This window comes from Candidatus Wallbacteria bacterium (genome assembly GCA_028687545.1).
Lineage (GTDB): Bacteria > Muiribacteriota > JAQTZZ01 > JAQTZZ01 > JAQTZZ01 > JAQTZZ01.
In genome coordinates, this window is the sequence record JAQTZZ010000009.1 from 1 (window position 1) to 57671 (window position 57671).

General features: G+C 46.6%; 42 protein-coding genes and 1 tRNA gene (1 of these 43 running past the window's edge). 21 read left to right on the top strand and 22 right to left on the bottom strand.

The genetic code is table 11. The features are described from left to right. Window positions 1-203: 203 nt before the first annotated feature. Entirely contained in the window at window positions 204-1499 is a 1296-nt protein-coding gene (gene asnS / locus PHW04_06090; GenBank protein ID MDD2715448.1) for an asparagine--tRNA ligase, read from the bottom strand. A gap of 180 nt (window positions 1500-1679) precedes the next feature. Here asnS and glmM point away from each other — a divergent pair, with 180 nt between their 5' ends. Genes glmM through PHW04_06110 form a run of 4 tightly spaced genes read left to right on the top strand, consistent with a single transcriptional unit; the run spans window position 1680 to window position 6837 of the window. Beyond that, the gene (gene glmM, locus PHW04_06095) at window positions 1680-3035 is read left to right on the top strand and encodes a phosphoglucosamine mutase (protein ID MDD2715449.1); all 1356 of its coding nucleotides are present in this window, start codon (window positions 1680-1682) and stop codon (window positions 3033-3035) included. A 10-nt stretch (window positions 3036-3045) separates the two neighbouring features. Then, the gene (locus PHW04_06100; protein MDD2715450.1) at window positions 3046-3528 is read left to right on the top strand and encodes a cyclic nucleotide-binding domain-containing protein; all 483 of its coding nucleotides are present in this window, start codon (window positions 3046-3048) and stop codon (window positions 3526-3528) included. A gap of 16 nt (window positions 3529-3544) precedes the next feature. Then, on the top strand, window positions 3545-3988 hold the full coding sequence (locus tag PHW04_06105; GenBank protein ID MDD2715451.1) for a cyclic nucleotide-binding domain-containing protein: 444 nt from the start codon (window positions 3545-3547) through the stop codon (window positions 3986-3988). Between the two features lie 5 nt (window positions 3989-3993). Next, window positions 3994-6837 carry a hypothetical protein gene (locus PHW04_06110; GenBank protein MDD2715452.1) on the top strand — a complete coding sequence of 948 codons (2844 nt, stop codon included), beginning with the start codon at window positions 3994-3996 and terminating at the stop codon, window positions 6835-6837. Here the strand turns inward: PHW04_06110 and PHW04_06115 are convergent. The 5 genes from PHW04_06115 to lpxI are packed head-to-tail and all read right to left on the bottom strand — an operon-like array spanning window position 6834 to window position 12721. Then, window positions 6834-7946: a M20/M25/M40 family metallo-hydrolase gene (locus PHW04_06115; GenBank protein MDD2715453.1), complete on the bottom strand. Its 1113-nt coding sequence runs from the start codon at window positions 7944-7946 to the stop codon at window positions 6834-6836. The two genes, PHW04_06110 and PHW04_06115, sit on opposite strands and share 4 nt — an antisense overlap. Beyond that, a complete protein-coding gene (gene lpxB / locus PHW04_06120; GenBank protein MDD2715454.1) occupies window positions 7933-9117 on the bottom strand; it encodes a lipid-A-disaccharide synthase in 1185 nt (394 codons plus the stop codon). The genes PHW04_06115 and lpxB overlap by 14 nt, the downstream gene beginning before the upstream one ends. Continuing rightward, window positions 9110-10861 (bottom strand): ABC transporter ATP-binding protein, encoded by a 1752-nt coding sequence (locus PHW04_06125; GenBank protein MDD2715455.1) that lies wholly within the window; start codon window positions 10859-10861, stop codon window positions 9110-9112. The genes lpxB and PHW04_06125 overlap by 8 nt, the downstream gene beginning before the upstream one ends. After that, window positions 10858-11925 carry a hypothetical protein gene (locus PHW04_06130; GenBank protein MDD2715456.1) on the bottom strand — a complete coding sequence of 356 codons (1068 nt, stop codon included), beginning with the start codon at window positions 11923-11925 and terminating at the stop codon, window positions 10858-10860. Before PHW04_06130 ends, PHW04_06125 begins: the two co-directional genes overlap by 4 nt. Next, window positions 11906-12721: a UDP-2,3-diacylglucosamine diphosphatase LpxI gene (gene lpxI / locus PHW04_06135; GenBank protein MDD2715457.1), complete on the bottom strand. Its 816-nt coding sequence runs from the start codon at window positions 12719-12721 to the stop codon at window positions 11906-11908. The genes PHW04_06130 and lpxI overlap by 20 nt, the downstream gene beginning before the upstream one ends. A gap of 200 nt (window positions 12722-12921) precedes the next feature. Between lpxI and PHW04_06140 the strand changes: the two genes are divergently transcribed. Genes PHW04_06140 through PHW04_06170 form a run of 7 tightly spaced genes read left to right on the top strand, consistent with a single transcriptional unit; the run spans window position 12922 to window position 24520 of the window. Beyond that, on the top strand, window positions 12922-14748 hold the full coding sequence (locus tag PHW04_06140; protein ID MDD2715458.1) for an SH3 domain-containing protein: 1827 nt from the start codon (window positions 12922-12924) through the stop codon (window positions 14746-14748). Window positions 14749-14778: 30 nt separating this feature from the next. Further along, a complete protein-coding gene (locus tag PHW04_06145) occupies window positions 14779-15237 on the top strand; it encodes a 23S rRNA (pseudouridine(1915)-N(3))-methyltransferase RlmH (protein ID MDD2715459.1) in 459 nt (152 codons plus the stop codon). 43 nt (window positions 15238-15280) lie between these two features. Beyond that, window positions 15281-16006, top strand: coding sequence for a hypothetical protein (locus PHW04_06150; GenBank protein MDD2715460.1), 726 nt, complete (start codon window positions 15281-15283; stop codon window positions 16004-16006). Further along, window positions 15990-20714: a CDC27 family protein gene (locus PHW04_06155; GenBank protein ID MDD2715461.1), complete on the top strand. Its 4725-nt coding sequence runs from the start codon at window positions 15990-15992 to the stop codon at window positions 20712-20714. The genes PHW04_06150 and PHW04_06155 overlap by 17 nt, the downstream gene beginning before the upstream one ends. Beyond that, the gene (locus tag PHW04_06160) at window positions 20711-21886 is read left to right on the top strand and encodes a hypothetical protein (protein MDD2715462.1); all 1176 of its coding nucleotides are present in this window, start codon (window positions 20711-20713) and stop codon (window positions 21884-21886) included. Before PHW04_06155 ends, PHW04_06160 begins: the two co-directional genes overlap by 4 nt. A gap of 19 nt (window positions 21887-21905) precedes the next feature. Next, complete coding sequence (locus PHW04_06165) at window positions 21906-22736, top strand: formylglycine-generating enzyme family protein (protein MDD2715463.1); 831 nt, start codon at window positions 21906-21908, stop codon at window positions 22734-22736. A gap of 35 nt (window positions 22737-22771) precedes the next feature. Beyond that, window positions 22772-24520, top strand: a complete 1749-nt coding sequence (locus PHW04_06170; protein ID MDD2715464.1) for a tetratricopeptide repeat protein — start codon at window positions 22772-22774, stop codon at window positions 24518-24520. 66 nt (window positions 24521-24586) lie between these two features. Here PHW04_06170 and PHW04_06175 read toward each other — a convergent pair. From PHW04_06175 to PHW04_06210, 8 genes are all read right to left on the bottom strand, one after another. Next, window positions 24587-24662, bottom strand: a tRNA-Gly gene (locus PHW04_06175). A 309-nt stretch (window positions 24663-24971) separates the two neighbouring features. Beyond that, window positions 24972-25325 carry a hypothetical protein gene (locus PHW04_06180; protein ID MDD2715465.1) on the bottom strand — a complete coding sequence of 118 codons (354 nt, stop codon included), beginning with the start codon at window positions 25323-25325 and terminating at the stop codon, window positions 24972-24974. Next, window positions 25300-27585: an Ig-like domain-containing protein gene (locus PHW04_06185; GenBank protein MDD2715466.1), complete on the bottom strand. Its 2286-nt coding sequence runs from the start codon at window positions 27583-27585 to the stop codon at window positions 25300-25302. Before PHW04_06185 ends, PHW04_06180 begins: the two co-directional genes overlap by 26 nt. Next, window positions 27575-30103, bottom strand: a complete 2529-nt coding sequence (locus PHW04_06190) for an Ig-like domain-containing protein (GenBank protein MDD2715467.1) — start codon at window positions 30101-30103, stop codon at window positions 27575-27577. The genes PHW04_06185 and PHW04_06190 overlap by 11 nt, the downstream gene beginning before the upstream one ends. Before the next feature lie 10 nt (window positions 30104-30113). Next, complete coding sequence (locus tag PHW04_06195; protein MDD2715468.1) at window positions 30114-34448, bottom strand: Ig-like domain-containing protein; 4335 nt, start codon at window positions 34446-34448, stop codon at window positions 30114-30116. A 91-nt stretch (window positions 34449-34539) separates the two neighbouring features. After that, complete coding sequence (locus tag PHW04_06200) at window positions 34540-35490, bottom strand: D-glycerate dehydrogenase (protein MDD2715469.1); 951 nt, start codon at window positions 35488-35490, stop codon at window positions 34540-34542. Between the two features lie 37 nt (window positions 35491-35527). Continuing rightward, window positions 35528-36364 (bottom strand): 50S ribosomal protein L11 methyltransferase, encoded by an 837-nt coding sequence (locus tag PHW04_06205; protein MDD2715470.1) that lies wholly within the window; start codon window positions 36362-36364, stop codon window positions 35528-35530. A 21-nt stretch (window positions 36365-36385) separates the two neighbouring features. Then, window positions 36386-37015, bottom strand: a complete 630-nt coding sequence (locus PHW04_06210; protein ID MDD2715471.1) for a hypothetical protein — start codon at window positions 37013-37015, stop codon at window positions 36386-36388. 99 nt (window positions 37016-37114) lie between these two features. Here PHW04_06210 and rlmN point away from each other — a divergent pair, with 99 nt between their 5' ends. Continuing rightward, complete coding sequence (rlmN, locus tag PHW04_06215) at window positions 37115-38155, top strand: 23S rRNA (adenine(2503)-C(2))-methyltransferase RlmN (protein ID MDD2715472.1); 1041 nt, start codon at window positions 37115-37117, stop codon at window positions 38153-38155. Beyond that, window positions 38139-39386 carry an ATP-binding protein gene (locus PHW04_06220; GenBank protein MDD2715473.1) on the top strand — a complete coding sequence of 416 codons (1248 nt, stop codon included), beginning with the start codon at window positions 38139-38141 and terminating at the stop codon, window positions 39384-39386. The genes rlmN and PHW04_06220 overlap by 17 nt, the downstream gene beginning before the upstream one ends. Window positions 39387-39395: 9 nt before the next feature. Here PHW04_06220 and PHW04_06225 read toward each other — a convergent pair whose 3' ends face one another. Next, a complete protein-coding gene (locus PHW04_06225; protein ID MDD2715474.1) occupies window positions 39396-40052 on the bottom strand; it encodes a hypothetical protein in 657 nt (218 codons plus the stop codon). 112 nt (window positions 40053-40164) lie between these two features. Between PHW04_06225 and PHW04_06230 the strand changes: the two genes are divergently transcribed. From PHW04_06230 to PHW04_06255, 6 genes are all read left to right on the top strand, one after another. Further along, window positions 40165-41505, top strand: coding sequence for a sigma-54 dependent transcriptional regulator (locus tag PHW04_06230; protein ID MDD2715475.1), 1341 nt, complete (start codon window positions 40165-40167; stop codon window positions 41503-41505). A gap of 20 nt (window positions 41506-41525) precedes the next feature. After that, the gene (locus PHW04_06235; protein ID MDD2715476.1) at window positions 41526-42485 is read left to right on the top strand and encodes an extracellular solute-binding protein; all 960 of its coding nucleotides are present in this window, start codon (window positions 41526-41528) and stop codon (window positions 42483-42485) included. 111 nt (window positions 42486-42596) lie between these two features. Then, window positions 42597-43265: a 50S ribosomal protein L25 gene (locus PHW04_06240; GenBank protein ID MDD2715477.1), complete on the top strand. Its 669-nt coding sequence runs from the start codon at window positions 42597-42599 to the stop codon at window positions 43263-43265. 116 nt (window positions 43266-43381) lie between these two features. Continuing rightward, window positions 43382-44377, top strand: coding sequence for a regulatory iron-sulfur-containing complex subunit RicT (gene ricT / locus PHW04_06245; GenBank protein MDD2715478.1), 996 nt, complete (start codon window positions 43382-43384; stop codon window positions 44375-44377). Further along, window positions 44352-44897, top strand: coding sequence for an ECF transporter S component (locus tag PHW04_06250; protein ID MDD2715479.1), 546 nt, complete (start codon window positions 44352-44354; stop codon window positions 44895-44897). The genes ricT and PHW04_06250 overlap by 26 nt, the downstream gene beginning before the upstream one ends. Beyond that, window positions 44894-46285 (top strand): bifunctional folylpolyglutamate synthase/dihydrofolate synthase, encoded by a 1392-nt coding sequence (locus PHW04_06255; protein ID MDD2715480.1) that lies wholly within the window; start codon window positions 44894-44896, stop codon window positions 46283-46285. The genes PHW04_06250 and PHW04_06255 overlap by 4 nt, the downstream gene beginning before the upstream one ends. Here PHW04_06255 and PHW04_06260 read toward each other — a convergent pair. The 4 genes from PHW04_06260 to PHW04_06275 are packed head-to-tail and all read right to left on the bottom strand — an operon-like array spanning window position 46282 to window position 52758. Continuing rightward, window positions 46282-46749 (bottom strand): STAS domain-containing protein, encoded by a 468-nt coding sequence (locus PHW04_06260; protein ID MDD2715481.1) that lies wholly within the window; start codon window positions 46747-46749, stop codon window positions 46282-46284. The genes PHW04_06255 and PHW04_06260 overlap by 4 nt on opposite strands. Continuing rightward, window positions 46749-48779: a SpoIIE family protein phosphatase gene (locus tag PHW04_06265; GenBank protein MDD2715482.1), complete on the bottom strand. Its 2031-nt coding sequence runs from the start codon at window positions 48777-48779 to the stop codon at window positions 46749-46751. The genes PHW04_06260 and PHW04_06265 overlap by 1 nt, the downstream gene beginning before the upstream one ends. Next, window positions 48779-50977 (bottom strand): tetratricopeptide repeat protein, encoded by a 2199-nt coding sequence (locus PHW04_06270; GenBank protein ID MDD2715483.1) that lies wholly within the window; start codon window positions 50975-50977, stop codon window positions 48779-48781. Before PHW04_06270 ends, PHW04_06265 begins: the two co-directional genes overlap by 1 nt. Before the next feature lie 2 nt (window positions 50978-50979). Then, on the bottom strand, window positions 50980-52758 hold the full coding sequence (locus tag PHW04_06275; GenBank protein MDD2715484.1) for a transglutaminase-like domain-containing protein: 1779 nt from the start codon (window positions 52756-52758) through the stop codon (window positions 50980-50982). A gap of 82 nt (window positions 52759-52840) precedes the next feature. Here PHW04_06275 and PHW04_06280 point away from each other — a divergent pair, with 82 nt between their 5' ends. Beyond that, complete coding sequence (locus PHW04_06280) at window positions 52841-53320, top strand: NUDIX hydrolase (GenBank protein ID MDD2715485.1); 480 nt, start codon at window positions 52841-52843, stop codon at window positions 53318-53320. Here the strand turns inward: PHW04_06280 and PHW04_06285 are convergent. Further along, window positions 53223-54059: an FAD binding domain-containing protein gene (locus tag PHW04_06285; protein MDD2715486.1), complete on the bottom strand. Its 837-nt coding sequence runs from the start codon at window positions 54057-54059 to the stop codon at window positions 53223-53225. The genes PHW04_06280 and PHW04_06285 overlap by 98 nt on opposite strands. Continuing rightward, a complete protein-coding gene (locus tag PHW04_06290; protein ID MDD2715487.1) occupies window positions 54056-54526 on the bottom strand; it encodes a (2Fe-2S)-binding protein in 471 nt (156 codons plus the stop codon). Before PHW04_06290 ends, PHW04_06285 begins: the two co-directional genes overlap by 4 nt. A 95-nt stretch (window positions 54527-54621) precedes the next feature. Between PHW04_06290 and PHW04_06295 the strand changes: the two genes are divergently transcribed. Then, the gene (locus tag PHW04_06295) at window positions 54622-57363 is read left to right on the top strand and encodes a BamA/TamA family outer membrane protein (GenBank protein MDD2715488.1); all 2742 of its coding nucleotides are present in this window, start codon (window positions 54622-54624) and stop codon (window positions 57361-57363) included. 157 nt (window positions 57364-57520) lie between these two features. Here PHW04_06295 and PHW04_06300 read toward each other — a convergent pair whose 3' ends face one another. After that, window positions 57521-57671, bottom strand: partial view of a Bax inhibitor-1/YccA family protein gene (locus tag PHW04_06300; GenBank protein MDD2715489.1) — the end only. Its footprint extends 479 nt past the window's final position; the window shows 151 of its 630 coding nt (coding positions 480-630); the start codon falls outside the window, past its right edge; it ends in the stop codon at window positions 57521-57523.

The window sequence follows — 57671 nt, forward strand, 5'->3', positions numbered from 1 at the left end:
TCACATTCGGACTGAGCTTACTGCGTTAACCAGCACGCGAATATGAGGTTGAAAGTTCACGGAACTCATAAACAGGTTTTGAAAGTTGTTTCCTCTTGACAGGCAGGTCATCCATATGAGGGAGGATAACGTCCTCCCTTGGCCTATCTCTTAATAATTCAAATCATGGATTCCAGCTTCCGCTGGAATGACGGTAAAAAGGATTATGGCGTCAGGCGATTCAGCATCCTGGCGAAAGGGATTGTTTCCCGCACATGATGCAGCCCGCAGATCCAGGCCACAGTGCGCTCAATGCCCAGGCCGAAGCCGCCATGTGGAACGCTCCCGTATTTCCGCAGGTCAAGATACCATTTGAAATTCTCTTCCTTGAGCCCGTGCTTATGGATGGCAGCAAGCAGTATTTCCAGGTTTTCCTCTCTGATGCTGCCGCCGATGATCTCTCCGTAACCTTCAGGAGCCAGCAGGTCAGCACAGACCGCATAGCGCTCGTCGGTCGGGTCCTGCTTCATGTAGAAGGCCTTGCACTGCCTGGGATAATGGTGCACGAATACGGGCTTATCGTACAGCTTGGTGAGTATCGTCTCATCGTCGCCGCCCAGATCGTCGCCCCACTTGATGTCAGACCCATTCTTGTTGAGAATCGCGATCGCTTCCTCGTAATGCAGGCGGTAAAAAGGAGTCTTGATCTTTTTCAGCGGCTCGACGTCGCGCTCCAGTAATTTCATTTCTTTCTCATGCTTGGCCAGCACTCTCTCCACTATGTAAGCGATCAGCTGTTCCTGCAGGGTCAGGTTTCCTTCCAGATCGATGTAAGCGATCTCAGGTTCCACCATCCAGAATTCAGTCAGATGCCTTCTGGTCTTGCTTTTCTCCGCCCTGAAGGTAGGGCCGAAGCAGTAAACTTTCCCGAAAGCCATGCAGGCGGCTTCCACATAAAGCTGGCCACTCTGCGTCAGATAGGCCTTTTCGTCGAAATAAGTCACTTCGAACAGATTGCTAGTACCCTCGCAGGCTGAGGGAGTGAAGATCGGAGTATCGATCAGCACAAAATGGCGGTCAGAAAAGAAATCGCGGATTGACTTGATGATCGTGTCGCGCACCTTGAGAATCACCCGCTGGCGGGGAGCTCTCATCCAGAGATGGCGCAAATCCATCAGAAAATCCACTCCATGCTCTTTCTTGCCGATCGGATAATTTTCAGCAGCCTGATAAATCTTATAGGCTTCCACTTCCATTTCATATCCACTGAGGGAACGCTCCTCTATGCGGATTTTTCCGGTGACTTCCAGTGAAGATTCCACCGGGAGTTTACCCAGTGCATCGAAATCGGCTTCTCCCAGCCGTTCTTTGGAGACCGACGCCTGGATTACACCAGTGCCGTCGCGGAAAATCACGAAATGGATTCCACCGGAAGAACGCCGGTTCATCACCCATCCCTTCAGTGTGACAACTTCCCCCACATGTTTTGAGATATCATGAAGATAAATCCACTCAGCCATATGTCCTCCTGAATCCGATACTGTTTAGTCCCGACGGACCAGTGTAAGATGTTATTTTAATCCTCTGCTGTTTAAATGACAAATCCTCCCAACCTCGGCAAATTGCCTTTTCTGTTAATAATAGGTTAAACTGAAGAGTGAGCCAGTAGAATATCTGAGCAGAAGTGTCCCGGGGGACTGATGAAAAAATATTTTGGAACAGACGGAGTGCGCGGACTTGCGAACAAGCACCCGATGACTGCCGAATTCGCCCTTCAGCTTGGGATGGCTTCGGCTTGCGTAATCAAAGGCAAAGTCAGCGACAGGAATCCCACCGTACTCCTGGGAAAGGACCCCCGGTTATCAAGCGATTTTCTGGCCGCCGCATTTGCAGCAGGCTGCGCTTCCTGCGGCCTGGAAATCCATAAGATCGGTGTGATCACGACTCCCGGGATATCCTATCTTACTCAGTGCCGTGATTTTCTCTTCGGTGCAATGGTCTCTGCTTCGCACAACCCTTACCAGGACAATGGCATCAAGCTGTTTTCCTCCCGTGGAATCAAAATCCCTGACGCCTGGGAAGAGGAAATAGAGAGGCAGATTGATGACCACAACTTCAACCTGGCCGATTCCAAAGGGATCGGAAGGATCAAGACCGACGAAGGGCTCAAACAGGACTATCTTGACATGCTCAAATCACAGCTGGCCTCTTCTGCAAAGTTAAAGCGTGGCAGAGTTGTGATAGATTGCGCGAACGGCTCCACCTCAGCCATAGCCCGTGATGTGTTTCAGCATCTTTTCGCAGCTGTCTTCATCAACGACCATCCTGACGGCATCAACATCAATCAAAACTGCGGCTCCACCAGAATGCAGGTGCTCTGCGACAGAGTCCGCTCTGAGCGGGCTGACTTCGGATTCGCCTTCGACGGTGACGGAGACCGCGTGCTCTTCTGCGACGAGACCGGGGAAATCCTCGACGGTGACTATGTTTTAGCGATCTGTGCACTGGACATGAAGAAGCGGGGAACGCTTAAAAACAATCTCCTGATCGGCACTGTGATGACTAATCTGGGCATGATCAAAGCCATGGAAAAACAGGGCATCGAGGTACGCCTGGTGCAGGTAGGGGATAAATATGTTTATGAAGAAATGGTTAAATCCGCTGCCTCGCTTGGGGGAGAGCAATCAGGGCACATAATCTTCCCTGATCTGATTCAAACCGGCGACGGTCTGCTTACAGCTCTGAAATTTCTTCAGATAATCGGTGAGTCAGGAATACCGCTTTCAGAACACAGAAAAATTTTCTCTAAATATCCCCAAGCCCTTTTAAACCTGAGGATCAAAAACCGCAGCGACTATACTGAAAACCGCGAACTGCAGAAAACCCTCACAGACCTTGCAGATCAGCAGGGGCGCGATTCGCGACTGGTCGTGCGCCCGTCAGGCACTGAACCGCTTCTGCGGATCATGGTTGAGTCAAGGGACAAAAATTCACTCGATTTTTTACTTGAAAAAGCCGAAGGTATTATTAGGCAACATATTAAAGTTGAGGAGTGAAGTATTTTTCATGATTACTACTGATATGTTCCAGATTCTGCGGGACCTGGTTTTTTTCCAGGACTTTTCCGACAGAGAACTGCAGTCATTTCTTTCCATCTGCACAGATCGTGAATTCAAGCAGGGTGAAATCATATTCCATGAAGGTGTAGGCGGAGACGAATTTTACATCATTGTGACCGGCGAAGTCGCGATTATGAAAGAAACGGAATCAGGCCAGAAAGAATTGTTGTCAATCCTGGAAACAGGGAGCGTTTTCGGTGAAATGAGCATCATTGACAGCTCACCCCGTTCAGCGGGTTCAGAAGTAGCAAGCGACAAAGCCAATCTGCTCGTGATCAAGAGGGCATTTCTGGAAGAACTCGCGAAAAGCGACCTGGACCTTGCCGTTAAACTGATGCTGACCCTGATCAAATACATCAGTGAGAGGCTCAGACAGACTACTGAGCGTTTCGCGCTCGCCCAGAAAATGCTCAGACAGATGGAAAACTGAATCTGAAGGAGGAAATTTGCGGGACTCCATTTTTGAAGACCTCTCGGAACATGAGCTGGAAGAGATCCTCAAATTCACCGAAGAAGTGACTCTGCCGCCTTCATCCGTCATCTTCAAGCAGGATTCGGCTGGTGATTCTCTGTATATTATCAAAAAAGGTACTGCTTCCCTGGTGAAAAAAAATGAGCTGGGTGAAGAATTCAGCATGGGTACAGCAGAACCAGGAATGTTTCTTGGAGAACTGGCAATCCTGGACGGGGGCAGGCAGCCTTTCACCGCCACATCCACTACTGAAATCGTTGTCCTGCGCATCACAAGAGACAAACTGGACCTTCTCTATAAAGTGAACAAAAAAATTCTCTGCAAATTTTATCTGTCGCTTATCCGTTATGTCAACTTCCGCCTGAGAAAAGCCAATGAAGGTTTTGCCGCTTCCCGCTCCAGCATGCAAAAACTGTAATAATAATGTTCAACAAATCTTATGTCCCGCTGGGAATCAAGACTGATTACAGCATCCGAAAATCCCTGATCAAAAGCGGCGAACTTGCGCTTTATCTCAAAAAACTCGGTTTCACATCTGCCGGCCTTGTAGACGATAATTTCTCAGGACATCTCAGTTTCTACCAGAGTCTGATGCACGAGGGGATCAAACCTCTGATCGGACTTGAAGTCCTGCAAAGCAGTAACTTATCCCCGCTCTACCTTTTCGCAGGATCCAACCAGGGGTATCTTGAACTTGTTTCAATCCTGAACCGCTATTTCGATAATTCCAAAGAAAAGGCAGTGCTGCCCCGGGGTCTGAAACTCACTTCAGAAGTTTCTTTGATTTATCCGCTTAATCAGTCCATGAATCTCACTCCTCCATTAGATGCAGCAAGGGCTTTCATAGGCGTTGACAGCGGGACAAAACCGGAACTGCTGGAACTTGCTTCCAGACACGGGAAAGTCATCTTTTTTGAAATCATTTCAGTTTTACTTGAATCGGATCTGAATTTTTTTAATGCCTATAGCGGTGAAACAAATACATATCTGAAAAGCGAATCAGAACTTAAAAATCTTCCTCCGGAAATTCTTTCTGCTACCCGGGATTTTGCCGATTACTGCTCATTTGACATGCAAAAATACATTTCAGAAGTTTGTTATCAGTTACAACCGGTTCCAGATCAGGAATTCAGGGACGCTGTAAATCTTGTTTCACTGGATCATGGATTACAGCCCGAAGTCATCACTGCAGAATTGAACTGGCTTTCTTATAACGGCCTGCTTAGAATTTTCAAGCTTTTCTACCAAATCGCACTTTATTTTACAGATAATAAAATCCTATCCAGTCCACTCTCTGGAAAATTTTCCGGTTTGAAAATCAGTTACGCACTTGGTCTGAACCACTTCAATCTCGACTTTCCCATGAGTTTCCCGAGCAATCACGGATTAGATTTTCAGATCAATCTGGCTGCTTCAAAAAAAGAAAGGTTCCTGGAGTATCTGCGTCGTCTCCTGCCTGAGGATTCACTGGTATATCCCTTGTCATTCACCCATTTTCAGCAATATTCCTCGACCAGGGAAGTCGGGAAAAATCTTGACGTGCCATACTACATAGCAGACAAAATATCCAGAAAGTCGGATTTCAGCAACTTCAATCTCCCGATCCCCAGAGAAAAGCTGGAAAAATTTCTGCACTTCCAGGAAATTTTCAAAAAAATGGTTCACTATACTGCTCGCCATTCAAATGCAATCCTTCTGATTCCTGCGGAAAAAAACTGTTTGCTTCCTCTTCCATCGGACGGAGACAAAAGATACTGCCAGTTCGACAAGGATGTGCTGGATCTTCTAAAACTTCCCAAAATCAGTGTGACCGGGCAGAAGATTCTGGACATCATCCAGGACACACTGGATTTGATCAGAAAAAAAAGGGACCTCATCCTGAAACCGTTTGATTTCAATCCAGCTGACTCTAAAGTCTATCAAACAATGATCAAAGAGCCATTCGGCATTTTTTTTCTGGAAACTCCGAGAGCAGCCAAGCTGCTTAAGTTGATTCATCCAGGCTGTTTAGAAGAACTTCTCCTGGTAATCGGTTCACTGATTTCAGGAATCGAAATCCGTAAAACATTGACCCGCAAGTGTTTCGGGCAGATCATAGGCCGCTTTCACTTTCAACTTATTTTTGTCGATCACCTGCAGGCAATATTCAGAGAGCTTGGGTTTGAAAATGACTCGCTCTATATTCTGGAGCATTTAAAAAAAGGTCAGCTTCCGCCGGAAACCCGAGAAAAATTCTTAACGGCTCTTCACTCCCGGGTGGGTGATGAGGCTCAGGATTTCTTTGATGACATGTGCTCTGCAGGCCCCAGACTGGTAAGCCTTCATGATATCTGCAATCATGCCCTGCTTGCTTATCAGACAGCTTTTCTAAAACATCACTTTTTTCCTGAATTCATGACTTGCCTTCTCTGCAGTGACTGCGGAAATCTGCAGAGGGTACGCAGATACAGTGAGGTACTGAAAGATAAGGGTTATAAATTCCTCCCGCCTGATACTCAATATTCTGAGAGCAACTTTACCCTGACCAAAAACGGGATCAGGATCGGACTTGACAACATCATCAAATCTGAAAATGCTAAATGCCTTTCTTTTGAAGATCTGAGAGATAACCGGAAAGCAATTGAAATGCACGTAGATTTATGCTGGGAACTCCAGAAATTCGGATTTTTCCTCTCCAAGCACCCATTGAAAAAAATTTCCGATTGGATCTATTTCTTCCCTCATCTTACAATCAGCGAATTTTTAACCGGCAGCCGGCAGAAATTCAGCGGTCCTCTCTGCCTGATCGATCAGTCTGTCAAAATCACTAAAAGCGGCAACAGATATCTGGAATACATTTTTTCCGACTCAAAAGACGAAATCAGAGCTTCTCAGGTCAATCCCGAACAAATCCTTGAAAGATCCTGCTGTTATTATGTTGAAGGAGAAAAATATCTGAAAAACAGTGACCAGATGCTTAATTTAGACCGGGCCGTTCCTTTTCTCGAATTTATTGGCATCACTCCGGTCTGTTTTTTGATTTCACCGGATCTTAACGACAATGATCTGTCTAAACTGCTGGAATTCATCAAACTCCATCCTGGGGAACAGGAAAGCCTGCTGATCTATACGGAGCAGAATCAGCAGATCGTTATGAAAACGGATGCCAAGGTAAAATTACTGCCCAGAGACATTAAGGTTCTAAGGAGAATTATAGGAGTGGAAGCAAGCTACCTGAACCCTGCACTGGGATTAGAGTGGATCGTCCCCAGGAACGAATCGCTTTAGCGATTGAATGTAATCAGGCTGAGAACCATTTCTGCGGCAGCAGTCAGCTCGCTGATCTTGATCTGTTCTTTTTTGGTATGAACGTTTTCCATCCCCACCGCCAGATTGACGGCCTGGACGCCTCTGGAATTGAAAACATTAGTATCTGAGCCTCCGCCAGTGCTTTCCAGGCTGATTGTTTTGCCGATCTGCTTTAGACAGGCTGTCACTACTTTCACGATTTCATGATTTGGACCCAGTTTAAACGCTCCAAACTCTTTCTTAACCATGATTTTAACTTTAGCACCTGTGATTCTGGCTGCTTCCTTGATGCTTTTCACCATCTGCTCAGTCTGTTTTCGGAGCTTATCCTCATTCCGGCTCCTGGCCTCTCCAAAAATAGTGGTTTTTTCCGGCACGATGTTAGTGGCCATCCCGCCTTCAATTTTTCCAATATTGGCGGTTGTTTCTTTATCAATTCGCCCGAGTTTCATACGGGAGATCGCCTTGGATGCTGCTGCAATGCTGTTGATCCCGTCTTCAGGGTTGACGCCGGCATGAGCAGCTTTTCCGATGAATTCCGCGTTCACGGAATTCTGCGAAGGTGCGCTCACCACAACCCGACCGACCGCGCCCTCGCTGTCTAGGATGAAAAAATACTCAGCCTTGATCGATTTCAGATTGAGCTGTTTTGCTCCATACAGACCCTGTTCTTCACCAATCGTCATGATGAAATAAACAGGTCCATGCGAAATTTTTTGCTCTGACAAGATCCGGGCAGCTTCGATCATGGCCGCAATTCCAGCTTTATCGTCAGCTCCCAGAATTGTATTTCCATCGCTTTTAATCAGACCTTTTTCAATTCTGGGAGAAATGTGTTCCCCGGGAACAACCGTGTCCATGTGCGCCACTATCGCCACTCCCTTTTTTTTTCGGTCTCCCTTTTTGTAGGCAATCAAATTCCCTGTTTCCCCTCCATAGGGTTTATGGGCATTATCGAATTTTACCTCAAAACCCAGTTTTCTTAGTTGGGCAGCGGCGAATTCAGCTACTTTTTTTTCCTTCAGGCTCAAGCTGTCGATTTTCACGAGTTCCATGAAATTCTTCACCAGTCGCTCACGATTTACCATCGTTCCTCCTCAAAAAATCGATGATCAGACGGGCAGCACGCTCAGTTGCACCTGCTTCTCCCATTTTTTTCAGCACATCCTTCAAATAATTCTTCTGCTGCTCGATCCTTTCCTGATTACGGTAAAAATTTACCACCTCAGAAGCGATTTTCTCGGGATTGGCGTCTCTCTGCGCGAATTCCGGGATCACCTGCCTGCCCAGAATTAGATTCGGGAGTCCGAAAATTATTGGCAGTTTTCCTGACAGGCGCGCAATCAGCTCAGTCAGAAGCGAGATTTTATAGATAATGATCATCGGAATATTCATGCAGGCGGCCTCAAGAGTCGCTGTGCCGGAAGCAATTACGGCGAAATCCAGAGTGGAAAACACATTATATGTCGCATCAACTGTAAGCTGTGCTTCGGGAAAGTTCTGCCTGATATAACCCTCAATCTTTTCCTGGTTCATATCTTCTGAAGTTTTAAAAGTGGCTGAAGTGATGGGAATAATGAACTTTGCGTTCGGGATTGAACTTTTAATCAGCCTGGCCGCCTTCAGAAGTACGGGTAAAAGATATTTGACCTCTTTTTCCCTGGATCCAGGCAGCAGCCCGATGGTGAAATTCTCTGGAGTGATCCCGAATTCACGTTTCAGCTGATCCTTAGGCTTAGTAGATTTGACGATGTCCAGCAGCGGATGGCCGACATACGAAACGTCAGCTCCAGCCTGCCGGTATAAATCGTAGGTCGTTTCAAAAGTAGTAATGATCAAGTCGATGGATTCTGCCGCATCCCGGATTTGATCGGGAGTTTTGGCCCACTTGGAAGGCGGAATATAATAAATTGTCTTGACTCCTCGTTTCCGCGCAGCATGCACAAGGCGCATGTTGAATCCAGGATAATCGATCAGAAGCAGAAGATCCGGTTTATTCCTGATCAGAAACTGTTTGATTTTCTTATAAACCCTGTAAAGTCCTGGCAGTTTCTTCAGCGACTCCACCATGCCGATCACTCCCCAGCTGGAGCTGTCAAAGAACAGTTTTCCGGTTTCCTGCTCCATTTTCTGGCTGCCGATGCAAACAAAATCAAGGGTCTGGTCAAACTCTTTCAAGGTATGGATCAGAGCGGCACCATACAGGTCACCTGAAATCTCGCCAGCCACGATCATCAGATTTTTTTTCTTGTCAAGCATTTCCTATCACCGTTTCCGGGGATGCAAATGCATGCTGCGTCTGATACAGATTGTAGTAAATTCCCTTCTGCTGCATCAGAGTTGCATGAGAGCCCTCCTCGGCAATTTTCCCTTCATCAATCACTAAGATCCTGTCAGCATTAATCACAGTGGAAAGCCGGTGGGCGATCACAAAAGTGGTCCGGCCTTTGGTAAGTCTTTCCAGGGCTTCCTGAATCAGCTTCTCAGATTCGCAATCCAGAGAAGAGGTGGCTTCGTCCAGCAGCAGGATTCCAGGGGATTTCAAGATCAGCCTCGCAATCGCAATCCTCTGCCGTTGTCCGCCGGAGAGGTTAGTCCCTCTCTCGCTGATTTCTGTATAATATCCATTGGGAAGTTGCATGATGAAATCATGTGCATTGGCTGCCTTCGCGACTTCGGTCACTTTCTCCATTCCGGACTGGGTTCCCATCAGAATATTCTCTAAAATTGTACCCTTGAAAATGAAGGTTTCCTGGGGAACCATCCCGATGATCGAACGCAGGCAGGGGAGAGAAAAACAGCTGATGTCGGTTCCGTCGATCATGATACTTCCCCGGTCGATCTTGAAAAATCTCGGAATCAGGTTGATGATGGTGGTCTTGCCCGCACCTGATCGTCCCACCAGGGCGATCACTTCGCCTGGTCTGGCCGTAAAACTGATTCCTCTAAGGACTTCTTTCCCGGTTTCATATGAAAAAAATACATCCTTGAACTCCAGCCTTCCCTGAATACTGAATTGGTTGATCTCCCCGTCAATCACTTCACGCTCTGCGATGGCGTCCAGATACTCATAGATCCTCCTGGCTGCTCCATCCGCCTGCTGCAGGTAGTTATTGACAGTTGTCAGCCGTTTCATGGGCGTGAATAGAATGCCGAGTGCCGCCAGAAATGAAAAAAGATCCCCCTTGGTCATCACGCCATTCAGTACCAGCCATCCCCCATACATCATCACAGAACTGATCGCCAGAGTGTTGAAGAGCTCCACAACGGGCAGCACCATCGCCACCAGCCTGTTGTTCTTCAGATTGATCACAAACGAGTCATCGTTGATCCTTGAAAAGCCTTCGACTCTCTCTTTTTCCATCAGAAATGCCTTGATCTCTTTGACTGCAGAGAAGGATTCCTGAAGATGAGCAGTGATGTCTCCGATCTTATCCTGCTGCTGATAGGAGAGACGACGGATCTTTTTTGAAAACTTTGTGATCACATAGACGATCGGTGGCAGTACAATCAATGAAACCAGGGCCAGCCTGAAATTTACATAAAAAATGTAGCCGATCAGAAAGACAATCGTAACACTGTCGCTGACAACGGAAACAAGCGACTGGATGATTCCCTGCAGAAGCAGTGCATCGCTCGTAAATCTCGACATTACCTGCCCCAGAGGATGTTTGTAGTAGAATCCAAGTGAATAGTTGATCAACTGCTGAAAAATGTCCTGCCGCAGATCCTTGATCATGCCGTTACTGACATATGAAGCATAATAAATCTGCCCGAAATAGAAAACACCCTTCACCAGCATGCTGGTGAATATGAAAAGCGCGAAAGGCAGCAGAAACTTGCGTCCTTTTTCTGAAGCCAGCACGTCGTCCACCAGCAGTTTGAGGAAATATGCCGGGGCGGCGTTACCGGCGGCTACCACCATCGCCATCAGGGAGGAAGCCACCGCTTTGCCAAGATATGGTCTGCCGTAACGGATCAAACGCCTGACATAGACGCTCATGCCGAAACCTCGTTGATTTTATCGGCAATCCGGCGATAAATATCGGGACCCGCAAGACTCTGCCAGAGTTTCCTGCAGTCGCCGCTGATCTCATCTTGTTCAGGCAGTTCCAGTAATGTCTGCCGCAGATAGTCAGGTCGAAAATCTTCCTGAATCAGTTCAGGATAGATTTCTTTCCCGGCCAGGATATTGGGAAGTGAGTAATGACTGAGAATCACTTTCCGCTTAAAATAAAGATAACTCAGCCAGCTGGTCCGATAAACAACCACTGTCGGCACTTCAAAATAGGAAAGTTCAAGCACCACGGTCCCGGAACAGGCAATCGCACGATCCAGGCTGGACATCCATTCATACTTTTCGGCTGGAGGAATTAAATTGACAGGCAATTTGAATCCGGAAACTATTTTCCGGATGCGATTCTTGAAGGCAGGGGAGTCATCGGCTAGAAACATGCAGCATTCCCCGTTGCTGCCTTCAAGTGATTTCAACATTACAGGCAGAGTTCCTTCAATTTCTGCGGGACGGCTGCCTGGAAAGATCCCGATTCTACCCCTGACATGTTTTTTCAGTGGAATTTTCTGTAATTCTTCGCTCAGTGGGTGCCCAAAATAAAAAGAATTGACACCAAGATTCAACAGCTGTTCATGTTCAAATGGGAAAAGTGGAAAAACCAGACTGCATTTTTTCAACCGTTCTGCACGTTCCGGACACCAGGCCCAGAATTTTGGCGGAATAAAATAAACTGTGCTCTTTCCTGACTTTGAAGCCTGATCGAGCAGGCGCAGATTTAAACCGGAAAAATCTATCAGCAACAAAATATCCGCCTCATCGATGCCTTTTTTAAGTCTACTCCAGACATTGAAGAAAAAAGGGATCCTTCCGATCAGGTCTGTCAAGCCCATCATCGAAGCGCGTTCAATCGTGTCCCGGATCTTGGGGACCAGGATCTTCATTTCAGGTCCTCCATACCCGGAAAAGCTGAAACCACCCCTGAGAAAAGGAATCAGGCGTGCAGCGTAATAATCCGCTGATTTTTCAAAAACACTAAACAGGATCTTCCGCACTTTTAAGTCCCATGATTATAATTCGATGCTCTTCAGCAAGCTCTAAAAACTCTTTTTTGTCCAGGATCAAGGTCTTCCCGGCTTCGACCACCATGGCTTCAGCTCTGGCCTCAATCAATGTCTCAATGGTCTTGATGCCGATCACCGGAATATCAAAGCGCATGTCTTGATTGGGTCTCGCCACTTTGGCTACAATTATTCCCCCGCGGGCCAGTTCCCCTCCGCGCAGAATCGCGCTGTCCGTACCTTCGATCGCCTCCACGGCCAGCACGGCCTTTTTCTTGACCACCACCGTCTGTCCGATATCCAGACCCGCGACAAGCTTGGCCATCTTGAATCCGTAACGGATATCTTCCAAGACCCCTTCATCGGGTTTTTCTCTGGTGAGTACTCCTTCGCCAGCCATCATATCCGGGATCAGTTCCGCGGAATTTCTGACATTGATCCCCTGCCTGGTCAGTTCGGAAACAAATGCACCGAGTATCACATCATCATTGCGGTTTTTCAGATTATTCAGAAGTTTTTGAAGCCGTTCGTCCAGCTTGATATCTGTGTACATTATCGTCTTCTTGATCTTTCCGGCCATGAAGACTTCGGATATTTTCTCTTCCAGAAAGGTGTTGACTATCCTGTCCAGCTCTCCGACGCTAAGCCAGATCAGCTTGTCCGAAACCTTGGATATGGACTTGTCTGCCTCTTCCTTTATCGCCACCGCCAGCACCTGGTAGCCGTGGTTTCTGGCTGCTTGAGCCAGAATCAGCGGAAACCTGCCGGCGCCGGCTACCAATCCAATCATTTTTTCCACGCTCCCTCCCTCGATTTATCGGTATAGTGTCTGTTTTAAAATGGTCCTGAACTTTGGCTATTCTATTTGAACTTTTGAATTTTGTCCACAGCCAAGCTGTGGAAAAGAGTTTTAATAGTGCCTCTATTGTCTTTTGAATGCCTTTCCGCTAAAATATGAAAAAATGTCTTCAAAATAAAGGAGTTAAAGATATGCACAGCAAAATTCTGCTTTTTGCACTCTTCTTAACGACTATCCTTCAGGCGAGACTGGAATTCCGTTACAGTTATACTGATCAGAACCTTCCCTTTTTAGGAATGGTCAACGCCTCCAATGTCAACATCCGGGAAACTCCTACACTCAAAGGCAATATCCTGAAGAAAGCTTCCATCAATGAAGACTATTTTGTCACCAAGATGACCCAGGGCTTTTATCAGGTCAAGCTGCCCCCGCTGCGTGGATTTGTCGCCACCCAGTATATCTCGGAAGAACCTCAGGAAGAGGATCTTTTCGTCAAACTGGGCACCATCACCGGTAATAATGTGAACATGCGCAAAGAAGCATCACTCCAGGCAGGGGTAATCAACAAGCTCAACAAAGGTCAGGAACTGATAATTTACGAACAGGACAAAGATTTCTCCGAGGTTGAACTTCTCGAAGACAGAAGTGCATATATTTTTAAGGAATACATTTCTCCCCGCAAGGAAGAACGGTATCTGGTCACAGGAGACAATGTCAACCTCAGAAGCGGGCCAGGGCTCAACTATCCTGTAGTCGGCAAGCTCCAAAGAGGAGAAAGCGTTCTGCTGCTGAAACAGTCCAACAACTTCGCCCGTGTATTGATAGAAAACGGTAAAAGCGGTTGGGTCTCCACTGATTACATTAAAAAAACCGAAAGCGAGGCCGACTCCTCAGGGAGCGACGACCTAAGAAGTCAAATCCTGAAAAACTACAGCGAGGATAACTACCTTGAGGTGATCAACCTCGGCGAAAAAAAAATCAGTTCATCTCCGATTCTTGACTTAGAAATCTGTTCGGCAGTCATCAACTCCTGTTTCAACCTGCACGATTATGCAAAAGCGGTCTATTACCTGAAACTGGTCAAGGCGCAATCACCTGATTTTTTTCTGGAAAACCTCTCCTCCATCGAGGACAGGATCGCAGATCTGCTCGGAAAGTATACGATCGTAGATCTCCCACGCGCCAAGAATTTTGCCTCAGGCGACATTCAAACGGATGGAACTGAAGATTATCTGGTACTGCAGGGCGACGAGTCGGGAAATTCGCTTTCCGTCTATCGCTTTGAAGGGCGCTTCAGTCCCACCCTGAAACCCATTGCCCTTGACCAGAACTTCGATCTTTCATATTTCAAGATTCAGGACATCAACAACGACGGCAAGCCTGAACTGCTTCTTTCATCTGAAGGCACATTATCGGCGTATGATCTTGACCCGGACAGGGCCAAACTCGATCTGCTGAAAAAGCTTCCGGATGTAGTGGATCTCTGCTTTGAAGGAAAACACTCTCACAATATTTTCGGCATCGTAAAAAAAAACGGTTTGTCGCTGTTCCGCCTGAAACCATCGCAGGATTTTTCACCAAAGGACTTTCGGCAGCTTCCTGCCAAGTTTGATTCTCCGCTCATTTTTCCCGCCAGCCTCAACCTTGATCTTCCCCAGTTTCTGGTCGTCAACAGGACAGCCGGAATTTTTCTTCTCACCTGGGGCAACTCTCTCCAAACAGTCCCTCTCAACCTTCCAGAGCCTCTTGAAAAGCGCCTCATCTGTTTTTCCACAACCCTGGACTTCGACCAGGACGACTCGACAGACCTCCTGCTGATTTTCGGGGGTACTGGAGCCGAACCTCCGACCTTGAAGATTTTTTCGATCCGCGACAGTCTGGTCGAACGTTTTTCTATGGACATCTCCGCTACAGCAGCCAGGGGAATGGATCTCGATTTCAATGGCAAGACCGATCTCGTGATTCTAACCCCGGACGACCAGGCTTACATTCTTTACGATATCAAACAGAGAAAGTAACCCCCGTTTGAATCATTTTCTACCATAATCATGAAAATTCAGATCCTGGCAGTTGGAAGCGTAAAATCCGGAGAGATCAGATCTCTGATTTTCGAATATCTTAAACGGCTCAAACCATATCAGGATGTCCAGATCACTGAATTGAAAGAGGGAATTCCAAGAAAGGGAAGTTCGGCTAAAAAAGAGGATGAAGAAAAAATCCTCAGCCATCTGAAAGGCAGACCTGCGCTGATCGCTCTTTCAGAAGAAGGAAAGGCGGTCGGGAGCCTCGATCTGGCGTTACTTATCAAGAGGCATTCGGAAGCAGGGACAGACATCTGTTTTATTATTGGAGGTACAGAGGGCCTTTCTGATACAATCAAAAAGAGTGCCCTTTTCTGCCTGAGCCTTTCAGATCTGACCTTTACCAGGGAAATGGCCAGGCTGATACTGGTAGAGCAACTGTACAGGGCCGTAAAAATAAACCGCGGGGAGCCATACCATCGCTAAATACAGCGTTGAGATCAGCTACCAGGATTACCGCAGTTCGCTGATGGGATTTCTCAATCACGATCCAGAGCTTGAGAAAAACGGACAGCTGTCTTTTTCCACTCTGTCCCTTTTCAGGCTGCTCGAGCTTCTGACACAGGAAGGCAACTCTCTGGACGGGTTGAAAAATGTAATTTCCAACTGGGTCGACTATCGTTCCAGACTCCATGAACCCGGCGGACAGCGGAAACAACTTGTCTTTTTCCCCGCAGCTTTTATCTCCCTTTTTCTTTATTATCGTAATTTTCCTCTGCTTCTTTCTACTTTTGGCCGCCTGCTCGATTGTTTCGCAGAGGAAGGAATCAGTGAGGAGGATGTAAGAAATTACTATTCTCTCTGCCTGGCCGCCTACAAGACCCGTTCAATCTCCCTGGAATTTGACGAAGAAGCCTTTCTTTTCTATCTTTTGAACAATGAATCGGCAAATTCAGAAGCTGTTCAGGAAAAAAAAGACCCCTCTTTTATCAGCAGTTACCTGTCAAGCGGAACAACAGCAGAAAAACTTTCCGCATCCCAGCAGACTATCCTGAACTTACTCTCTCATTTCAAGCATCAGGCTCAGAATCCTTCGGAACTTCCGGAGCGGTTATGGTCCGGGTTTCTGGAAGGCATCTTTTCCCATCAGTCGCTTACTGTCAAACCCGAAGCTGAACTCGAGGAATTCATCGTCGAAACAGTCGACAATTTCTGGTGTCTGATCAACGAGGGGGGCAATGATTTATCTCTTTAAGCTTTTTGACCTGCTCTTCTCGACCAACCTTTATTTTTTCGTCAGAATCGAGGAAATCTCCGATCTTGTATCAGAACACAACTTCGAACTGGCGGAAAAAATGCTCCTCCAGCTGCAGGAAGACCTTAAGCAGCTTCAGTATCCACAAGATTTTCTGGCTGAACTCTATTTCTATTTATCCGAACTTTATTTCAAGTGGAACAAGCCTCAGAATTCTCTGGATTATTGTCTTGCCGCTTTGAAGATTTCCGGCAGTGACGAGCATCTTTACAGAATCGGCTGGATCTATCTGAACTCTTTCCGCAACACTGAGAAAACCCTTGAATATCTCGAGCGCTGTCTGGAAACAAATCCCCATCATTATCCATCTTTGAAACTGTTAGGCGAAGTTTATCATGAGCTTCAGAATCTGGATCAGGCTGAAAAATATCTGCGACTGTCTCTGCCTCTGAAAAAAGAGGCAGGCAGCTATCTCAGGATTGGAGAAATCCTGCTGGTCAAAGAAAATTACAAGGAAGCCTTCAAGTTTCTGCGCATTTCCCACAAGCTCAAGCCGGACAACCCTGAAGTCAATTACTATATTGGCTGCACTTTCCTGCGGGCGAACAATCATAACAAAGCTCTGCATTATTTCAGGCAGGCCACTTATTACGACGATCAATACATTCCTGCTTACTTCGAAATTGCCAGGATTCATCAACTGATTTTCTCCGAGACGGATAAAGCAATCATCGCCTACAACAAAATCCTGGAACTGATGCCTGAGAACGAGGAAGCCCTGTACCAGCTGGCGCAAATTTTCTGCCGCAGCAAGAAGAACTATCATAAAGCCCTGTTTTTACTTTTCAAGCTGTTGAAAAAAGACCCTTCTCACAGCCAGTCCCTGCTGCTGATGTCCGAAATTTACGAACAATGTTACAATTATTCACTCGCCTTGAAATATCTGGGGCAGCTGGAGATCGAATCCGCGGAAATCAAATCCAGGATCGCTGAGATCCAATTCCGTCTCTGCAATTGGCAGAGGGCTGAAGAACTCTATATTGAACTCTATCAGAAAGGCTTGATCGAATTTGAGAACAAGATCAAGAAAATCGTGCTCTTTCCACATACCAGGATCGCCACTTTTCTGGCTTTCAAAAAAGAGCAGGACAGTCTCAATATATACGCAGTAAAACGCAACGGTCCTTTCCAGATCGATACGCTCATGCTGAGACTCTTGAAAACCGCTCCCACCGAAGACATTTTCTATACTTTTGAACCCTTCGACTTCAGCCTTGAAGAAGGATTCCTGATTCTTTCCCGCTGGCTCAGTTCCCCGGTGCTGACCTTTGGCCAGGACTTCTCAGAACTGTCCGACCTTTGCAGGGAAGCCCAGCTTGAACTTCCACTCAAAGGCAGCCGCCTCGACGATTTCTTGTACTCTATCTATGGAAAAGATGATTTCAAGGAACTGGAAACTGCAGCCCTCAAGAAAAAGGTCAAGACTATGATCGATCTTTTCCAGGGCTCACTCAAAAAAATCCGGGATTCACACCTGCTCGTCAGTCTGTTCTCCAAACTGCCTGAACTTTCCCCACTGGCACATCTCCCTCAGGTCGTTTTCAAGCCCAATTTTCTAGCTGAACTCCTGACACTTCCCGCTGAAGAGACTTCCCGCCCTGTAGAAACCGCACTGATACCTCAAGAACTGACGGCCTTTCTGAATCAGCCGAATTTTGAAGGATCCTGGCGGGTGCTGGCTGTTCCTCTGGAACAGAATCTTGCTGTTGTTTCCCTGCTCAAGGAACAGGCTGAACGGAAAAAAGTAATGTTTGCAGTAATTGCCAAGGACAGGGGTGAATTTCACCAGGCTTATCACCTGCTCAGCCGTGCTTTTACTGCTGAGACCCTTGGTTTTTCAATCGAGCCGGACAATTTTCTCTGCCTCTCAAGGCTTTCTGAGTTGATCAAGAACAATGCCTATCCGACAGAACTTTTCTATCTCATCTGCTGGTATAGAACAGCCGTCCCAAGACTCTTCCCTTTCATTCCAGAGCAGGCTTTCAAGTATTACCCCCAGCTCTCAAGGGTTCTCCTGCTTCTGTCTGCCACTGAGCGCGACCATGAAAACTGTCAATTTTCCTCGCACTGTGAGTATTACCAGAATCTGCTGGCGCTGAAAAATAAGAAAATCGTACTGTTTTCACTTCAATCCTATCACCGGGAAATCGTCAAGCCTTCCCTGATACCCGGATGCAGTGCTCTGATTTCCTTCAATTTTGCTGCTTTCCCCAAGATCTCATTTCTCAGGTCAAGCTTTGCCCTCCTGAAGATGGAAGCCAACCTGCTTTACTGGCATCAGGCTCTATTTGCAAAGGGTGAAGAGGCGATCAAATTCGGAGAGGAAAAAATCCTCAAAATTAAGGAAAATCTCCTGGAAGTCAAACGGATTCTGAATTCCATCCACAATCACTATTTTCTGCCTGAAGAGTACCTCGATCTGGATTCTCTGAAGGTCAAATTTCCATTTTTGTATTTTTCTCTCCTGGATGCCCTGCTGCCCCTTCTTTCCTCGCTCAAGGAATTCGGAGAATTCCTTTTCTGCACCCAGATCATCCGTGAGCAGGAAGACGAAATCATCAGCCTGATCGATTCTCTCAACGATTTCCTCTATAAAAACGCCTACCGGAGTCTGCGCCTTTCTAAAAATATCGAAGAAACCGAATTTCTCAACCTGCTGGAAATCAATTATCATCAGATCGGGTCAAGCTTCAACAATTTAATCTTCGTGGAAAATCATCTCACCTGCCAGCAACTCAAAGCACTGGAAAAACAGTGTCCGGGTAAAAAACTCTCCATTTACGATGCAGGGGTTCCAAGAGCAGAACTGCCACCAGCCATGGATTGGGAAACCGTGGAATTTTTCGAACCGGAAATTAAATACCTTTTCCGCAATCGTCTGACGCATTTCTGGGTGGATTTTTATAAATTTCACCTTCAGGCATTGTTTTCAGCGGGAACTTCTGTCCCCGGTCTGGACACCCTGAGTTTCATCCTTAAGAAAAAATTGAAGTATCACTATCAGATTTCCAGGGAAAACCTCGATCATGTCGTGGACAATCTTTTTTACCATACAGACAATCATGGTTTTTATGAATTTCTGTCCCTTGCCCTGTCTGAAACCGAGAAAACCATCCCGCTCACTTTCAAACAATATTCATTTCTGATAGCAACCTCCACCATTATTTCAAGGATCGAAGGAAAACGTGTTTTGATTCTGGCCGACGGTCTGCTTGGGGAAGCGATCCGCAATGTCCTGAAATGGCTGTATTACGTCGAAGTCGTTTCGTTTTTCCAGGGAACCGGGTACGAGGATTTTCTGAAATCACTTGAATGCATCAAAGACAGCATCCCAAGAATCATCGTGCTTGATTTTCCTCATTTTTTCGAACCAAAAGTGCGACAGGCACTGGACCGCCTGAAAGTAGACTACCGGTTCTCCCTGACCTATAATTTGCCTGAATTCAAGTGTTTCCTTCCTCAGGAGGCTGTCGAATTCACCTACGTCAAACTCAACTTTTCACTGCACCAGGAACTATCTCCCCTGTCCGAACTTAAGGATGGCAACGTACTCGACCTTAAGAATCTGACCATCACCCCTCAACTTCCTCTAGTGGAAAATCTCAGGCTGCTTGGTCTGCCTTTTGACATGAGTGAACTGGGCTTTTATCTTTCATCAGCGTCTTCCCTGGAAATATGCAGCACACCGGAGGACTGGGAAAACTTCCAGAACGGGGTTGAGTCATTGGATAATATGCACTCTATCGATAAAATCAACCAGATGCTGCATGTTTTCCGTGGAAGAAACATGGTCATCAGCAGAAGGCTGCTCTCCAAAATCGTGAAGAACACACCATTCTGGCGCGACTGTGAATCATTCATCAATTACCTAATCCAGGAAGGTGTTGTGGGGCAGGTCGTCTATCATCCGCCCTATCAAAAATTCCACTTGAAGCAGACTCTTAACACGCTTGTGATTGACCTCAACAACCCCTGCCTGGATTTAAAATCAGATGAACTGCTTTCCAACCAGACCATCCTCTTCCAGATCAGGAGTGGATTCGAACAGTCAAGAAAGAAGTGGCTTGAAGATTTCATGGCCGAAATTAAACTGCTCGAATTTCTGAACAGAGACCATGAACTGGCCTTCAAAAGGAAAAAATGCTATCAGCTTTCCTCCCTCCAGGCTGAGCTTTCGCTGCCGGCAGATCTGATCGAAAAAGTACTCCTCTGCCTGACGTCACTGGGATTTTTGTCTTATGCCCGGAAAAGCGAGGAAATCATGCTGGAAATCACAGCCAATATCTCACTGGTTATCAAATTCTGGCTCACTCAGAAAGAAATTAAAACTTTGCTGCTCGACAAATTCGTCAAAAGCCACGAAAACGACGACAGCCTGGACCTGCTGACTTTCTTCCGCTTCCTGCATCAGAAATTCGGAATCTCTGAACTGATTCTTGAGGAATCGGTACTGGATCTGCAATGTCTGGAACTGGTGGAAGCTTCATTCGAGCAACCCTTCCTGGCTGACGGCTATACCCTGGAAATCCTAAAGGATCATCTCACGGTTCAGTCCCTGGAAAACATTCATCAGCAGCGCGTTAAACTTTGCAAGCTCCTGAAAAACAAGCTCAAGGAAGGGAAAAACAAGATTACATTTACACCATGAAATACCTGGATTATCAGTTCGACAGAATACAATTCAATGGCCTTGATCTGTCTTCCCGGCTGGCAGGGATTCCAACCCCATCTTTTCTATATTTCCCCGAGAGATTCAAGGACAACCTGAGGCAGATCGACCAAAATCTGTCGAAATTAAAGATCCAGGCCTTTTATGCTTACAAAGCAAATTATTACCAAAGTCTGATTCCTGAAATTATCAGAACCGGAAGCGGTGTTGAAGTGATGAGCGGCCAGGAACTGAACTCTGTCCTTAAACTGGGTTTCAATGCCTCTCGAATCATTTTCAACGGTGTCGGGCGAAGCAGTTCCGCCTTGGAACAGGCGATCAGACTGGGTGTAGACGCCATTGTCGCCGACAATCCAGCCGAGCTTGACCTGATCGCTGGAATCAGCAAAAAACTTTCCCGGGAAACATCCGTTTTCTTTCGTTTCTATCCTTTCTGGGAAAGCAAAATCATTCCCAGAAGCTTTATTCCAAAATTTTACAAGCTTGGAATCCAGGACCAGGACGAACTTGCAGCGATGCTTAGCATAATCGGAAAAAATCCTCTGCTGAAGTTGAGAGGCCTGAGTTTTCACATCGCGGTAAAGGCTCTGACTTCCAGTCTGCATTATGAATCACTGATTCTGATTTATCAGACGTTCCTGGAATTGAAGAAACAGCAGCCCTTTCTTGACACCATTTCCATCGGCGGCGGTTTCGAATCCAGATACCTGCTGGAGCGTCAGGGGATGGACATAACCACGCTTCTGAAACCGGTCTCTGAGTTTATCAGAGGCAAATCTGAAATCAGACGTCTGATCATCGAACCAGGCCGATATCTTGTCAATGATTGCTTCCTTGGACTGGCTTCTGTCCTGAATGTGAAAAAAAACTTCCCCGGCATCTGGTATCTGCTGGATCTGGGGACTAACGTGCTTGTCCCCCGCCCCAATGCCTATTTCGAGATCTACCCGCTCCGCTGGAAAAAAGGCCCGCTTTATACCTCATCTTTCGGAGACGGACTCTGCTCGTCCAACAGTGTCATCGCCAGAAATCTATATCTTCCAGAACTTCAGTCCGGTGATCAAGTGCTGATCGCCAATTGCGGTGCCTATACCATGAATCAGGGCTCCAATTTCGGCTATCCTTTGCCTGAGATCCAGGAAATATGCTGAAATAAAGGACGGCTCAAGCATGAAGTTTAAAATTATTGTTGTTTCGCTCTGCTCGCTTCTGATTATTCTGTGGCTTTCCAGAACCAGTGAATACTGGAATAAAATACAAGTATCCAGTGCAGGAATGCAGTTGGATAAGTCCCGGTTTTCTGAAACTGCTGAATCGAAAATCATTGATCTGGGAAACGGAATCAAGATTGAATTCATCCGGATACCTTCCGGTGAATTCGTGATGGGCAGCCGGACTTCAGGTACAGATGAGTCTCCTGAACGCAGGATCCGGATTTCCCGCGGATTCTATCTGGGAAAATTAGAAGTGACACAAGAGCAGTGGTGCTCCGTGATGAGCGTTAACCTCAGCAGTTCCAGAGGCGACAAAAAGCCTGCTGAAAACCTGTCTTTCGAAGCCTGCCAGGAATTCATCAGGATTCTGAACCTGCGCAACTTAGGAGTTTTCCGGTTGCCCAGCGAGGCGGAATGGGAATATGCCTGCCGTGCTGGAACCTCGACAGAATATTATTGGGGAGACACTCTGGAAGAAGAGTACCTCTGGAGTTCAGAAAACAGCCAGAGCCAGTCCCATCAGACAGGGCTGAAAAAACCGAACCGGATCGGCCTCTATGACATGAGCGGTAATGTCTGGGAATGGTGCCAGGACTGGTACGCGCCATATCCCGGTGCAGCAGAAACCGATCCCAAAGGCCCTCACAGCGGTTCTTACCGGGTTCTGCGCGGAGGTTCCTATAGTGATGCCGGCACCTGCTGCCGCGCTGCTTTCCGGAATGGCTATGCTCCGACTGACTGGTTTCCAAATACAGGGATGAGATTGTGTCTCTGCGATGAACTATAACTGGAGGTAATCTGCGCCAGAAACTTGTTACGTCTTTGCTGGGGTTTCTCTGTGGACTGCTGATCCTTGAATTTTTTTTCCAGGCTGCCGGCCTGGTTGTGATTTTCCAAAGACCCTCAACAGGTAGCTCAGGCACTTCCGAACTACAGATTCTGTGCCTCGGGGATTCTTACACTTACGGACTGGGCGTCAAGAAAGGGGAAGATTACCCATCTCTGCTTCAGGAGTATCTCAGGGAAAAAGATCGGACAGCAAAATATCGGGTGATCAACGGAGGGCTTGGCGGCATCAATTCCAGAGTCCTCTTGAACAACCTGCCGAAAAACCTGGTTCTGTATAAGCCGGATATAGTTGCGGTGCAAGTGGGCGGGCAAAATAGAATGAATTTCACCGGATATAGTCCCAGAGACAATCGACTGAACAGCTTTCTGCTGTTTGTGACAAGGTATTCCAGAGTGTTGCGGCTTTGCAGAATGCTGGGACATAACATCGCTGATTCGGGAATAGACTTGAAACTGGCGATCTGGCGCGGACTGGAGGAAGGAATCCATTTCGCAGTCCGACTTAAAACTGTTCGTCCGGAAGATTTCAAAACCGATCCGCAGAAAATCAGCTGCTCCATCGACTATTTCAGACTGACTGGAGAAGTGTGGAACCTGATCAGGAAAAAGGATCTGAACGGAGCCGGAACATATCTGAAATCAAAAGCACTGACAGAAATGGAAACATATGCGCAGGGCCTTTTATACCTGGTATCTGGGAATTTCACCCAGGCCGATCTGGTTTTCAAGGAGGGTCTCAGAAAATTTCCGGGAAGCTGTTCTCTAGCTGTAGGACAGGGATTTGCGGCCATGGAGGCAGTCCACCTCTATAAAGCTTTTAATTACTTCATGAACGGTCTGTCTCTTGATCCGAACGATACTGGAGCCATGTTTGGACTGGGATTCACCTATTTCCTCACCGGGAACCAGGAACTGGCTGAGCTGTGGATCAGGAAGTCGCTGGAGCTGGATCCGGCTAACTCCTGGAAGGACTACTTTCTGGGTAACCTGTATCTGTTGAAAAAGGATTCGGTTCAAGCCGAAAAATGCTTCAGAGACGGGATCACTGCCAGGCCTGAAATGCCTGAGAATTATACCTCTCTCGCTGAAATCTGCCAGCAGACCGGAAGGCTTTCAGAAGCAGGTCTGTATTATGAGAAAGCCCTGGAACTCGGCATCTTTTTCCGCAGCGAGGGGAGTGAAGTGAATTACAGGCTTTCACGGATCAGGATGGAGCAGGATCCGCTGAAAAACAAGGAAGAAGGAAAGAAGCTCCTGCTGCGGGCAATCCAGCTTGACCCAAGCAACAACCGGGCTCTTTTCGATCTGGGCTGGTTTTATGCGGGAATCAAGGATTACAAACAGGCACTTGCCTATTTCGAACAGGGAAAGAATTATGAAGCTGCAGCCTGGACACGGAAGATCCTGTCCAACCGTTTCAACAGCGAAATCGCTGCCGACTGGCTGGCCGGAGATCTGAGGGATATAGTGCGGATCTGCAGCAGGGCCGGGATCAAACTTTATTTTGTGAATTATCCTGAGATGGATGTTCTGCCGATGAAGAAAGTCTCCGAAGAGCAGGGAATTTCCATGATCGATCTGACTTACGAATTCGGAAAGCTATGGCAGAAGGGAGAACCCCGGGAGAACTACTTTCTGGCTGACCGGCATTGCAATGCGCTCGGAAACCGGGAAACTGCGCGTCTGATCGGTGAACGGATCCTGACTGATCTCAAAAAATAATTTTACAAACGCGGAAAAGCTTCGTTTTAATAAAAAATCCCCCTTGAACAGGGGGATTGGAGTGTCTGGAGCGGGAAACGGGGTTCGAACCCGCGACCCTCAGCTTGGGAAGCTGATGCTCTACCAACTGAGCTATTCCCGCCTTCCCAGGATGCCTGCACTTCGCATTACTTCGTCGGTTCAGTCGGTCTCTTGTCGCCGTATGTCATTATACGGCTCTGGCGCGACCTCCCTCACCTCCTCGTACTGCTCGTGCATTCCTCCTGGCTACCTTACCTCTTCGTTCTGCGAACGAAATCGAGTTGGCATTAAAAGAAGCTTTCGCCTCCTCGTACTGCTCGTGCATTCAACTTGGACTAATAATACCGATAGTGAAAATTGATGTCAAATAATTCAGGAAGAACTGAAATCGTTGAACTTTACAGTTTCTTGGAATTTCAAGGAATCTGCGTCAGGAGTTGCCGAGCGCCACGCTTTTTTTGCTGAAAATCTTGTTGATGACCTGATATTTGTCCAGAATTTTCCTCAGGTCAGGCGTTTTCTCCAGAGTCTCCACTCCCAGCAACAGCGACTGCATCTCATCCTTTGAATCAGGAAAGATCTGATCCAGGTTGATCAGGCAGTAATTCCATTCGCTTTTTTCCTTGAGCGAAATCTCAAGTTTCCCGGGCAGCCTCTGGCTGTAGAAAACGTAGAAATTCGAGTAAAAATACCCGGCCGCAATAGCCACTGCAAACAGGAAGAAAATGGTTTTCCAGCTTCCTGAAGAGTCGTGTGTCTTAGGTTTTACCCTTGATGATGCCATTGTCCATATCCTCCCTCATTCTGTCTACAGGTATGCCCTTCGCTTTCAGCTCTGATTCGAATTTTTTAACATTGCAGCCCATGGTTGTAAGCTCCCTGTCGAATTCGATCACAGCCTGCTCAAGCAGCAGCAGCTTGGCGATCCCCTTTTTGCTGTTGTACAGGTATGCATGATCGGTTTCATTGTACTGTGTAATGACTTTATTGATGATCATGGTCAGTTCGTATCGCGAAGGCTTGAGAAAATCGTCCCTGGCTTTGATCTCATAATCAGGAACAAAGATCTTCTGCAGGCGTTCCACCAGATATCTTGCCCATTCATCCCTGGTGAAATTCTGCCTCACAGTATCATTGGTGTAGAAATCTGTATCCTCAAGATCTCTGGGGGGTTTTGGCTCATCCTTGGGTACTATCACTTGCGGACTATCGCGTTTCAGGCTGATTTCGATATCCGAATCCAGAGAATCCCCTGTGATGAACTTGAGCCTTGTTTCCTGAAGCGGGTTTCCGGATTTATCATGGATTCCGGATTTCAGGATCACCTTGACTTCTTTCTGGGGAAGGAAAGTGGACTTAGGAGTCAGGGTCAGTTTTTTGAACTCATAATCATAGATGATGGAGAATTCAAAAACGTCCTTATCCTGGGAAATACCGATGTTTTCAGGAGTCAGTGATTTCTCGTCGAGTTCCTTGTTGAAGATGAAACAGATCCTGCTGTCCAGTGCCACTCCCTTGAAATTGTCCTGTGGAAAAACATCCAGTATTCTTACTGGTTCAGTATCCCTGGGCTGCTCCTTCTCAATGATTTCTTCGGCAGGCGCAATCAGAGGGACGCCAGTAATATCTGAAATCACTGAATCCAGTTTTTTATCGTCTTCCATCATCGGATTCCTGACCAGGTCCTGGGCTGTTTCTTCATTGATTTTTACCGTCACAAAGCCGCTGTTGAATCCATTGGCCAGATGATTCCCGGCCAGGTCGGCGATATCAGCTTTTACGGTAAGCCTGTAATGCGTGTTGGAATGCAGCCGGTCGAGCGGTTTGAAAGAAACCACTTTCATTGACTCATCCATGCTGATTTCACCGGTGACGATCTGTTCGCCGTCTGTCAGTCCAATCCCCTGTCTGATTGTGGAAACAGCCACCGGCTCAGTAAATGTGAGCGTAATCACTGCTCCCAGCGGAACATCGGAAGCTTCGTCCTTGGGAAGGTATTCCACAACTTCGGGGGGGACCGTGTCCGGGAGCTGCCCTGTGGAAAAATGAATCTTCAGGGGTTTCATGACATTACCGGACAGGTCTTTGAAATTTTTGAGATTCAGAAAATAATCCGTGCCCTCTTTCAACGGATGTTCCGGAATGCCTCTGATTTCCGCTATCACAGGATTGTAGGACAATTTGCAGCCGATCACTTCATCGCTGTTCTCGATGATGATATTTTCAGCCATCAATGAATCTTCACTGACTATTTCAGATACCTTCAGGAGCACTTCCATAGTGGTCGGAAGATTGGTTTCTTCATTTCTGGGAAGCGTAGCAAGCATTTCCGGAGGCTTCTTGTCGGGTTCTATTTCCGTAGTGAATTCCAGGCTGCAGTCCTGGGTCAAATGATTACCCGATAAATCTGTGACAGATTTACGAATTTCCAGGTGGTAGGTAGTTTCATATTCCAGCCTTCCTAAAACTTTGATCGACAGAAGACACTGCTTGGGAAAATAGTCGTATTTCAATTTCACGGGTTTCTTACCGCCAAGCAGCTTCACAGATGAAGCCAGTGATTCCGGCCGCAGGGGTTTGGAAAAAGTGACTTTCAGCTCTGTATTGGCGCTTACACTCTTGGCCCCCTGTTCAGGACTGCAACTCATGATCTGGGGGATGACCAGGTCTTTCTTCTTTCCTGTATCAAAAGGCAGGATAAAATCCAGGGTAAGCCTCTCCCCATCCGCTGAGGTAACGCCGGAAAACACTTTGAATATGTATTCCTCTCCCTTTTCCAGCCCTCCGTTGGGGCGGAACATCAGCCGTTTCAATTCCGGAATGTAGCTGGCTTTCCCAGGCAGTTCATAAGCAGAGTTGGAGAGAGAGACCGTGAATTCATTCACGCTGATCGGATCAAGATCCTGATTGAACTCCACATAGATCTGGCTGTCCATCGGGATGTCAGACTGGCCTTTCTTGGGAACTGAGTTTACGATCTGAAGTTCAGCTGAAGCCGCAAAACCCAGTAAAAGCAGTAAAATAAGAGCTATCCTATTCCACATCAAATTCCACCTTGTATTCGTGTTCAAGCTTTCTGCCCAGTTTGTCCTGGATTCCAGGATTAATCACAAGTGTAAAATGCTTTCCTGACTCCAGTTTATTATTCGGATAAAAATAGGCTTTCCTTACAGACGGCTGATACTCGATCCGGCCTGACACTGATTTTCCCTGGTCATTCAATAGTTTCACTGTGAAAACATTCAGCGAAACCGGATTGATGTCATTGGAAAAATCAATGTAGATGGACTCATCAGGTTTCACCTTTCCGCCTGTGAGGGGATAAATGTTGAAAATCGTCAGCTTGCTGTCCCGCTCAGCAATTTCAAAATTACAGTCATTCTGAATCACAGCCTGATTTCCTGCTTCATCGCAGACTGGAAAATTGCATTTCAGTAAATACTTCCCGCAGGGGAGATCGGATTGCAGCTTGTAGATCAAACGATTGGACTGATTAGAGTACTCCAGTCTGCCGGGAATATAATCTCCGGCTTCGTTTTTCAGGTTGAAATTGAAAGGCGTGATTTGTTCAGTGCGTACCCGCTCTGAAAATGTAAACGAGATCACCGGCTTCGCCTGGCGGATCACTGAGCCATCGGCTGGACTTATAGCGAGGAGGGCCGGCGCAGTCTTGTCCGGAGGGTCTCCGACCAGGAATCTCGTCTTGACCGGTTCGGCCAGCTCATTTCCCGCCTTATCCCGCACAGCTGTGGTAAGGGCGAAAACATACCATTCCCCGGAGGTCAACTCTCGGACAGGCTTGAAGTAAATTTCATTCTTTTCGCTGCTGTATGAAATATTCCCCGGCAGATTGAATTTTCCGTCATTTAGAATCACGGTAAATGAATTCAATGTTTTCTGATCCAGCGGCTCATTGAATGAAGCGCTGAGAACCGGCTTGCTCCCAACCCTGATCTGTCCGTTTGGGGGGTAAATGTTCAGAATGGACGGAGGGGTTACATCAGGCGGAACCTGCGTCATGAAGGCGTAGCGATAGATACTGGCGAGTTGATTGCCTACCCTGTCCCGAACTCCGCTCATGATCACCACCCAGTATTCCTGGCTGTATTCAAGTGGTTCGTCAGGAGTAAACTTTACATCCCAATCGGTTTCGTCATACAGGATCTTGGCTGAAACCGGTTCTTCCTTCAAAAGCAGCAGAAAGTTGAAGCCATTGACTGTTTCGGGGTTGAGCGGCTTGTTGAAGCGGAAATGAAGGGAGCTGTCGACAGGAACGCCTACCGCCCTGGGTGTGGGGTATGATCCCAGCAGTCTCGGCACAGAATAAGCATCGGCTGGCACTACTTTGTTCCTGGACTTCTCGGCCTTTTCTTCTTCGATTCTGTCAATTGCCTGAAATTCCTGATTGGCATTTACTTCATGAGTTTCTCTGATCACAGGTGCACTCACGAGCTTCAAAGCAGGAGCTGTCGTAAATGAGAAAGAAAAATCCTGATTCAGGTTGTTCTGACTCTCGCTTTTCAGATTCCGTTTGACCTTGATCAGAATTTCGGAATTCAGAGGCAGTGTGTTCTCAGCCTGGATGATCAGGCACTTTTTATCTTCTGTCAGAAAATTCTTGGCCCAGATTGGCTTTTCCCCGCTCTTTATCTGCACTGAGAGCCTGTTGACGGTTTCCGGATTCAACGCTTCGTTGAAAAATATGCTGATCTTGCTGGCTGGATCTATCTCTTTGTCGCCATCGATTGGATATGTTCTGGTAACTGTAAGCGGACTCTCCACTCCCCGTTCAACAGTCCTGAAGACTGTGACCAGCCCTTTTTCCAGCCCTTCTTTATCCGAACTGGTGATCAGGTTGGAAATATTGATCATGTAGCTGGTGCTGGGAATAAGCGGCTTCTGGGGAAAAACACTTACCACTCTGTTGCGGTCTGACAGTTCCAGCCGGCTGTCAACCACTTCTCCGCTTCCTCTGAGAATCACGGTATACTTATTGACGCTTTCGGAGGCCACAGGCTTATTGAAGCGGATGCTGGCCACCTGGGTGACGCTGATCTCGTCGCTGCCGTCCCCTGGAGTCACTTCCAGGACTGAAAATGCTTCATAAGTGGATCCTGCAACTGTCTCCGCCGTTTCAACCTGGATTTCTGCGGTAACTTTTGCTGCGAGGTCTGAGATCATTTTCCCGTAATCCAGGTCCCGTCCGATTGCAAAATACCAGGAATAATCATTTCCCAGCTTTTTACCCATGCAGTCCCGGATCTCCCCGGAAATTGTTACCCTGTAATTCTGCCCTGGAGACAGTTTGAAATCCGGAATAAACCTGATCTTACGCTCAGCCTTGACATATTCGACCTTGCCGCGCAGGTCAGCTGACCCGTCGTTCACAGTTACAGTAAACAGGTTCACATCTCCACCCCGAAGATCACGGTCGAGCACAGCATAAATTTCCGCTGCCTCAATAATGATCGCGCGACTGTCGGGAAACACCTTCAGAATACCGCTCGCATTCTCTGCACAGGCGGCTGCAGAGACCATCAGCATCAAGAAAAACAATTTCATTTGTTTCATCCTATTTATAATCCGCCACTGTGAAATTCCAGGTCACGGTATCATCCAGAGGCACTCCGTTGACACCCCGGATGCCCTTGGTAAGGACTGCCTGATACTGCCGGCCCTTCGCAAGCCCCGAGTCAGGGTAAAACTCGGCTCTGTTCAGGGCTTTATTGTATATTATTTTTCCGGTGATGTTGCGCGAATTGTCCCGTACGATGAATGTGTATTTATTCAGTGTGGTCGGATCAATTCCAGTGGAAAAAGCCGCACAGATCACAGCTTTCTCAGAGATGTTCTGAGCATCGTTTTCAGGGCTCAGAATCACAGTCTTGGGTGCAGCGATATCAGTCGGATGTCCAACATAGAATAAGAAGGTCTTGGGGTTGGCAAGGCCATTCCCTGCGAGATCAGTGATCCCATCCGTGACTGTGACTGAATATTTCTCGCCGGTTTTGAGTTCGTTTTTCAGATTCGCCACCACGGCCCTCTCCATTGAAGAATAACTGAGCTGGACAGGAATCAGCTGATCCCTGTTTTTCACAATCACCGTATATCCGTTGATCGAGTCCTCTTTCAACTGTTCGGAGAAGAAAAGTTTGATTTCAGGATGTACCTTGTTGTCAATGGAATTAGGGAGAGGAGTGTAATTGACGAGCGTGGGAGGCTCGGTGTCGGGAGGCATGATAGTTGTGAATTCTACAATGTATGTTCTGACAAGAGGATTTCCAGCCAGATCCCGGATGGCATCCGTCAGCAGGAAATGGTAAGTCCGGTTGTACTCCAGTTTGTTCACAGGCGCATACTCCAGTAGATGTCTTTTCTGGTTGTATTTCGTGTTCCCCGGGATATAATCGCTCCCATCGGTCAGGGTGACCGAATTCGAAGTCACACTGCATGTATCAATGTCTTCAGAGAAGAAGATCGAGATTACCGGCGTGATCGAAACCTGCAGGTCTCCAGGATCAGGACTGGATTTCACTACTTCCGGTTTAACGGTATCAGGTTTCGGAGCAGTTCTGAACTTTAACACCTGGTTTTTAGCGATCGAATTTCCAGCCTGATCGCGGATACCGGTTGTAGCATAAACGTAATAGTCACATGCAAAATCAAGAGTCTTGACAGGCGTCAGCGTCACTTTGGCAAATTCGGATTCATAAGCAAGGCTTGTTTCCAGCTCCGCTTCCCCTTTTTTCAGAATCAGGTTGGTCTTATTGACACTCTTGTCTTCCAGTCTTTCGCTGAAAACAATGGCAATCTTGCAGTCAACAGAAGCTTCAGTCGTTCCATCAGCCGGGTCGCAGTACTTCACCACTGGAGGAATTCTGTCAGGAGCGTGGACTGTCCTGAAATTAATGATCCTGGTGGATGCCAGACAATTACCAGCCAGATCTTCAATGGTGCGGGACAGGGCAAGTCGGTACTGCCGGTAATACTCGAGTTTTTCCTTACTGCTGCAGGTTAAAAAATTCCCCAGCTTGTTGTATTTGAGATTCAGAGGAAACTTCTGCCCGGTCTCATCGTCGATCAGAGTTACTGTAAAGTCATTCAAAGTCTTCTCATTAACGGCTTCAGAAAACTCAACCTTGAAACCGGCCGACAGATCTACATCCTGTGCTTTGTCCTCAGGGGTGCAGCGGACGATTTCCGGTCTGACTGCATCCGGAGCTTTTTCCGAGGTGAATCTAAGTTTGTATTGTGTGCCAAGTTTATTCCCGATCCTGTCGGAGATATCCGGACTCAGATTAAGGGTGTATTTGTGCTCAGGGGGGAGGGGTTTGTCAGGCACGAATTCCAGGGAATTTTCCTCCCGCAAATAGCGGACCGCTCCGTTTACCTTGGCTGCACTGTTCTGGTCTTCAAGGACAACGGTATATTCATTCACTGTGTGATCATCAAGAGCTTCGGAGAATACCACTTTGCATGCTGCATCGCATTTCACGCCTTCTTCCTGGTCGCCTGGAGCGGTCTTGAGAATTTCAGGCGGATCAAGATCAGGTTGAGCCTCTATTTTAAAAGGAATCAGCTTTTCAGCTGACATCCGGTTACCTGCAAGATCACTGACTGTGGAACCGATAGTGACCTGATAGTTCTGGTTGTAATCAAGGTTCTCGGCGGGCGTAAGAAGCAGCTTGCTGATCAGCGGATTATAATCCAACTTGACCGGGATTTGATGATTCCCGGCATTGATTCTGACGCTTTCCTTGGTCAGTGTTTCGGCTTTCACTGGTTCGGAAAAAACGACGGTGATCAGAGAATTCACCTTCACATTCACAGCACCGGCCAGTGGCGAACTGTACAGGACTCTGGGTGGTGTGTCGTCCGGTGCGCCTTCGGTCTGGAAATTCAATGTGACTGGTTTCGGCAGATGATTCTGGCAGCAGTCGGAAACTGCTTCTACCGCAGTCAGCGAATAATGTGTTCCATAATTCAGGAGCGTGCGCGGTTTGAATGAAACCTCATTTTTTTGCCTGTCATAATCCACGTCGCCCAGAATCGTTTCCCCATCCCGATAGAGCAGGATGCTGTAAATGTTCACTGATTCATTTAGCAGGGGTTCGTCGAAACGCATTGTCATCACAGAGGAAACCTGCACATCTTTTGCCCCTTCCTTGGGAACGCATTCCACCAGTCTGGGCGGGTTTTTGTCTGGTCTGTCCATGGTCCGTACTTTGAAGACAATGTTTTCCAGCGGATGATTTCCGGTCTCATCGCTGATGTCGTCGCGGAACACGATCAGTTCATAGTCTTTTTCAAACAAAAGGTCGTTCAAAGGCTTGTAGTAAAGCACCAGCGGAACCTTCAAGGATACTTCTCCAGTGATTTTTCTTCCTCCTGCATCGCGCAAAACGATCGTCGAATTCGTGATCAGTCCTGTCTTCAGTGGTTCTGAGAACTCAAGCTGAAAAAAGACGTCCACCGGACTCTTTTCGCCGAAATTTTTCTTTGAAACAAAGGGCGGAGCAGTATCCGGAGGTGAGGCGGTGCGGAAGGAAAAACTGTGATCGATCATGCGGTTGCCTTCCAGATCCGATACATTTCGGCTGACCTTGATCAGAATTTCGGAAGTGTAGGGAAGGGCTTCCGCTGGAATGATCTGGACCAGTTTATCCTTCAAAATAAAATTTAACTTGGTTTTGATGATGTTCGAAGATTTCTTTTCAATCATGGTAAAATTAAGGCCGCAGACTGAATCTGCTTTCAGGGTTTCGCTGAACCAGATTTTCACCTGGCAATCCACAGGAATATTAGCGCTTCCCTCCTGAGGGTCTGTTCTAACTATGTCCGGTGGTGTAGTGTCGCGCTCAGGAATTACTTCAAATGATATTGAGTAATCGCTGATGGCGTTTCCGGACAGGTCACGGATCTTCTTTAAGCACAAAAGATACTTTCCTGGTTCAAGTGCCTTTTCCGGTTTAAGTTCAAGAGAACGCAGTCTGTTGTCATAGACAGCCTGCACAGGGACAATGTCTTTCCCGCTCTTGAGCTCTATGTTTTTTGGGCTAAGCGCATCCGGATCCAGTTCTTCAGAAAACCTGAGGGCGATCCGTGCATACTGGGAAACGCCTTCGGCTTTGTCTGCAGGAGACACATAAGTCACAACCGGGGGAACAGTGTCGATGATTCGAAATTTGAACTTGTTGGGATTGGAAAGCAGATTATCCTGTAAATCCCTGATTCCTTCACGGATTTCCAGCTGATATTCTCTCCCTTCTTCCAGTTTCTCCGGCTTGAAATAGAGTTTCTTCACATTTGGCAGATACCGGAATGCACCAGAAACGGGTTTCAGGTCTTCTGTGGCAAAAAGCAGCACAGTGAATTTATTCAGGCTTGAGGGCAGCATTTCTTTATTGAAAGTAAATACGATTTCTCCGTTCAGGGGAAAATCACGTCCATTTGGAAGCGGTGAGGTCATGATGATTTTGGGCTTGATCCCCTTATCCAGTTCACGGCTGTTTTCCTGCTTTACTTCAGACAGGGTCTTGAAACAGATCCGGTAATTTTCTTTGAGTGGATAACCCAGCTGATTTTTCAGAAGATATCCGGCGACGACCAGCGTGTATGAAGTGTTCCAGTCCAGCACTTCATCAGGCTTGATCAGAGCGCATTTGCGCTCATCATCGTATATCACTGATGTTTTCAAATCAGTTCCATATTGATCGCTGAGAGTGAAAGCGGCAGACACCATTGTCACATCGTTCATGTGCTGATTAAAATAAATTTTCAGAAGCCCGTCGATCGCGACATCTTTAGCCCCATCTTCGGGCATGGTGTTGAAAATCTCAGGATACACCGCAGCAGCAGATGCGGCGCTCTGCATGACAAGCAATAAAATCAGCAAAAATAGACGCATAAGTTACCTTTCTGTTGTAAGAAACTTCGGATTAAAAAGGGATTTTCTTAGGAAAAATCCGACCGGTTGACCAGTTTTTTGAAAGTTTGATTCAGATTACGCGATTTACAGCAGGTTTTCCCGACAACACTCTCACAACTTCCCCGGCTGCCATGGCTGCCATTTTATCCCTGGTGGCAAGCGATGCGCTGCCGATGTGTGGCGTAAGTATCGTATTCTGTAATGCACAAAGTCTAGGATTGATCTCTGGTTCGTTCTGAAATACATCCAGAGCCGCACCAGAGATTTTTTGCCGCTCAAGCAGGCTGATCAGAAATTCTTCGTCCAGTATCTCCCCGCGGGCTATATTGATCAGAAATGCTTCGGGTTTCATCTCCGAGAGCAGGCTCCTGTTGATGATACCCCTGGTTTCCTGGTTCAGAGGGAGGGAGAGAAGGATGAAGTCAGCTTTTGACATGAGCTTCCTGATTTCAATAAATTCTGCGGGAAAATCGAGAGTCTTGGCTGATCTTCCGGCATAGATGATCTTCATCCCGAATCCTAACCCTCTCCTAGCCATGGCCTGGCCGATCCTTCCCATTCCTATGATTCCGAGAGTTTTTCCATAAACATCGCAGCCGAGCAGAAGTTTGGCCTGCCAGCCTTTGAATCTACCTTCCCGCACCATTTTGTCCCCTTCTGCGATTTTTCTGGCTACGGCAATCATAGCACCGAAGGCTAGATCGGCTGTGGTTTCAGTCAGCACTCCCGGGGTATTAGTGACAATCACCTGATTTTTCCTGGCTGCTTCCAGGTCAATATTGTTATATCCCACTGCGTAGTTGGCGATTATTTTGAGCTTTTTTCCGGCTGCAATCACACAGGCATCGATTTTATGAGCAAGCAATGGGATCAGGGCATCTGCGTCCTCAACTGCCTGCAGAAGTTCATTTCCAGAAATGTATCCGGTTCCCCGGTAGACAGCGAATTCGAACCCAGCCTGCTCCAGGATTCGATATGCTGTTTCTGGAAGATCCGCGGCAATGAAAACTTTCTGCTTCATGTTGACAGGATAACACTACCGGATAGCAACGGAAAATTTAAATTTTAGTAGCTATCAGTGCCGCCCAATCGCCTCTTTTAAATTCCTTCAGATTGAAAAAGGGGAATTCACCCCTGAATCTTGGCACCTGATCCACTGTAATCCCGGAAAAAAAGACAGTTGTTCCTCTGGTCACGGCCTGACGGAAATGTTCCTTTAATCTGATCAGTTCTTCAGTGATGATGTTCGCAAAAATAAAGTCGAATTGTACACCTGCAAATTCGGAAAAAAGCCTGGAGCTGGCTTCAATTTTTCCACTCAATCCGTTTAACTCCAGATTTTCCTCGGTATTGGCCACTGCCAGAGGATCAATGTCCAGGCAGACCACTCTGGACGCTCCTTTTAACAGAGAGGCTATCCCCAGGATGCCTGTTCCGCAGCCTACATCGAGCACCTTTTTCTCTCTGAAATCAAACTCTGAAATCAGTTCGAGAACCAGGGCAGTCGTCTCATGATGTCCGGTACCAAAAGCCTGGGCAGGTCTGATCCTGATCAGTTTAAGCTTGGAAGTGCTTGGTTCAAGATGTTCCGGCAAAATCAGGAATTCTCCAATTTCAAGAGCCTGAAAATCACCATGCAGCTTCGCACTCCATGAATCTTCAATGAAATCAGTCCTCAGACTGAACGAGACTCCCGGGAGTTGCGCAGAAATCGAGCTGGACAGATCAGCTGGTTCGTATCCGGCCGGTAGGAATACAGATACTTTCACTTTCCCCTGGCAGTATTCCACCATGGAGTTTTCCAGTCCGCATTCCCACAAAGCTGCAATCGCAAGTTCTTCGGATTTTTCTGGAAGTTCAATCGTGAATTTAAGGAATTTAAGAGGAGGAATCAAAAATCTCCTTCCTGTAAATTGTTATTGCTGTCCGGTAAAAACCGTGATCAGAGTCTGGAGTCCATTGAGAGTCCGCCTCAGATAATCAGGACAGAATTTTTCTTCTTCAAATGGCTGGTCCACAAAACTCAAGGCGCTGTCTTTGAATTGAAGCCGGCTGAAGCCATCGAGCCGCTTAAGAGCAGAAACTGTCACCGGATTCTGGAAAGCGGTAATCACAGCTTCTGGTTTGTCGGATCTGATTCGATAACTGTTGTCAATCTCCGGAATCCCGACAGGAATATCCTGCTGAAGTCCCAGTTTCTGGGAAATCTGATCCATGAAGTTCCTGACCCCGGGAATAATCAGCAGCACAATCGGAGTCAGATTAAGCTTGCAATAAATTCTTAAAAATGGTGCTAAAGTTGATTCTTTTTTCTGAGGTTTCCCACTCAGATCGAATTCCTGAAACAAAGAAAAATCTATTTCCATTGGAATCCCGTTCATCTGACCTACAAAATGAGGAAAATCAATCCTCTCAGGCAGTTTATTCTGAGGATCCGGCGGATTGATCTTTCCGGGGAAAAGCTTTCCCCTGAATTCAAGTTCGAGGCCAGCAAGCGTTTGAGTGATGCTTTTCAGGAAATCATCCGGGTCCAATCTGAGTTCCATCAGGGAGAAAACCCCCATTTTTCTAGTAGTTGCTGCATAGTACCCCTATCCAGCCATCCCTGTCAAGCGAAAAGACCGGAATGTGATATACTGTTCGCCATGAAAAGCGTCTATGATCTGGAATTTGATGAGCTCTGCTCCTTGATCTGCTCAATGGGCGAAAAAAAATTCCGGGCTCACCAGGTCTCTTTCTGGCTGTATCAGAAAAAAATCGGAGATTTCAGCCTGATGACTGACCTTCCAGAGCAGTTCCGACTGAACCTCAGCTCAGTTCTGACCGGTCATGGCATGAAAATTACATTAACTTCAGAAAGCCCTGACGGCACAGTCAAATTTCTGATCAGTCTGAGCGACGGTGAAACAGTGGAAACAGTGATCATACCGGATAAAAACAGACTTACATTATGCGTTTCGTCTCAGGTAGGCTGCCCAGTCGGATGCGCTTTCTGCGCCACCGCTAAAATCGGCTTCATCAGACAGCTCGCTGCGCACGAAATTATTGGACAATATCTTCTGGCCGAAGAATTCAGCCGGACACGCGGACTGCAGATCACCAACGTTGTTCTGATGGGTATGGGTGAAGCCCTGTTGAACTATGACAATGTGCTCAAAGCCTTGCGGATATTCTCAAATCCCAGGATGCTCTCTTTTTCCAGACGTAGAATTACAGTCTCCACAGCGGGATTTCTACCTGGCCTCTCTCGATTCGCAGATACTCCGTTTCTGGGAAGCCTGGCCATTTCTCTGGGCGGAGCCTTCCAGCGGCAGCGGGAGCAGCTGATCCCTTTTGGACGGGAATTCACTCTGAAAAAGCTGTTAAATTTCTGCCATGAGCACAGGCTCGCTCCCAGGCAGCGTTATACTTTCGCCTATGTTCTGATCGCTGGCGTGAATGACTCGGATCAGGATGCAGCCGAACTTGCCGTAATTCTTAAAGACATTCCATGTAAAATCAACCTCATCCCATACAATGAAACTCCTCTGGTCAGAGAATTCCATTCACCTGAGCCGGCCCGGGTAGAATCCTTCGGTAAAATTCTCCTTGATAATCACTATACAGTGCTGGTGAGGAAAAGCAGGGGGCGGGACATTTCCGCTGCCTGCGGCCTCCTAAGGGCCGGGTATGAAAACAAAACCTAAACAAAATCTGATCTTTTTTCTGATCAGTCTGGGCCTTTTCCTTAACCTGGTCGGAATTTTATCCTCTCTCGACGATCAACATCAGACCATTTTCCAGATCGATGAACTAATCAACAAAACCAAGCTTCTAAAGTGCAAAGCCTTATTTCTGAACCTCAACCGGATCCGTGATGAATTCCTTCTCAGCAGCGGTAAAGCCAGATTTCTGGTCAAGGAGCATGAGTTTGTCCAGGAACTGACCTATTTTCTGGGGCAGCTGGAAACCCTGAAATTCCGGAACACGGAAAATACTAAACTGCTCTTAAAAATTCCTGAACTTTATAATGAGTATGAAAAACAGTACCTGCTGGCCGCCTCGTCTCTGGCCGGCTCCGATTTTTCTCTGTTCTCGGAGCGCCTGCAGAGCCTGATCCTTTCCACCAACAATCTGTTGAACATGTTCGATCATCTGCAGGACTTATCTGAATCTCCCAGAGAACTGGAAAAAAAGATTCCCTGGATCTATTTCAACTTCTGCGGCATCCTGTTGCTTTTCATAGCCCTCCTCTGGGACAGGATCAGCAGAAACATCGCTCTGACCGAACCTGCCGGCTTCAATCTGGCTGCCTTGTCGTCCTTCATGGGTGGTCTGGCTCATGAGATCAAGAATCCACTGGCTGGAATCCAGGCTAATCTGGAACTTCTTTCCCTGGATAAAAAAAGCGAGGAACTTTCACTCGCCATCAAGGAATGCCGCAGACTTTACAGGCTTCTGGACGGATACCTGGACTTCCTGAGGCCGGGCAAATGGAATCCTGTAGCTGTGAATTTTCAGCAGATGTCTTTGGAAGTGGAAGCTTTGCAGAAAAAAGAGATTTCTGCAAAAAAGCTCACAATTACCAGTCATTTTACAAAAACAGAATGTGAACTGGATCAGGATCGTTTTAAACAGATCTTTCTGAACCTGATGCAGAACGCGATCAAAGCCTCCCCAGAAAATTCAAGCATAGAACTCCGCTCGTTCCTGCGGGACAAGTCCCTGATATTTCAGGTCTGCGACCAGGGACCTGGCGTGCCGGCTGAAGTAGGGAACAAGATTTTCTATCCATTTTACTCTGTGAATAAAGGCGGCTCAGGCCTCGGGCTGTTCATCTGCGTCAATATCCTTTCAGGGATAGACGGTGAAATCCGCTATTTCAGGGAAAAAAATCGGACTGTGTTCGAAGTAAAAATCCCCAGTCCAGGTCAATAATTCAGGCTGTTATGGTAATGGATTCCACTCGAAGCTGGTGCGGATCACCACATCCCCCTCGTCGCTGTGGCCAAACTGCCGTCTGAGCGTAATTTCCAGGTTGCCGTCAGGCAGGGGCTTGACAATGATCCGGAAGATCTTCAGGTCGCTGTTTTTAAACACTTCCCTGGCTATGTCGGAGTCGATGCGGTATTCGATTCTGGAAAAGGCAGGCATCAGGGGAGAATCTTTCTGAATGTAGTAGTCATTTCGCGATGCGCCGAGCGGCCGTCTGCACTCGTCAATTCCTGGAGAAAGTTCAGCCTCAGGTTTACCGTCCAGATTTCCATCTACCTGCAGCCTGTAAGGCTTGCCGCAGGTCATGATGCTGTCCTTGATCTGCTCGTATGGTTTAAGATAATCTAAATTGTGTTTCAGGATCGCGGCATTCTTGTCAGATTCCAATTTTTTTAGATAAACCTGCCTTTCAGGGTCGCAGATTTCAGGAACAGTGAGACGCTCAATCCTGAGCAGGGGATTTGTGCTTACCAGATTGAATTGCAGGACAAGAGAATCCGAGGATTCAACCAGGCTGATCCAGTTCTTCAGAAGCTGCTTCGCGGCTTCATTCCCTGCCTGTATTCCTGAAAAAGCGGTGATCAGGAATAAAATTACCAGCCTGCCCATTTCCTCTCCCATTAACTTTAATCATTCCATTATAGCATCAGGTCCAATAAAAGAGTTTTGTACTTTTCCCCGGGAAAGTTTAAAATTGAATTTTAAATTCCTGGGGGGCCTTATGCACCGTGTCTGGGTTGTCGAAGATGAGGACAGTCTGAGAAAAGCTGAAGAAAAATTTCTGAATCGCCAGGGATACCTTGTGAGCGCCTTCGCTGAAGGCGAAAGCATGCTGGAAGCGCTGAAAAACGAGCAGCCGCAAGTTGTTTTTCTTGATCTGAAACTTCCTGGCATCAGTGGAGAAGAACTGCTTCCCAAAATCAAGGAAGTAAATCCTGAAATCCGCGTAATCATTGTCAGCGCTTATTCAGAGGTTGAAAATGTTGTCAAGGTGATCCGGAAAGGCGCTTTCGATTTCATCAAGAAGCCCTTCAATATCGAAGAATTCGGTCATACTCTGGAAAAAGCACTGGAAAACCTTACTCTCAACGATGAGATCTCATATCTGAAATCCCGTGAAGCGCCCTCGATCCTTGCCTGTCCCTCCCCTGCCATGCGCGGCGTGGAAGAACTGGTGGAAAAGATCACCGCAACGCCAGGAACCACTACTGTCCTGATCCACGGGGAGTCTGGAACCGGAAAAGAAGTCGTCGCAAGGATGATCTATACCGCCACGAAATGCTCGGGCAAGTTCGTGGAGCTGAACTGCAGCTCAATTCCAGAGCCTCTGCTGGAATCAGAACTTTTCGGCCATGTAAAGGGTGCCTTTACCGATGCGTATCAGGAAAAAAAGGGGCTGTTTGAACTTGCAGATAACGGTACTCTTTTTCTTGACGAAATCGGGGACATGCCTCCAAAACTTCAATCCAAGCTTCTGAAAGTGCTGGAATCCAAGGAAGTCAAACGGGTGGGAGGGCTCAACTCAGTCCAGGTCAATGTGCGCATCATTGCTGCCACAAATAAAGATCTGGAAACTGAAGTCAGTTCCGGAAATTTCCGGGCCGATCTTTTCTACCGGCTGAATGTCTTCCCAATCATAGTCCCCCCCCTGCGCGACAGACGCGAAGACATACTTCCTCTGGCAGGTTATTTTATCGAGCGTTTCAACCGCGAATTCAGAAAAAAAATCCAGGGACTCTCCAAAAATTCCAGTGCAGATTTTCTCTCTTACTCCTGGCCGGGTAACGTGCGTGAACTCAAAAATATAATTGAGAGGGCCATGATCATGGAAAACGGGGAGGAGCTTTCACCCATGCTTTCTGGTAGAAAACAGGATTCAGGCACGATAATAGATATCTCTGGAGAAGGAATCGATCTGGAAACCACCCTTTCCTCCATTGAAAAGCAGTATATACAGAAAGCTCTGGAAGCAGCCGGCTGGAATCAATCACGGGCTGCCCAGCTTCTAAAAATCCCCAGGGAAATCCTCAGATATAGAATGAAAAAATATGAACTTTCTTAAATCATCTTCCGGAGGTAGTCATGAGATTTTGTGTTTTCCTGCTTGCCTTGTCCCTCTCTTTTTCCCTTCCTGCTGCAGGGAAAAAAGATGCTTTAGCCGGTGAACTGACAATTTTCCATGCCGGCAGCCTGTCAGTCCCCTTCAAGGAGATTTCCGATGCTTTCATTAAAATTCACCCGGGTCTGAAAATCAACCTGGAATCAGCAGGCAGCAGGCAGTGCGCCCGCAAGATCACTGAACTTAACAAACCCTGCGATGTTATGGCCTCATCGGACTTCACAGTGATCGATTCACTTCTGATCCCGGATTACGCAGAATGGAACATCAAGTTCGCTGCCAACGAGATGGCGATCGTCTATCATCAGAATTCCCGCATGTCCCAGGTGATCAATGAGCAGAACTGGTACAGGTTCCTGCAGATGAAGACAGTGGCTTTCGGCAGGGCTGACCCTGACAGCGATCCCTGCGGTTACAGGTCAGTGATCGTAATGAAGCTTGCGGAACTGTATTATAAAACCCCCGGCCTCACTGAAAGCCTTTTGAAAAAAGATATCCGCTATATACGACCAAAGGAAGTGGATCTGCTCTCTCTTCTTGAAGCCAATGAAATTGATTACATCTTCCTTTATAAATCTGTAGCCCTCCAGCACAAACTGAAATATATCTCCCTGCCTGACGAGATCAATCTCAAGAGTCCTAAGTTCATCGATCTGTATGCTTCGGTCAGCACGGAGATTTCCGGGACCGAACCAGGCAGTAAAACACTGCAGAAAGGTGATGTGATGACTTACGGGGTTACGATCCCGAAAAACGCTCCCAATCCGGTTGCCGCCCTTGCCTTCGTCGACTTCCTACTGGGAAAGAAGGGGATGGCAATCATGGAAAAGAACGGCCAGCCAGGGACAGTGCCTTCTGTCAGTGAAACTTATACTTTGCTGCCGGAAAGTCTGAAAAAATACGCCCTGCCAGTTACTAAATAACTCTATGTGCAATTTTTTCTCGATAAATGCTTGACTTGTTGCCATAATGCGTTTAAACTTGTTTTTCCAAGTGAAAGATGGATAAAATTCTATCTATAAAAGGAGAATCTTATGGAACAACTTAAATGCCAGCACCGGGACCAGACCGGAAAAAATGCCAACACGCGCTTGCGTTCCGCAGGGTTTCTGCCAGCTATCATCTATGGAAAGCTTAATGAAAACATCCCTGTGAAGCTCAAGCTGTCCGATTACCTCAAATTCAAGAATCTGACTCACAACAAGAAAATCATCGAACTTGCCTATCTTGGACCTGACGGCAAGGAAGAAACCAAAACAGTTATCATCAAGGATTATGACATCGACCCGATCAAGAAAAGCCTGATTCATTTCGACTTTTATGAATTCGACCCCAAGGAATTGCTGCGTTTCAACATTCCCATCCGTTACATTGGAATGCCGATCGGCGTCAAACAGGGCGGGATACTGCAGAAAGAATTCGATCAGATCGAAATCGAATGCTATCCGAGGGATGCAGTGGATTTTATCGAACTCGATGTCACCAACCTCAATTTTCATGATTCAATCAGGATCAAAGATCTGGCGATCAGCGACAAAATCAAGATCCTGGAAGACCTGGACGCCATGGTCGCAACTGTCGCCGCACCTGTGGAAGAGAAAACACCAGAGCCGGTTGAAGGCGAGATAGTTGAAGAGGCAAAAGAACCTGAAGTGATCAAGAAAGGCAAGGAAAAGACAGAAGAAGAAGAAGAAAAAGCATAATCCGATTCCAGATAAAAAGAGGCTGCCTTCAGATACCAACACACTGGATGCAGCCCTTTTTTTGATACCTTGTTACGAGATTTTTTTAACCATTGAAATTTTACTGAGGATTTGGCATGGACGAAGAAAAACTGCTGCAGTATAAGATGATGTTCCTCGATCCTGACGAGAGCGATGAATTCAAGAAAGTGATGGAAGAGGAAGAAGGGGAAAAGGGCGGCAAGAAGAAAGTCGAAGTCCCTGATTATACTAAAAAATATCTGGGGAACGAAAGCGAGTATGCGGTCTGCCTGATCAAGGAAATCCGGACCATCTTTTTCGCTCCATTAGACACTAACCCTGATCAGGATCAGATCAGACTCATGGATCACTGGGTCATTAATACTGAACGTGGTAAAGAATTCGTCTCTGTCCTGAAATTTTTCAAACATAAACTCTGTGATGAAGACGTGCAGTACTTCGCTCGATTCGTGAAACTGGCAAGGGATGCTGACTTCTCCCAGGAAGACCGCAACCGAGACCGCGAAGCAAAGGCCATGGACATCTGCAAGAAAAAGATCGAAAAACTCAATCTGGTGATGAAGCTGGTAAAGGTCCATTACCTTTTTGACGGCAGCCGCATCATGTTCTATTTCACTGCTCCAAGTAAAGTCGATTTCCGCGAACTTGTGAAGCAGCTAGCCTCTGTATTCAGGACTAGAATCGAACTTAGGCAGATCGGTGTAAGAGATGAAACCAAGCTGATCGGCGGTATAGGTCCCTGCGGCATGCATATCTGCTGCAACTGCTATCTGACGAATTTCAAATCCGTTTCCATTAAAATGGCCAAAGATCAGAACCTGGTTCTAAACCCCGGTAAAATTTCCGGGATCTGTGGACGGCTTCTCTGCTGTCTGAATTATGAGAATGAAACCTATCTCTGTGAGCGGAAATGCCTGCCTGAAATAAATGAGGCAGTGCTTTATGAAGGAAAAAAAGCCAGAGTCCTCTCGCTGGATATTTTGAAGCATAGAATCAAAATCATGCTGGAAGACGAGTCCATCAAGGAAGTGGACGCAGCTGACCTCAAGCAAGTCAAGAAAGAGCATGAAAACAAACCAGAAAATCGCTAAACTGGGCTTGCTATCAGCAGCCTCCTTCCTCCTGATGCTGATAGAGATACCACTAATCCCTTCCTTTACTTTTCTGAAATTCGATCCGAGCGATGTGATTCCTCTGATGACCGGACTTTACAGCGGAGCCGGGAGTTGCTTTCTGATCCTTGTCATCAGAAATCTCTGCCACGTTCTTCTTAAGCCTTCTCCATATCCTCTTTTCGGGGAATTCATGAGCTTACTGGCAAGTCTATCCTTTGTTCTGCCCACAGTGATTATTTACGGTAAAATACACACCAAGCCAGGTGCTGCAATCGGAATCATACTATCGATTGGCAGCCTCACAGCGGTAATGTATCTGGCAAACCTCACCCTGGCCCCCCTGGTGCTTGGGTTTCTCAAAGATCCCGTTGTCTTGAATCACTACCTTTGCTCTGCCGTGATCCCCTTCAACCTTGCAAAGGGAGTCATTAACGGTTTATTGACCTATTTTTCCTACAAAAAATTCAGCGCGGTCTTTCTGGCAGGCCTGAGATGAAAATACTGTTTCAGAAACCACTGTCTGGACCATCAAAGCATAGCTCATCCGAGAGCAGTGCTGTTTACCGCTTTACTTATCAGGAAGCCCTGCGTGAACTGGACAACATCATCAATACAGGCGTCAAATATGAACTGGCCAAGATCAAGCGACTTTCAGAAATTCTGGGAAATCCGCAAAAAAAATACCGCATCGTCCATATCACAGGTACAAAGGGCAAAGGTTCCACTGGAGCGATCCTGAGTGGAGTTCTGACCGGAAAGATCAAGACCGGTTTTTTTTCATCCCCGCATCTGGTGAGTTTCTGTGAACGGATCAGGATCAATAATCAGCAGATCAGCGAAAACAAATTTGCAGAGAATTTCAGTGAAATCTGGCCCGCTATACTGCAGGTTGAAACTGAACTCGGCGCTAAACCAAGTTTTTTTGAGATCTTCACGGCCCTTGCCTATTACATCTTCAGAAAGGAGCATGTCGAACTGGCGATTGTCGAAGTAGGACTCGGCGGTCGTCTGGACGCGACAAACGTTGCTGACGGTGATATTTGCGTGCTTACCAGGATCCATTACGACCATATCCGGATCCTGGGCAACACTCTAGCCCAGATTGCAGCCGAAAAAGCAGGTATCATCAAAGAAAACAGCCTGGTCGTTAATGTCAACCGGGGAGCTGAAACCCTTCCGGTAATCCGGAAGAAAGTGACAGAAAGCCCTGGCGCCAGTCTTTTTTATGCTCCCTCACATTACAGAATTGCCGTGCAAAAATCGGATCTCTCCGGCCTCCATCTTGATGTTTTCAAAGGGAATAAACTTTTGTACCGCAATCTTTTTTTTCCCTTACCCGGAGCACATCAGCTGGAAAATCTCAAAGCCGCGCTGCTCACCCTTGAACTGCTCTCGAAAATCGGATTTCCTGTAAATGTATCCACTCGCGACTTTTCCCTGATCAGCTGGCCCGGCCGGCTTCAGGTATACAGTCATAATCCACTGGTGATTTTAGACGGAGCGCATAACCAGATCAGCGGAAAGAAACTGTCTGAATTTCTGGAACAGGAATTTTGCGGCAGGAAAATTCTTTTTCTGCTTGGGATTCTCGAAGACAAGGAATACGGTAAATTCATCCGCATCCTAGCTCCCCGTATGAAGAAAGTGGTTCTGACAGAAGTTGAAAGTCCGCGCACTCTCAAGTTGAAGAGTCTGTTCGCTGAGCTGACTAAATATCTGCCTGAAAACAGGATCTGTGTGTCCAGAAAAAATGAAAATGCCTTGAAAAAAGCCCTGAAAATTGCTCGAAGGGAAAACCTGCCGCTGATTATCACGGGCTCACTTTATCTTCTTGGCAGTTGTCTCAAGGCTTTGGACAAGATTAGAGTGAATGAAAAAAACTAGCCCCCGAAGCTGTGAACCGCCTTTTCCTCGTCATCATATATTGTGATCAGATCCTGCAGGTGCACCATTTTCAAGACTTTCTGAGCCCTCCCGTTCTGGGGAGCGATCAGCTTGATTTCCTCATCCGTAAGAGTCGTGAACAGGAGTCTGGTATTCACTCCTTTGGAAAGTTCAGTAATCTTGATTTCAGCCTTGGTCTGATACTGCTTGACCATTTTGAGAATGTTAAGCAGGGTGGAAACTCCCATACTGTCGATCATCCCTACTTCAGACAGATTAAGCACAATATTCCCAAGTCCATTCAGGATCAGATCTGTGATTTTGTCCTCAAGTTCCCGGCAGTTTGCTGCGGTAAAATTGCCTTTCACACTTACTATAGTTACAACTATTTCACGATTAAGCGATCCTTCATCAGAATATTGTTTTCTAACTCCTGCATTCTTTCTTTTAATTGTAATCTCCATCAGTCCCCTCCGTAATTTTTATAAAAATAAAAACTGGTGTCTTCCTCGTCACACTTGAAAAACATCTCGTTGGTAAGCTTGGACACCAGCGGGAGTCCTCTTTTTCCAATCGTCTGGCTGTCCATCAGCGTCCGAAGATTTAAAGCCGGGATAGGTCTCATCTGATCTTTTTTGTTTTTAACCACTGCTTTAAGTTTGTTGTTCAGGATCTGAAGTTTGAGTTCCACCGGAAAACCTTTCTTTCCATATTTCAATCCATTGGTCAGGGCTTCATAAAGGCAGATCACAACTTCATCCAGAAATTCACCGTTGACTCCGTTCGATGTAAGGAACGTTTCTGCGGAACGCACGAAATCATCCAAAGTCTTCAAATCACAAGGCATTTCCGCAACATAGGTCAGTTCCGGTGCCAGGGTTAGATACAGAAATGTAAGGTCATCGGACAGATCGGCTTCTCCCTGAAATTCAGCCAGATTGCGGATCAGCTTCTTTTTGAGCAGATTCGCGGGTGTCTTTTCCAGTATGAACTTCTGCAGTTTTTCTGTTTCATAAAATTCTCCGCTTGAATTTTTCATTTCAGGAATTCCGTCCGTGTAGATGAATACAAGGTCCTGCTCTTCCAGCACCTGTTTTCCTTCGGTGTAACTGCTATCATTATTTACACCTAGTGGCATTCCCTGTGTAGGTAGTTCCAGCAGCTCTTTTCCCCTGACAATGTACCCGCTTTCGTGCCCGGCAGAAGAATAAGTCAGTTCCCTCTTCTTGTGGTCATAAATACCGATGAACAATGTAATGAACATTTTCTGGAACAGCCCTTTGATTTCCTGATACAGGATCCTGTTTGCAGTACACAGAACCTGAGAAGGGCTCCTGGCTTCTGATAGTACAGCACGGAAAATTCCTTTTCCCATTGTGGACAAAAGGGCGGAGGGAATCCCTTTGCCCGAGACATCTCCTACCAGAAACGCAAGCCTTCCACCGTCCAATTCCATCAAATCATAAAAATCGCCTCCGGTTTCCCTGGCAAATTCGCAATGAGCATCAAAATACATCCCGTCAACCTCAGGTAATTCCGCAGGAAGACAGGAATATTGGATCTCCTGTGCAAGATGCAGCTGTTCGCTGATCACTTTGTTTTCCGCAAGCTCGTTGTAAAGCCTTTCTTTATCCAGGATGATCGCGAGATGTTCGGCTATGGCCTGCAGAAAGTAAAGATCTTTCACCTTGAACGGCGGCTGCTCAGATTCGGTTTCCAGATAAATCAGGCCAAGTCTCCGGTTCCCTGAAACAAGCGGTACGCAGATCACTGAATGGATTTGATACTGGATGACGCTTTTGGCCATCTCAAGCCCGGTATCTGCAGCAGCGTTGGCAGTGAAAAAGCCTTCTCCACTTTGCAGCACTTTATTTACAATGGTTTTACTGAGATGATATTCTCCTTCGTCAAAGTAGTCTTCCACTTCCTTGATCGAAACGGGTTTGTATTTTCCCTCCTTATTCAGAAGCATGATAAACCCGCGCTTCACTCCGAAAAAAGAGCTTATCTTGTCCATGATATGGTTGAATATCTGCTGGGATTGTTCCTCGCTGTTGATCTGCCTGGCAATGTCGTAAAGAGTAGAGATCTCGCTGATTACTTTTTCCAGGGCTTTCTTGAACTCCGCTGGAAAATCTGGGAACTGCTCCAGATAACTCTCAATGATCATCCTGGTTGTTTTCAGTTCCTTTGCAAACGAAAGTGGAATTTCTGAAACAACGAACTCTAATTCACCTATGCTGACAGGACTCAGATCTCTAATCCGGGTTTTCTCTAAAACCTCTTTCTTTTCTAAAAACGTACCCAGCGTCGACCCTGTGTCCTCTATAAAAAATTGCCCTGATTCAAACACAATCCTGCAGTGATGTCTTGAAATTCCTCTGAGCTTCAAGACCAGGTCACAATCAGGATTCTTCCCCAGTACCACGATGTCTTTTTGGGGCCGTGCGATTTCCCTGACAGGCTTTCCATTGATCGATTCGTAGAAGTACATTATTCCACCCCGTAGATTGGCAGGTAATCAGAAAAATCTGGTTCGGCCATCCTGTTCCGGTCTAAAACTGTTTTAAAGATCTCTCTGAGCTTTTCAGAGAGTTCTTCGTCCCCGGCTTTGTGAGTCTTTCCGGTCAATCCCAAAAGCGCCTGCATATGATAAGGGTCACTTTTCAATGCTGTAAAATATCTTGATCTGGCACGCTCATTCTGCCCCAGCTGCTGATAAAGTCTCCCCAGGTTGCAGCACACATCAGGGTTTGAACTTGTTCTGAAAGCCAGATCCAGTATCTGCTCGGCTTCACTCAACTGTCCGGCTTTGGCATGACAGATTCCAAGATTGTTCATGGCTACCAGCTTCCAGTCGGAAATTTCATGTTCCATAATCCGCTTAAAACATGAGATCGCAGGTTCAAGTTTCCCCATTTTATAATATAGAATACCCAGGAGGTTATTCAATTCAGGGTTTGCTGGATCCTTGCGGCATAATTTATCTGTTTCCAGAATCAGATCTTCAATCTCCTCTGTGCCAGCTTCCACTCTGACTGAAAGCATTTTAATCCCGACCTCCGGGTCATCCGGTTTTATTTTCAAAGCTCTGTCCAGGCTGCAAAGACATGCCGCTAAATTACCAGCCCTGTGGAAAATAGCTCCCTGTTGAAGATATCCGCCAAATTTTACTGAAGGCTCGGTGGAAACTCCAAGCAGCCTGTCCACTTCCTGACAGGCTTGTTCATCCGCACGGAACCAGGAAGAAATCCTGGCCATTAGCAGATGCAATTCAGGAGATTCTCCACGTGTAATTCCCTGTCTGCACATGTAATATGCACCCCCGTAATCTCCAGACGACAGGTATGCCTCTGCCAGTTTGGCGTAAACCCTCCCTCTTGAATAACCTTGGGACAGAAGTTGTTGCAGAATCTTCCGGGCTTTCTCGGGACTCCCGATCTTCAGATAGCAGTCAGCAAGCATGAAATAGGCTTCTGTGGGTCTGCTGTCGAAATCGATCAGATCTCTGAAAACCCCAATCGCTCCCTGATAATCTCCCTTCTTGATCAGAAAAACGGCGTATCTGGATGGGTTGTTTTTCCGCTCCAAATCACTCTTGGCTGAGATTTCCAGGTCTAAGTCATTCAGAGCCATCTGACAAAGTGGTTCTGCGGGAACAGTCAATGTTTCCCGGTAACTTGCTGCAGCTTCGAGCCCTTTTTCCATCAGCAATTTATTTGCTTCCAGAATCTCCCGTAAACTTCCTTTGGGGAAATTTTTCTGATAATCAATGATCAGGCTGAGCATCTTCTCCAGATTCCCGTTTTTAAAATAAACCCTGCACAGCCCGTGAAAGGCTTCCTCCCGCGGAAAGTCTTTGATTGATTCCAGGTAATATGCCTCCGCGTTATCGAGGCTGCCCAAGCGATAGTAACAGAAAGCCAGTTTTAATTTAAGTTCTCTGTCAACAGGAGTCAGTCTTAACAGTTGATCCAAGTATTCGATTGCCAGAGAATAGTTTTCATGGCCTAGGGCTTCAGCGATAGTTCTGTGCAGCTGATTCACAGCTACCTTGTTGATGTCCTCGCCTTTTTTCCCTCTGTCCGGTATTTGCCGATACAGCCATCCGAAGGCAAAGTACAAAAAAATTAATCCCAGAATGGTTGCTGTATATTTGCTCACTTTTGATCCGAAAACAATATATTTAGCAGGGGCACTGCTCAGTTTTCTGCGGGATTCCAGAATCAGTCTGCGGGACTCCCTGGATGTTTCCGAACTCGCTTCAGTCAGTAGTTCGTAAGTCAGAGAATCGTCAATTTGCTCACTGACATGAAGCCCACTTTTTAATTCGGACAAGTTCGGAGAAACCAGCATTTTTTTCAATTCTTCACGAATCGGCCCTGTTCCGTATTTCCACAGGATCTTAATAATGTTTCCTTTGATTCTAGGATCGGATTCGCGTTCCAGATATCCCAGTAAAAACGGTGCAAGCTCTGGATCATTAAAATATCCTAAACCTTCCACCGCGTTGGCTCTGACCCTTTTATCACCATGGTTCAGATAGGTTTTTAAAATAATTGCTGCTCTGTTTACCCCTGTATACGCGATCTTTTTCAACAGAGTCGCGATTTCAACCGGATTTTCTGTCGCCATCAACTGCCCTTCAAGTTCTGGCAGGGAATCAGTCTCAACTGATCTAAACTGTTTCATACTCAACTCTTGATTTCCTCAAAACTTTTCAGGATATCCATGAAATATCGTTCCCCGTCAACTGAATCTTCTGTATCCAATCTGATTTTGTATAGGTTATCCTTTCCAAGCCGCAGCGCTTCAAACACTTTTTTTCTTTCCGTAGGCCTGCCGATCAGATAATTCATCACTATGAAATTCGGAAGATGTGCTGGAATAGCAGAACTGCCAAACTGAAAATCTCGCGATTCTTTTTCCAATACTTTCACGTGGTGCGCAAGTGCTTCCTGCAGATTGGAGCAGTATCCGACAGGTTCGGTGCTGACCCGGATTTCTACAGGACTTTTTTCTGTGCCGAGTATTTGAAGCCTTATTTCATTGAACTCTCCGTATTGATCTGTGAATTCAGAATTGCTGAGTGAAAAAGTGAAATTCAAACGTTCTGAGATAAAACTGTCCCCGATCCGCTGATGGATCGGTTCGTTATCCAAAGGGTGGATCAGTTTGCCGGACCTTGAGTACTGTGTGATCCTGGCTGACTGCTTGATCCAGTTCAATGTTGAGAGATCTGAGATTAATCCGGACTTGCCTGTCAGATCTCCTTCCCAGATCGGAAAATACAGTGCTTCCTGTAATCCGGAATAGTTCAGATCCAGCACATCTTTTCCCAGATGAAGTCTACCCCAGAAATCCTGGCGGAAAAACCCCTGAGTATATATAAATCCAACGCAATCCTGGGCTTCCATGCCAACTGCCCTGAGAAGAGCGTTGAACAGCAGTGCAACTTCCAGTCGAGTGCCAGTGCCGGATTTGATTACATCAGCCGGGAATCTGAATTGCACCCCTGTTTCCAGTTCTACTTTCAGTCTTCTGCAAAACTCGGAAATCCGGGCAATTATTAATTCGGGGTTTTCTTCTCCCTTCACGATCTGCCCGGCCAGTACAGAAATTTCGTCCGTACTAATGGTGTGACTGATCTTTTTGGGCAGTCTGCCGGTATGATTCAAAGCACTAAGATAAGTCCGCTGGTTTTTAATTTCTGTAAGAGTTCCATTTACAAGCAGCGGCGCAATGGCCTCGATAAGTCCAACTTCAATTTCACAATCTGTGATCGCTGAGCAATCCAGTGAACAGACTGGTTGAACCCATAACGGTGCAATCGGTTCGCTGCTCTCATCCATCCTTCGGATTATCAGCTGAAGATCAGAGTCAAGCAGAGTCAACAGTTCCCGGCTGGAGTTAAAAAAAAGATTCTGCTCTCTTCCACAATAATTAACCGCAAATTCTTCCAAAGCTCCCTGCTTAAATCTGTCTCCAAGTTTTCTGGAAGTCATCCTGGAAACTCTGCAGGTCTCTTCGTCAAAGACATCAAACTCGCTGACTTCATAATCAGTAATTTTATTTTCACGGTAAAGTTCGGGCAGCGTAAATTTCAGATAAAAATTTTCAGGAACTCCTGATCTTCTGAATTCTGTTCCATCCAAGAAAAAAACAGCCGCTCCAGCCTGGAATTTAATCTCAAGATTTTCAATCAATTCTCCATTGATTTTTGATTTTTTTAGAATTGCGACAGGATTCAGGTTGGAATCTGTGTACTCATAGTATGTATCTTCGTGAATTGATTCCTCCTCTCCCTTTTTTTCGCTGAATGTCAGAATAAAAAGACGGCAAGTCCTGCTCTCATATCTCTCTTCGCGGAAATCCCTGGTCAGATCCAGAATTTTGATTCCGTTTCTGTAATAGGAAAATTTTTCTGCATGAAGGGTAAAGGCGAAAAACAAAAACAATAGAAAAGTTCTCAATTTTCCCTCTTCAACCTGTATTTTACATAATAGCAGGGCAGCGTGTCTACTCTCAGAATTTTGTTTATGGTATAATTTCCGAATGATCTATCAGAATCCCTCGCTGACAGTTGACGGTTTGATTTACGATTCCAGGCGGCTGTTGCTGATTAAAAGGAAAAACGAACCGTTTGCAGACTGCTGGGCCCTTCCTGGAGGATTCGTTGATTACGGTGAAACAGTGGAGCATGCCCTGCGCAGGGAAATGCTCGAAGAAACGTCTCTCAGGGTCAGCAATATATATCTGTTTGGGGTTTTTTCAGACCCGGATCGTGACCCCCGCAGCCATACTGCCAGTATTATCTATCTGATCCCGACCGATTCCCTTGCTCAAGCTAAGCCTGCAGATGACGCGAAGGAAACCTCTCTTTTTCCTTTCAAAGAACTGCCAGATCTGAAACTGGCCTTTGATCACAATAAAATAATCAGTGAGTTTGTAAAATTTTTATCTGATCCAGCGCTTTATCTAGCAGATAGACTACCATGTCCAGACGGTACCCGGCTTCGGAACGGATGTCTGTAATCGGTTCACAATCTGTCCGGATGATTTCTGCCGCCTGAGCACGCTCAGCTTGTCCGACAGTTGCACAGTTGTTGAGATAGTCCATTGTTTTCCTGGCCAGGACAGGAGTCTTGTAAACAGCACCGAGCGCGATCCTGAACAAAGTGTCATGCCGTACCGCCAGAGACACTTTGGCGATTGCCAGAGCTTTTCTCTGCCCCATTTTCAGAAACACTCCTGCACCGTTTGCAGCTGGAATGATTATCTTTTCTATATATTCGCCTCTCTGCAGTATGTTCAGACCCGGACCAGTAAAGAAAGCATTGAGTTCAATTTCACGCTTCCCGGCAATTCCATCTATGGAAAGCCTGGCTTCATTAACAAGGAGTGCTGGAATCGTATCCCCGGCCGGTGATGAATTGGCTACATTTCCAGCGAGTGTACCCTGATTCCTGATCTGAGGAGAACCTACAGCTAGACAGGCAGAAGCCAGTTCGGGATGATCCCTGCCGATCCGCAGGTCTCGCGCAACTTCTGAAAGCGTAACTGCACCACCGATCCGGAGCACAGATTCTTCTGAATCAATTCCCTGCAGAAATTCAAGATCATGAATATCGATCAGCGAAGAATCGAAAAATTTTCCCTCTTTCAGCTTCACCAGGATATCTGTTCCGCCATTGACAATCTGATAAGGGTCCAGCGTTTCCATCAGATGCAGAAGTTCTTTTCTGTCCCGTGGTTTGTAGATTCGATTTTTCAATGCTCGTCTCCAATTTCCAGAGCTGCACGGATCACTGCTTTGACTATTTTATCGTATCCTGTGCAGCGGCAGAGGTTTCCGGACAGGGCTGTCTTTATTTCCTGCTCTGTAGGATTCTTTTTTTCCATTAAAAGGGCATAGGCTGAGATCAGCATTCCTGGTGTGCAGAAGCCACATTGTACAGCTCCTTCACTTATGAAAGCCCTCTGCAGCGGATGTAACACTCCGTTTTTTTCCAGTCCCTCCACAGTGATGATTTCCTTTCCCTGAGCCTGTGTCGCAGGCACCAGACATGAATTTACCGCTCTTCCATCCAGGAGAACAGTACAGGCCCCGCATTCACCCTTGCCGCAGCCTTCTTTTGTGCCGACCAGGTTCAGTTTATCACGCAGAAGTTCAAGCAGGGTGGTACACTCGTCCCCTGCCAGTTTATATGACTTGCCATTGACTTTAAAACCGATTTTCATCAGATTTTTCCTCCTTGGTTTAATAATATCGCTAGGCTGCTTTTAAATCAATTCAACTCTAATCCAGGCTGCGCCTAAATCCGATAGTTCCATAGATGGCTAAACTGCTTTTTTTCTTTTTCTGCTTTTGCTATAGTCTCTCGGCTTATCCGATCAACCACCCTGACGAGAAAACCCAGTGCATTGAAAGCGAACATTTTAAGATTTTCTTTGGATCCGGAAAAATGAGGTTGGGAAATTATATCTGTAATCTGGCTGAAAACGCCTATCTGCGGGAAAAGGGTGTTTTTGGCATCGACCTCCCTGGAAAAACCCCAGTGGTGATTCAGAGCAATGATGAATTTTCCTATGGTGATGCAGACCCTTTCACCGATAAAATAGTGCTCAACGAATACTTCGGCGTCAATGAAGATTCCACGCTGCTCCCGCCTTATCAGGAACTGGTCGCTCACGAACTGGCACATATTTTTACCTTCAAGTACCTGTCAGGAAACATTAATCTTTACAAGAGAATGCTGTCTCTCGGCTTGATGCCTCTGTGGCTGATCGAAGGCCTGGCCCAGTATGTCGGGGAATCATGGAATTCATGTCAGGATTCTTATATGCGTTCCGTCTCCCTGGACAACAAATTCATGTCTCTGAGTGATCTGAATTCATTCTATTATTATGATCTTGAAAAAAGACATTGCGGCTATCTGGAAAGTTTTGCACTCGTCAAATTCATCTTTGAGCAGCTGATTCCGGATCAAGGCATTGCAGCTTTTCTCAAAGCCTATTCCAGAAATCCCTTCAGGCTGGAACAGGTCTTTAAATCTCTGACTGGAAAGGATGTATCGGCTGTGTATCAGGAATATCTCAGATTTTATCAGAAGAAGTACGAAAAGGACGCGGTTTACTCTCCCTCTCAATCCCGTTCGATCAAATCTTTCTCGTTCCCGGCTAAATACCAGCGTTACCCGCGTTTCTCTCCTGATGGAAAAACCCTGGCTCTGATCGCTGATCAGAAAAGGGAACTTCATCAACAGAACGACCTTTATTTCTGTGATCTTCTAACAAGTAAATACCGCAAAGTGCTTACAAACATAGACCCTTTTTATGACTTCTCTCCTGACGGGGAAACAATCGTTTACTCACATCTTTATTTTTCCGAGAAAGCCAGGCGCTATCTTTATGATGTCTTTCAGCTTGATATCAGTTCAGGAAAAAAAAGACGCCTCACCACTGATTTTTCCGCACGTTTTCCCTGCTATCTCTCTAATTGCTCAGTGGCCTTCATTCGATACAATCCGTTCGGAAACGGGGTTTACCAGCTGAATCTGAACAGCGGGGAGTGTAAAATGCTGTTTCCTGAGAATACCGGCTATTACTTCTATGCGCTGCGGGCCAGGGAGGGAAAACTCCTGGCCAGCGCCTTTGATGGTCATTCCCGCCAGGTGGTGCTTCTGGATCAGAAAGGAGGACTCTCCCCGCTGACTAATTTTCCAGACGACAACCGGATTCCGGTTGCTACTGAGAACGGTCTTTTCTTCCTCCATCGCACAGCAGGTGAGAAAAGCGTAATTTACGAGCTGGCTGAATCGCCTGTAACCGATAAGGAAACCACTGGTGTCTATTTTTCCCAAGGCGTGCTGTATCAAGTCGGAGATTTTTCAAGGGATATCCTGGATTTCGATCTGTCTGGCAACCTGCTCGCCGTGGCAACATACGAAAAATCATCTTATACCATCCGGGTCTGTGACACTTCCAATCTTTTTAAAAAGCAGATCGTCGCTCCTGTCTGCGGTACCACGGCAGTAGATCTTCGTGGCCTTGATTATCCAGTAAGAGGTTATGACAAAAAACTGAATCTGTCTGCTTTCACACCATGGGGTGAATATGATGATGAAGGCAGAGTAGGTCTGCTGACTTCAATGTCCGATTTCATCGGGTACAACAATTTCCTTGGTAAATTCTTCTACAATCTTGAAACAAAACGCTTTGGAGAAAAAATCGATTTCATTTCCCGGGATTATGCCTTCACCACCAATTTCTCTTATGAAAACAATGTCTACCAAAGCCATTACGGGGACAGCGAATATATTAAACGCAATGAAACACTTGATCTGCAGTTTGATTATCCCTTCAATCCCAAAGAAGTTGTGTTCTGGGGACTGGAAAACAAGAAGATCAGCTCCGTTGAACTGGATCCTCCTATTCTGCCGCCTCCGTTTCAAGGCAACATCAACCTGTTAAAGATCGGGTACAAGTTTTTTAAGCTCAGATCTTCCCCTGACTGGGACATCAATCCCCGGGATGGACGTTCTCTGCGTTTTGATTTCCGCAAAGCCGATCGATTGCTGGGTTCTGAAGTTGTTTACAACGAATATCGCGCTCAGTGGGAAGAATACCTGACCCTGCATCACAATCCCCAGTCTCTGTTCCTGCGCTCGGCATACGGGATCAAGGACAAAATCAGCACCCTCAATTCTCCCATTCTGTATGGAATCGGCGGGCTTGATACAGTGCGTGGTTTCGAGACAGATTACAAATTTGGAACCAGATATCTACTGCTCACAGGTGAATTCCGTTTTCCGCTTTACGCTCGAATAGTCCGTCCTAAAATTGGATATTTGTATCTGAATAAACTGTTCGGGGTTCTTTTCTATGATTCCGGCAACTGCTGGTATAGCGGCAGGCCTGACTGGTCTGACTTCCTCTCAAGCTGCGGAGCGGAATTCCGGCTGAAAAGTCTGGTCGTCGGAAAACTTCCGGTCATCACCAGGCTCGGATATGCTGTTCAGGAACGCAACGGATCAGGAAACAGCACATTCCTCAAGTTCGAGCTGCCGCTGTTTTGAAAGGCTCTTTCATTAACTGCAAACGACTCTCCAAGAAGTTAGTAGGTTTGCATGTTTATATGTTGGTATGGTTTTATGCTTTTTCCATCTCCCAACATACTAACTTACCGACTTCTCTCGATGAACAATGCTTTAAATGCAGCAATTACTAAAACTGCTATCTCCTGCGCCCCATGATCCGCAAAAGATGGAGAAAGATATTGATGAAATCCAGATAAAGCGCCAGGGCTCCGAGGATAGAGAGCTTATTACTCAGTTCAGGATCTGCTCCTGCCCACTGTTTGAATTTCTGCACATCCCAGGCAGTC

Coding starts and splice junctions, on each gene's coding strand:
- asnS (MDD2715448.1), bottom strand. CDS start 1,499: ATGGCTGAGTGGATTTATCTTCATGATATCTCAAAACATGTGGGGGAA.
- glmM (MDD2715449.1), top strand. CDS start 1,680: ATGAAAAAATATTTTGGAACAGACGGAGTGCGCGGACTTGCGAACAAG.
- PHW04_06100 (MDD2715450.1), top strand. CDS start 3,046: ATGATTACTACTGATATGTTCCAGATTCTGCGGGACCTGGTTTTTTTC.
- PHW04_06110 (MDD2715452.1), top strand. CDS start 3,994: ATGTTCAACAAATCTTATGTCCCGCTGGGAATCAAGACTGATTACAGC.
- PHW04_06115 (MDD2715453.1), bottom strand. CDS start 7,946: ATGGTAAATCGTGAGCGACTGGTGAAGAATTTCATGGAACTCGTGAAA.
- lpxB (MDD2715454.1), bottom strand. CDS start 9,117: ATGCTTGACAAGAAAAAAAATCTGATGATCGTGGCTGGCGAGATTTCA.
- PHW04_06125 (MDD2715455.1), bottom strand. CDS start 10,861: ATGAGCGTCTATGTCAGGCGTTTGATCCGTTACGGCAGACCATATCTT.
- lpxI (MDD2715457.1), bottom strand. CDS start 12,721: ATGATTGGATTGGTAGCCGGCGCCGGCAGGTTTCCGCTGATTCTGGCT.
- PHW04_06140 (MDD2715458.1), top strand. CDS start 12,922: ATGCACAGCAAAATTCTGCTTTTTGCACTCTTCTTAACGACTATCCTT.
- PHW04_06145 (MDD2715459.1), top strand. CDS start 14,779: ATGAAAATTCAGATCCTGGCAGTTGGAAGCGTAAAATCCGGAGAGATC.
- PHW04_06150 (MDD2715460.1), top strand. CDS start 15,281: ATGGGATTTCTCAATCACGATCCAGAGCTTGAGAAAAACGGACAGCTG.
- PHW04_06155 (MDD2715461.1), top strand. CDS start 15,990: ATGATTTATCTCTTTAAGCTTTTTGACCTGCTCTTCTCGACCAACCTT.
- PHW04_06160 (MDD2715462.1), top strand. CDS start 20,711: ATGAAATACCTGGATTATCAGTTCGACAGAATACAATTCAATGGCCTT.
- PHW04_06165 (MDD2715463.1), top strand. CDS start 21,906: ATGAAGTTTAAAATTATTGTTGTTTCGCTCTGCTCGCTTCTGATTATT.
- PHW04_06180 (MDD2715465.1), bottom strand. CDS start 25,325: ATGGCATCATCAAGGGTAAAACCTAAGACACACGACTCTTCAGGAAGC.
- PHW04_06185 (MDD2715466.1), bottom strand. CDS start 27,585: ATGTGGAATAGGATAGCTCTTATTTTACTGCTTTTACTGGGTTTTGCG.
- PHW04_06190 (MDD2715467.1), bottom strand. CDS start 30,103: ATGAAATTGTTTTTCTTGATGCTGATGGTCTCTGCAGCCGCCTGTGCA.
- PHW04_06195 (MDD2715468.1), bottom strand. CDS start 34,448: ATGCGTCTATTTTTGCTGATTTTATTGCTTGTCATGCAGAGCGCCGCA.
- PHW04_06200 (MDD2715469.1), bottom strand. CDS start 35,490: ATGAAGCAGAAAGTTTTCATTGCCGCGGATCTTCCAGAAACAGCATAT.
- PHW04_06210 (MDD2715471.1), bottom strand. CDS start 37,015: ATGGAACTCAGATTGGACCCGGATGATTTCCTGAAAAGCATCACTCAA.
- rlmN (MDD2715472.1), top strand. CDS start 37,115: ATGAAAAGCGTCTATGATCTGGAATTTGATGAGCTCTGCTCCTTGATC.
- PHW04_06220 (MDD2715473.1), top strand. CDS start 38,139: ATGAAAACAAAACCTAAACAAAATCTGATCTTTTTTCTGATCAGTCTG.
- PHW04_06225 (MDD2715474.1), bottom strand. CDS start 40,052: ATGGGCAGGCTGGTAATTTTATTCCTGATCACCGCTTTTTCAGGAATA.
- PHW04_06230 (MDD2715475.1), top strand. CDS start 40,165: ATGCACCGTGTCTGGGTTGTCGAAGATGAGGACAGTCTGAGAAAAGCT.
- PHW04_06235 (MDD2715476.1), top strand. CDS start 41,526: ATGAGATTTTGTGTTTTCCTGCTTGCCTTGTCCCTCTCTTTTTCCCTT.
- PHW04_06240 (MDD2715477.1), top strand. CDS start 42,597: ATGGAACAACTTAAATGCCAGCACCGGGACCAGACCGGAAAAAATGCC.
- ricT (MDD2715478.1), top strand. CDS start 43,382: ATGGACGAAGAAAAACTGCTGCAGTATAAGATGATGTTCCTCGATCCT.
- PHW04_06250 (MDD2715479.1), top strand. CDS start 44,352: ATGAAAACAAACCAGAAAATCGCTAAACTGGGCTTGCTATCAGCAGCC.
- PHW04_06255 (MDD2715480.1), top strand. CDS start 44,894: ATGAAAATACTGTTTCAGAAACCACTGTCTGGACCATCAAAGCATAGC.
- PHW04_06260 (MDD2715481.1), bottom strand. CDS start 46,749: ATGGAGATTACAATTAAAAGAAAGAATGCAGGAGTTAGAAAACAATAT.
- PHW04_06265 (MDD2715482.1), bottom strand. CDS start 48,779: ATGTACTTCTACGAATCGATCAATGGAAAGCCTGTCAGGGAAATCGCA.
- PHW04_06270 (MDD2715483.1), bottom strand. CDS start 50,977: ATGAAACAGTTTAGATCAGTTGAGACTGATTCCCTGCCAGAACTTGAA.
- PHW04_06280 (MDD2715485.1), top strand. CDS start 52,841: ATGATCTATCAGAATCCCTCGCTGACAGTTGACGGTTTGATTTACGAT.
- PHW04_06290 (MDD2715487.1), bottom strand. CDS start 54,526: ATGAAAATCGGTTTTAAAGTCAATGGCAAGTCATATAAACTGGCAGGG.
- PHW04_06295 (MDD2715488.1), top strand. CDS start 54,622: ATGGCTAAACTGCTTTTTTTCTTTTTCTGCTTTTGCTATAGTCTCTCG.